The 44357-nt window shown below is 58.6% G+C and carries 36 protein-coding genes and 8 pseudogenes; 19 read left to right on the top strand and 25 right to left on the bottom strand.

What is annotated here, in order from left to right:
• From NKH93_RS31485 to NKH93_RS31460, 6 genes are all read right to left on the bottom strand, one after another.
• Positions 1–346: ATP-dependent DNA ligase (locus NKH93_RS31485; RefSeq protein ID WP_502896529.1), on the bottom strand; the 346-nt coding region annotated here is incomplete at its 3' end.
• A 697-nt stretch (positions 347–1043) separates the two neighbouring features.
• Positions 1044–1145 carry a DUF982 domain-containing protein gene (locus NKH93_RS31480; RefSeq protein ID WP_352951990.1) on the bottom strand — a complete coding sequence of 34 codons (102 nt, stop codon included), beginning with the start codon at positions 1143–1145 and terminating at the stop codon, positions 1044–1046.
• Positions 1146–1292: 147 nt separating this feature from the next.
• Positions 1293–1538, bottom strand: a complete 246-nt coding sequence (locus tag NKH93_RS31475; protein WP_352974992.1) for a DUF982 domain-containing protein — start codon at positions 1536–1538, stop codon at positions 1293–1295.
• A 481-nt stretch (positions 1539–2019) separates the two neighbouring features.
• The gene (locus NKH93_RS31470; protein WP_352492321.1) at positions 2020–2274 is read right to left on the bottom strand and encodes a DUF982 domain-containing protein; all 255 of its coding nucleotides are present in this window, start codon (positions 2272–2274) and stop codon (positions 2020–2022) included.
• A gap of 359 nt (positions 2275–2633) precedes the next feature.
• Entirely contained in the window at positions 2634–2861 is a 228-nt protein-coding gene (locus NKH93_RS31465; RefSeq protein WP_352492322.1) for a hypothetical protein, read from the bottom strand.
• A 669-nt stretch (positions 2862–3530) separates the two neighbouring features.
• The gene (locus NKH93_RS31460; RefSeq protein ID WP_352974990.1) at positions 3531–3728 is read right to left on the bottom strand and encodes a hypothetical protein; all 198 of its coding nucleotides are present in this window, start codon (positions 3726–3728) and stop codon (positions 3531–3533) included.
• A gap of 110 nt (positions 3729–3838) precedes the next feature.
• On the opposite strand from NKH93_RS31460, the gene NKH93_RS31455 reads away from it, so the two are divergent.
• A complete protein-coding gene (locus NKH93_RS31455) occupies positions 3839–4171 on the top strand; it encodes a hypothetical protein (RefSeq protein ID WP_352974989.1) in 333 nt (110 codons plus the stop codon).
• Between the two features lie 196 nt (positions 4172–4367).
• Here the strand turns inward: NKH93_RS31455 and NKH93_RS31450 are convergent.
• Positions 4368–4565 (bottom strand): annotated as a pseudogene (locus NKH93_RS31450) (transposase); the annotation flags it as partial.
• 75 nt (positions 4566–4640) lie between these two features.
• Between NKH93_RS31450 and NKH93_RS31445 the strand changes: the two are divergent.
• The gene (locus tag NKH93_RS31445) at positions 4641–4892 is read left to right on the top strand and encodes a DUF6074 family protein (RefSeq protein WP_352492325.1); all 252 of its coding nucleotides are present in this window, start codon (positions 4641–4643) and stop codon (positions 4890–4892) included.
• Here NKH93_RS31445 and NKH93_RS31440 read toward each other — a convergent pair.
• Positions 4838–5182, bottom strand: coding sequence for a hypothetical protein (locus NKH93_RS31440; protein ID WP_352974999.1), 345 nt, complete (start codon positions 5180–5182; stop codon positions 4838–4840). The genes NKH93_RS31445 and NKH93_RS31440 overlap by 55 nt on opposite strands.
• Before the next feature lie 300 nt (positions 5183–5482).
• Here NKH93_RS31440 and NKH93_RS31435 point away from each other — a divergent pair, with 300 nt between their 5' ends.
• Complete coding sequence (locus tag NKH93_RS31435) at positions 5483–7438, top strand: hypothetical protein (RefSeq protein WP_352974988.1); 1956 nt, start codon at positions 5483–5485, stop codon at positions 7436–7438.
• Between the two features lie 156 nt (positions 7439–7594).
• Here the strand turns inward: NKH93_RS31435 and NKH93_RS31430 are convergent, their stop codons facing one another.
• Genes NKH93_RS31430 through NKH93_RS31420 form a run of 3 tightly spaced genes read right to left on the bottom strand, consistent with a single transcriptional unit; the run spans position 7595 to position 12105 of the window.
• Positions 7595–8932 carry a ComEC/Rec2 family competence protein gene (locus NKH93_RS31430; RefSeq protein ID WP_352508307.1) on the bottom strand — a complete coding sequence of 446 codons (1338 nt, stop codon included), beginning with the start codon at positions 8930–8932 and terminating at the stop codon, positions 7595–7597.
• Positions 8914–10848: a gluzincin family metallopeptidase gene (locus tag NKH93_RS31425; protein WP_352619023.1), complete on the bottom strand. Its 1935-nt coding sequence runs from the start codon at positions 10846–10848 to the stop codon at positions 8914–8916. The genes NKH93_RS31430 and NKH93_RS31425 overlap by 19 nt, the downstream gene beginning before the upstream one ends.
• A 48-nt stretch (positions 10849–10896) precedes the next feature.
• On the bottom strand, positions 10897–12105 hold the full coding sequence (locus NKH93_RS31420; protein WP_352508305.1) for a T6SS phospholipase effector Tle1-like catalytic domain-containing protein: 1209 nt from the start codon (positions 12103–12105) through the stop codon (positions 10897–10899).
• A gap of 253 nt (positions 12106–12358) precedes the next feature.
• Between NKH93_RS31420 and NKH93_RS31415 the strand changes: the two genes are divergently transcribed.
• The gene (locus NKH93_RS31415; RefSeq protein ID WP_352508304.1) at positions 12359–13414 is read left to right on the top strand and encodes a HamA C-terminal domain-containing protein; all 1056 of its coding nucleotides are present in this window, start codon (positions 12359–12361) and stop codon (positions 13412–13414) included.
• Positions 13411–16020, top strand: coding sequence for a DEAD/DEAH box helicase (locus tag NKH93_RS31410; RefSeq protein WP_352974987.1), 2610 nt, complete (start codon positions 13411–13413; stop codon positions 16018–16020). The genes NKH93_RS31415 and NKH93_RS31410 overlap by 4 nt, the downstream gene beginning before the upstream one ends.
• Positions 16021–16642: 622 nt before the next feature.
• Here the strand turns inward: NKH93_RS31410 and NKH93_RS31405 are convergent.
• From NKH93_RS31405 to NKH93_RS31385, 5 genes are read right to left on the bottom strand one after another with little or no spacing between them, the layout of a single operon-like run.
• Positions 16643–17446, bottom strand: a complete 804-nt coding sequence (locus NKH93_RS31405; protein WP_352935546.1) for an HNH endonuclease — start codon at positions 17444–17446, stop codon at positions 16643–16645.
• A 44-nt stretch (positions 17447–17490) separates the two neighbouring features.
• Positions 17491–19152, bottom strand: a complete 1662-nt coding sequence (locus tag NKH93_RS31400) for an AAA family ATPase (protein WP_352508300.1) — start codon at positions 19150–19152, stop codon at positions 17491–17493.
• The gene (locus NKH93_RS31395; protein WP_352508299.1) at positions 19142–20521 is read right to left on the bottom strand and encodes a hypothetical protein; all 1380 of its coding nucleotides are present in this window, start codon (positions 20519–20521) and stop codon (positions 19142–19144) included. Before NKH93_RS31395 ends, NKH93_RS31400 begins: the two co-directional genes overlap by 11 nt.
• Positions 20518–21108, bottom strand: coding sequence for a type II toxin-antitoxin system VapC family toxin (locus NKH93_RS31390; RefSeq protein ID WP_352508298.1), 591 nt, complete (start codon positions 21106–21108; stop codon positions 20518–20520). Before NKH93_RS31390 ends, NKH93_RS31395 begins: the two co-directional genes overlap by 4 nt.
• Positions 21098–21394: a hypothetical protein gene (locus NKH93_RS31385; protein ID WP_352508297.1), complete on the bottom strand. Its 297-nt coding sequence runs from the start codon at positions 21392–21394 to the stop codon at positions 21098–21100. Before NKH93_RS31385 ends, NKH93_RS31390 begins: the two co-directional genes overlap by 11 nt.
• A 124-nt stretch (positions 21395–21518) precedes the next feature.
• Here NKH93_RS31385 and NKH93_RS31380 point away from each other — a divergent pair, with 124 nt between their 5' ends.
• The gene (locus tag NKH93_RS31380) at positions 21519–22817 is read left to right on the top strand and encodes a hypothetical protein (protein ID WP_352974986.1); all 1299 of its coding nucleotides are present in this window, start codon (positions 21519–21521) and stop codon (positions 22815–22817) included.
• 107 nt (positions 22818–22924) lie between these two features.
• Here NKH93_RS31380 and NKH93_RS31375 read toward each other — a convergent pair whose 3' ends face one another.
• Both NKH93_RS31375 and NKH93_RS31370 read right to left on the bottom strand, forming a co-directional pair.
• The gene (locus NKH93_RS31375) at positions 22925–23542 is read right to left on the bottom strand and encodes a hypothetical protein (RefSeq protein ID WP_352974985.1); all 618 of its coding nucleotides are present in this window, start codon (positions 23540–23542) and stop codon (positions 22925–22927) included.
• A 78-nt stretch (positions 23543–23620) separates the two neighbouring features.
• Positions 23621–24397, bottom strand: coding sequence for a hypothetical protein (locus tag NKH93_RS31370; RefSeq protein WP_352820204.1), 777 nt, complete (start codon positions 24395–24397; stop codon positions 23621–23623).
• A gap of 32 nt (positions 24398–24429) precedes the next feature.
• On the opposite strand from NKH93_RS31370, the pseudogene NKH93_RS31365 reads away from it, so the two are divergent.
• Positions 24430–25218 (top strand): annotated as a pseudogene (locus tag NKH93_RS31365) (site-specific integrase); the annotation flags it as partial.
• A 584-nt stretch (positions 25219–25802) separates the two neighbouring features.
• A pseudogene (locus NKH93_RS31360) lies at positions 25803–26742 on the top strand (IS5 family transposase).
• Between the two features lie 203 nt (positions 26743–26945).
• Here NKH93_RS31360 and NKH93_RS31355 read toward each other — a convergent pair.
• Complete coding sequence (locus NKH93_RS31355) at positions 26946–27917, bottom strand: LysR substrate-binding domain-containing protein (RefSeq protein ID WP_352974984.1); 972 nt, start codon at positions 27915–27917, stop codon at positions 26946–26948.
• A 122-nt stretch (positions 27918–28039) separates the two neighbouring features.
• Here NKH93_RS31355 and NKH93_RS31350 point away from each other — a divergent pair, with 122 nt between their 5' ends.
• The 8 genes and pseudogenes from NKH93_RS31350 to NKH93_RS31315 all read left to right on the top strand — a co-directional run bounded on the left by NKH93_RS31350 (position 28040) and on the right by NKH93_RS31315 (position 33193).
• On the top strand, positions 28040–28507 hold the full coding sequence (locus NKH93_RS31350) for an ATP-binding cassette domain-containing protein (RefSeq protein ID WP_352457358.1): 468 nt from the start codon (positions 28040–28042) through the stop codon (positions 28505–28507).
• Positions 28508–28542: 35 nt separating this feature from the next.
• A complete protein-coding gene (locus tag NKH93_RS31345; protein WP_352974994.1) occupies positions 28543–29283 on the top strand; it encodes an amidohydrolase family protein in 741 nt (246 codons plus the stop codon).
• A gap of 35 nt (positions 29284–29318) precedes the next feature.
• Positions 29319–30071, top strand: a complete 753-nt coding sequence (locus NKH93_RS31340) for an SDR family NAD(P)-dependent oxidoreductase (RefSeq protein ID WP_352453729.1) — start codon at positions 29319–29321, stop codon at positions 30069–30071.
• Between the two features lie 19 nt (positions 30072–30090).
• A complete protein-coding gene (locus NKH93_RS31335) occupies positions 30091–30930 on the top strand; it encodes a transketolase (protein WP_352453734.1) in 840 nt (279 codons plus the stop codon).
• Positions 30927–31949, top strand: coding sequence for a transketolase family protein (locus tag NKH93_RS31330; RefSeq protein ID WP_502895560.1), 1023 nt, complete (start codon positions 30927–30929; stop codon positions 31947–31949). Before NKH93_RS31335 ends, NKH93_RS31330 begins: the two co-directional genes overlap by 4 nt.
• 106 nt (positions 31950–32055) lie before the next feature.
• Positions 32056–32343, top strand: a pseudogene (locus NKH93_RS31325) (transposase); the annotation flags it as partial.
• Positions 32344–32414: 71 nt separating this feature from the next.
• Positions 32415–32570 (top strand): annotated as a pseudogene (locus tag NKH93_RS31320) (ATP-binding protein); the annotation flags it as partial.
• Between the two features lie 266 nt (positions 32571–32836).
• The gene (locus NKH93_RS31315) at positions 32837–33193 is read left to right on the top strand and encodes a hypothetical protein (RefSeq protein ID WP_352453730.1); all 357 of its coding nucleotides are present in this window, start codon (positions 32837–32839) and stop codon (positions 33191–33193) included.
• Between the two features lie 137 nt (positions 33194–33330).
• Here NKH93_RS31315 and NKH93_RS31310 read toward each other — a convergent pair whose 3' ends face one another.
• A complete protein-coding gene (locus NKH93_RS31310; RefSeq protein WP_352493678.1) occupies positions 33331–34299 on the bottom strand; it encodes a glycosyltransferase family 10 domain-containing protein in 969 nt (322 codons plus the stop codon).
• Between the two features lie 611 nt (positions 34300–34910).
• Between NKH93_RS31310 and NKH93_RS31305 the strand changes: the two are divergent.
• A pseudogene (locus NKH93_RS31305) lies at positions 34911–35959 on the top strand (site-specific integrase).
• Between the two features lie 242 nt (positions 35960–36201).
• On the opposite strand, the gene NKH93_RS31300 reads toward NKH93_RS31305, so the two are convergent.
• The gene (locus NKH93_RS31300) at positions 36202–37863 is read right to left on the bottom strand and encodes a tannase/feruloyl esterase family alpha/beta hydrolase (RefSeq protein WP_352974983.1); all 1662 of its coding nucleotides are present in this window, start codon (positions 37861–37863) and stop codon (positions 36202–36204) included.
• Positions 37864–38054: 191 nt separating this feature from the next.
• Between NKH93_RS31300 and NKH93_RS31295 the strand changes: the two are divergent.
• A pseudogene (locus NKH93_RS31295) lies at positions 38055–38374 on the top strand (integrase); the annotation flags it as partial.
• 2 nt (positions 38375–38376) lie between these two features.
• Here NKH93_RS31295 and NKH93_RS31290 read toward each other — a convergent pair.
• The 4 genes and pseudogenes from NKH93_RS31290 to nadE form a co-directional block, all read right to left on the bottom strand.
• On the bottom strand, positions 38377–38634 hold the full coding sequence (locus tag NKH93_RS31290) for an aminopeptidase (protein WP_352453904.1): 258 nt from the start codon (positions 38632–38634) through the stop codon (positions 38377–38379).
• Between the two features lie 55 nt (positions 38635–38689).
• On the bottom strand, positions 38690–38884 hold the full coding sequence (locus NKH93_RS31285) for an aminopeptidase (protein ID WP_352823476.1): 195 nt from the start codon (positions 38882–38884) through the stop codon (positions 38690–38692).
• Between the two features lie 410 nt (positions 38885–39294).
• Positions 39295–40377: a sensor histidine kinase gene (locus tag NKH93_RS31280; RefSeq protein ID WP_352974981.1), complete on the bottom strand. Its 1083-nt coding sequence runs from the start codon at positions 40375–40377 to the stop codon at positions 39295–39297.
• A 404-nt stretch (positions 40378–40781) separates the two neighbouring features.
• Positions 40782–41113 (bottom strand): annotated as a pseudogene (gene nadE / locus NKH93_RS31275) (NAD(+) synthase); the annotation flags it as partial.
• 1013 nt (positions 41114–42126) lie between these two features.
• Between nadE and NKH93_RS31270 the strand changes: the two are divergent.
• Complete coding sequence (locus tag NKH93_RS31270; protein WP_352493622.1) at positions 42127–44193, top strand: carbamoyltransferase family protein; 2067 nt, start codon at positions 42127–42129, stop codon at positions 44191–44193.
• The last annotated feature ends 164 nt before the right edge of the window (positions 44194–44357 follow it).

The following is a 44357-nucleotide window of genomic DNA, read 5'->3' as shown; positions in this document are numbered from 1 at the left end:
GAAGGACCGGATTTTTCGCAGGCAAGATCGCCTCCAGCTTCGCCTTGCGCTCAACAAGAGGAAGCCTTGTCAGATCTTCGCCGTCGAGCTGCAGCAGATCGAACGCATAAAAGTCGATAGTCGCCGGGGCACCCTTCAATGCATTTTGAAGCGCTTGGAAGTTAGATCTTCCTTCCGCATCGACAACCACGGCCTCGCCGTCAATCAGGGCGGAGCGCACCTTGAGCTTGCGAGCCTCGGAGAGGACCGAGGGAAAACGGCTAGACCAGTCCAGACCAGATCGTGTGTAGGCTCGCGCCTCGCCTCCGCCGACGGCAACGAGAATACGATAGCCGTCGTATTTCATCTCATGGATCCAACGATCGCCGGCAGGGACCGTGTCCACGAGCGTTGCGAGCTGGACCGGCCGGAAAGCGGGCGGCGCTAAAGTGACCTCGTCACGAGCGGGCGACTTCGCTTGACTAGCCCCCGACCCATTGATTGCCTTACGCGACGTTGGCTTGACCACTCTGACCTAAACCATACTCAGAGACGAAACGGCGTTATCCGCCGTCCAACGCGCGACTACTTCTTTAGTTTCGCTGGCGGCCGTGTTGAGCTTTTCGCGATCATTGCCGACCCGCTTGGTTAGCGCCTCGGCCTGAGGCCGTGCTTCCTGCCTCCGGCCCTTCCATTCCCGATTTTCGCACACAGCTCACAGGCAATAATCAAGAGCAGGAACGGGCCCTCAAATGCCGCCACAGCGTATCCGGTTTCTGCCATCGGCTTTAGAAGCCTGACATTCCGGTTCCGGTCCCCTGTGCGTACGGTTTTGATCTTCTCGTCGAACCCCTTTCGATTTATGATTACTCGACGTGCCCCATTGACGCCAACTACCTCGCCCAGAGCAGCTCCGATGCCAGTTTCAAGAAGTGCAAAATGGCCATAAATGCGCCGACCAGAGTGAATGCTCTCGTATCCGGGTCTATTTCGAGCAGCGCGGACTTGGTCAGCATTAGACAGCCTAACGGGTCCTTCCCAACATAGCCATGGGCACCGGCCTGCTACTCACGCAGCACCCTCTCCTCCTTGGCAGCAGCCTCGAAAGCCTGACGGACCTCTTCCGGAGTCACACGGTCCTGAAGGGCGTCGGCGCACAGTTGCACAGCCTTCCTCCACTAAGGTCGCATCTTGGTCCACTTCATGAGTTCCTCGGCGGGCACCCTCGACGTTGTTGCACCCGTAGGTGACCCCAGGTCGGTCGGTCTTGACGTACACCGGAGGGGAGAAGCAATGGGTTGCCACGACAACTCCTACTCAGGGGAGAGATACACGTTGGCCTCCTTGGCGGCAGCCTCAAAGGCCTTTCGTATTATGTGGGGGTCAATCGAATCGCCCTCCAAGGCTGACAGGCAGAGGGTCACCGCCTTATGCCAGCGAGGCCCTCGCCGGGTCCACATCTTGAGCTGCTCAAGGGCTTCCTTCGCATTGTTGCAGCCATGCCTGAGACCGGTTTCAGTCTTCACGAACACCGGCGGGACGAACCAGATGGGCGCCATGATACCTCCTACTCAGGGGAGAGATACACGTTGGCCTCCTTGGCAGCCGCCTCAAAGGCTTCACGCACCTCATGGGGGACATCCTGCCCTCGAACGCGTCGACGCAGGATTGGACCGCCTTCGTCCACCTCGGGCCCTTTGTGCCCCATGCCAGGAGTTCCTCGGCGGCTCCCTCGACGTGGCTGACCCCATTGCGAATGCCCGGACGTTTCGTCTTCACGTAGACCGGGGGAGCGAACCAGAGGGGACCCATAAGAGGGAACTTAGAGCGGGAAGAGCCCGCCGACCAACCCCGCTTTAGCTGCAGCTAAGGGAACGATGTAGGCCCTCGCGGGTTTAGAGGCGGCAGCGGGATTACTTCGTGGATGTGCAGCCGCTGTGGCGGGGGTCCGTCGCCTCTCATCTCCATGCTTGGCGGCGGGCTCCTTTCGCGAAGGCGGTGTTGGTCTGAGACACCTAGAACCTTATACCGCAATCCAATTTAGCTGGTTGTCATTGGGGGGAGTAATGTCCCCTCCTCTTTTGCAGCAGCCAGGAATGCCTTGCGGGCCTCCTCAGCTTCCATCTCGTCGAAAATCACGGCCATGCAAACGCGCACCGCGAGGTCCCACCAAGGGCCACGCTTGGTCCACTTCATCAGCTCCTCGCCGGCTGCTTCGGCGTTGTTTACGCTGCGGATGATCCCGGGACGCTCGGTCTTGACCGGGACCGGAGGGTTGAACCAGTGGAGAGCCATGCGGTCACTCTTTGTCGGCCCGATCAAGTTCCTCCAGCAAATACTTTTGCTCAGCCGGCAGTTCCCGTTCTACAGGCAGAGTGAGCAGGTTGCGAAGGTAATTGCGGATTACTCCTACCTATTGAAAATGGCGCAGGACGGCGCGCTTTCGTTGCGATGTGCCACAGTGACTGAAGTTGGCTGACAGCTACTCGCGACAGTCGAAAGCCACGCAGAGGCCCATGGCAGTTGCTGCCTCGACGATCGCCTCGGTTAGTTCTTCGTTGGAGGCCACCAAATAAGGCGCAGTCTCCCGAGCTTCGCGTAGTGCCGCTTTGATCGAGACCGTGTCGCCACGGTCCGCCCTGTTGAGGAGGCGGTTATTCGCGAAGATCGAACCCGACGAACAGGCCAAAGGCTGGGGCAACATTGACAATAAGCTCCACCAGCTCGCAGTCAGTTTCCGCCAGATGTGGCCCGTCTCGGCGCACCGCTGCAATAGTCTCTTTGACGGAGATGATTTGGCCGCGACGGACTTGTAGGATCAGCTCGTGAACAAGGTGTTCGGCAGTCACTTTGTCGGGTCGGCAGTTCGTCCAAACGTTCATACAAGGCCTCCCACCTCAGCGAGAACCCAAGGGAACATTCATGACCCTCTGTCGAGAAAAATCAAGAAGAATGTTTGATAACTTCTGAGTGGGAATCAGGGGGACAAGCCACGAAGCGAGCCTCTATACTCTTTGACCTGACGCTCAGCCAGCCCGCTAAGGGACTTCTTCCGTCGGCCCCTGTTTGGCCCGATCAATAGCCGCAAGTAATGACTGTAGGGTTGGCGGCAGTTCTGGTTCGACCTCCAGATTTAAGAACGTTTGTACGTGATGACGATAGCCTTCGGAACGGATCAGTTTCCGAAACGCTCCGGAGACAGACTGATGGTCTGCTTTGTTGCTCGTTGTCATGTTCGGGAAGTCCGTCCCCAATGAGCCGTAACTCGCCCGCAACGAACGGGTTCCATCAGGAGGTCGGAATATTTTGGCTGAAATTTCTGAGCGGGAGATCGGCTAACTGGCCCGCACGAAGACCCCCGTGCCCCCTTCGATCCGCCGAGCATTAATCCCCGCTGTTTGAACAGAAGATCGTGTCGATCTAGCGTCGGTGTTGCACATAGCGACCGTTGAAATGCTTCTGTCCAATGTTTGCTCACGCTGTGATGCCAACAGGGCAGGCTCTTGCGGCAGGGTGCCGCAAGGTCGCGACGAATGAAACGCCGGCCCAGTTCAACTCGCACGACGTCCTTCAAAGCTGGGGGGATCGATCTTCACCGAGCGGTCTGCGGCCTCGACCGCAGTTCGTATCCTGCTGCACAGCGCAAGATTTTCGGCCAGCATTTCTTCAGTGCGTTGAAGCGCGAGCTCGGTCCGGTGGATGCGCTGCCTGGCATTGGCAACTTCCGATGTCAAAAGATCGGCCGCCATCCCGTGGCCGTGGGGTTCCATAGTGTCCATGGGTTTCTAATACATGGGGGGCGATATCGTTCCCTGATGTCGGGCGAAACGGCGGGCCGCAGAAAAGCGCGATGGGCCGAATGATCAATACGCGCCCTGTCAAAACAGCGCCGGCAACAGGCGAACGGCTTCGGCCGCTCTACATCCCACCGGCAGAGGAGATCACGGTCCAGAGGGCCATTGATCTGTTCAGGTACGACTACAACGTAAGCGAAGACACACTCAGGCGGCTGGTGATCAAGCACCGTCTTCACAACCAGACAATGCCCGGTGTTCCGTGGAGAATAAGCGCTCCCGGTTTGGCTATGGCGCTCGCGGGCGATGATGACGCGCTTGCGCGGTTGAGGCGGGACGATCGCGAGCATCCGGACGTAACTCGGTATTTCAAGCGGCTCGGCATCCCGCGACCCTGACCTGTTATCAAAAGTTATGGTCGCGGCGACTGTCTAAAATAGACATTAAGTAGATGTCGCGGCCCGACAGGGCTCCAAGAGCGAACCGTTGCTGCCTTGCGCATCGCCCTCTAGGCCGCCGGCGTCGAGTTCATCCCGGAGAACGGCAGCCGCGCCGGCGTGAGGCTCCGCAAACCTTAGGCGCAGACTCGTTACTGCGCAGCCACACACCTACTTTTCGCCATCGGACGAAGCGGTTGCAACAGGTGGTGCGCGGGCCATAGCGCTGAGGCAGGTCGCGCTATGGAGCACCGGAGCGCAGCACCCAGAAGATGCCGTTCAGCACGCGCCGATCATCAACACGTGGCACACCTCTTGGCTTGTTGGGTAGACGCTTTATTCCATTGCTGACCATTGTCCAAAAGCGCTGTTAACCAAATTTTCTCACCCGCCAATGCTTATTCGCGCGACTGAAGGGGTGAGGTGATCGATGTGTGATTCAAACATAAGCGCGTTTCCGCTGCATCGGCGGCGGAAGTTGGTCGAAGGGATCGCCCGGGTCCTGGAATCCAAGAACGGGAAGGACGCGAACGCCTTCTGGCGCAACACCGCCAAGGCAATTCTCGTTCAGCTGTCCGAATCAGGAATTGCACCCGGGGTCGCCGAACACGAAGTTGGAACGCTTCTTCATGCTGTCTTGGCCGATATCGCCACCCGCAGTGCTGCGAAACTTGCACAATAGCATCGGCTCACGATGAAGGATTGCCGCATAGAGACGCCCCGGGGCTCCACAAGCGTAGCACCACTGCATCCGTCAAACGCAGGTTTCTCACTGCGGACGAAAAGATAGGCGCGTTCGTCGAAATAATGCGCGCGAATGTGCTCTCGGGCGAGATACGGCTCCGCCTCGCCTGTCCGGCGGTCATCGACCAAATCGAGGTAGGCGATGCGGAAACCCGCATTCACGAAAGGCCGACGGACCTTTTCCACGAGCTGAACCCGCAAAACCAATGAGCCGCCGTTGAGTTCCACACTGCCTTTTTATGCGACTTTCGAAGCACGAAGCATGAACATCGAGTATGGTTCGCGTCATTCTCGCACTGAGATGCCTATAAGGGTCCGAGGTCTTTCCGCCCGGTTCTGTCTTGATGACACCGCTGTGTGTAAAAGGAGAACCTGGTATCACTTGCGCGGCCTGAATGTTCATCTAGTGGTAGGATACGGCGCAAGGGGCAACGGCGGCTAATGTCTATCCGTGTAAATATCGCTAACCAGGTACGGCAGACCACCGTACTGCAGTGGCGCCCATTGCTGCCATTGTTCGAAGCAGTCATGAACTCGTTTCAGGCAATCAAGGAAGCGAAACTGCCGACGGGTACGCCCGGACGCATGACGGTCGAGGTCGTTCGCGACGGCCGTCAACTCGACCTGGAAGTTCCGCCGATCAGCGGGTTCAAAGTCATTGATAACGGCATCGGTCTCGACGATGCCAACTACGACTCTTTTAATACTGCGTTCTCGCCACACAAACTGAGCCGAGGCGGCAAGGGCTTGGGTCGCTTCACCTGGCTCAAGGCCTTTGCATTTGCGCGCATCGAAAGCACGTTCAAGGATGACGACGGCGCATTGCTCACTCGAGCTTTCACCTTTGACGAGAACTACGATGTAGACGACCTGCGCGGCCTCCCCAAATCTGTCACGCGACATGCGACAGGCACAACAATCGAGCTTGTGGAACTAAGGCCGGAATATCACGGGCAGTGCCCCCGCACCTCGGAAGTGCTTATCCAGAAACTCATCGAACACTTCATCCTTGTACTGATGGACGAGGAGTGTCCGGCGGTTCAGGTTAACGACCTTGGGCTCAAGCATAACCTCAAAGAAATTTTTGAAAGAGACTATAAGGCCACGGCTTCGGCTTATCCCTTCGAAGTCGGTGGATACTCATTCACTTTACATGGTTTCCGACTTCCCACCTCACGGGCGACCAAGCACAAGCTTGTCTACGCTGCGGATCAACGGTCAGTCCTCAGCGACCGCCTAGCAGACCATCTTCCAAATCTGACATCCCGGCTTGAGGACTACGACGGCAAGGCGTTTTTCTACCTTGGCATCGTCCAGAGCCCTTACCTCACCGAACACGTCAACACCAATCGTACCGATTTCGAGTTCGGCAATCCTGATGATGCCGAGCTTGAACTTCCCCTCTCGGATCACAAGCTCATTCCAAAAACGGATATACGCGCTTCGGCACTAGCGTTGGTGGAGGACGATCTGAAGGATGTCATCGAGACCATCAACTCTGTCAAGCTCGATAGGATTCGTCGGTACGTGCAAGAAGAGGCGCCACAATATCGGATGCTTCTCAAGCACGCCGGCAGCTTCTTAAACAAGATCACTCCGACACCGTCTCGGTCTGAGATGGAAGGCATACTCCACCGGGAACTGTTCTTGCGGGAGACTGAACTCAAGAAAGACAGCACTCGCATCATTCGCGAGGCGAGCAAGATCACCGATTACGAGTCATACCACAAGGAGTTCACCGAATTCCTGGACCGGTACAATGAGCTTGGAGTGTCAGCCTTAGCCCAGTACGTTCAGCACAGACGGATCATCCTTGATTTCCTCGAACGCGCAGTCAAGTTGCCTGAGGACAAGAAGAACTACCCGCTCGAAAAGGTCGTGCATCAGCTCGTATTTCCAATGCAGCATAGCTCTGAAGATATCCCCTCCAGCGAGCAGAATCTCTGGATGATCGACGAGCGCCTCACATTCCATTCGTTCATTTCGTCCGATAAGCGAAACAACGCGCTGTCAGTCGTAGATTCGAAGGATAAGCAGAGAGGCGACATCGTCATCTTTGATGAAAAAATTATTTTCAGCGGTGAGCGGCCCGACGACGAGCATCCGCTGAACTCAATCATTGTGATTGAGTTCAAGCAACCGGGGCGCAACAAGTATGCGGGTGATGAGAACCCCGTTCTTCAGGCCGCAAAAGTGATCAACGCGATCCGCGGCGGTAAGTACCTACATAAGGGTCGAGCGATCCCAATCGCGAACGCAGATATTCCGGCCACGATTTTCGTGGTGGCAGACTTAACGCCAAAACTCAGGCAAGTTCTCACTGACTTCAATGCCACAATGACGCCGGACAAGCAGGGATTCTACGGCTATCACGCCAATCACAGGGTCTACTACGAGGTTATGGACTACACGAAGATGCTCAGCGACGCCAAAAAGCGTAATCGTATTTTCTTCGACAAGCTCAATCTAGTCGATAATCGATAGAGCCATGACGGGTTCAATCGCCCGTTCTGACGATGCATCTTCAGCCGGCACATCGGCTTCAGTCGAGTTCACGCGCGAAGCTGCCAATGGGTACCGAAATGTCCTATGTTCATGTGCAATAGCTGACAAAATTGGCCAGCGTGCACGCCGTAATTGTCAGCTCAAAACCACGTCGATAAAGCCCTTTCCTTCCCTAATCCGCTCGAAGTCAGTGCGTAATGGCTGAGCTTTATCCAGCCATTCCCTCTCATAGGTCTCAAAGTCCGCGGGATCCTTCGGTTTGAAGTGTTCGAGATCAGGCTTGTAAATTCGGGTATCGCCAACCCGCCGAGCAATTTCCGTCATTAACAGGCCGCGCGGAATCGTGCGGTATTTCCCTCGTTCGGTCGACACGACCGCTGTCGCTTTCGACTGCTGGCCGGCCGCCGGTACCGGCAGGATTGCATCCAGGATCGCAGTCGCTTCGCTGGGCTTTCCTTTGCCCATGTCCCAGGGTGTGCTGTTTTCACTGCCATGATGGCCGATCTTGAGGAAGTCGACTGTTTTGCCGAGCAGATCTCGGCGCTCGTTCCACATCACGTTCCATGAGCCATTCATCTTGCCCTCTTTGAAGTCGCCGTGCCATTCGGCGTCCCCGATAAACAGCAGGCGCTTCTTGTTCCATTCGATCAGCAGAACGATGCTGGAATTGTTTTTCAAAGTGCCATCCAGTTCCGCGAATGCCAAAGCGTTCGACTGCATGCGGGCACGAAGGGCGCGAAAAGAGGCCGGGCTGATATTGCGGGGCAAAGGCGGCTCTTGCGCTTTTGCAGTGGCATCAAACTCTTTTTCCGCGTCGAACGCGGCCGCTCCCAGCACGCCCTTCAATGTTCGCTGAGCGGTCGCGCCGAGATAATAACGATCGAAATCAGCCTCCGGGCCAAGGATGTTGATTTTCGCTTTATGGAGTTCAATGCCATGTGTTTCGTTGGTTTCGCCGGCATGCACATAGGTCGGCTCTCCGCCATCGAGCAGCGTCTTGCGCAAGGTCTGCATGGCGCCTTTGTTGTCAATCTGGAAAACTGACAAGAGCTCGCTTGCGCGAGGGCTCAGACTCGGCCCAAGCGCGGCAAGCCCCCGCATGGCCTGCTCAGCGACCCCTCTAATTTTTCGGGTCTTTCCCGCCTGCGGATGTTTGGGATCCATGGCGCAGTTCATCCAAACCGCGCCGACCTTCATGTTCTCGAATAGCTTGGGATCGAAGCCCGCTATGTGATCCTTGTGCTCGTGCGTGACAACGACAAGATCGAGCCGCTTTTTTCCGTCCTGTGCGTCTGGCAACTCGCTCTCGAGCTGTTTCATCGCTGCGGCAAGAAGCTTCCCTTCGCTCCAGGTGCCGCAGTCGATCAGCATATGGAATGCATCTTCCTTCTTGTCGGTTTTGCCGGGGATGCGAACATAGATGCAGTCGCCCAGACCGACATCATAAAGGCGGATCAGGAGCTCATTTGCCATCTAAGCGCTCCCAGGCTGGAATCATCGGCATCGTAAACATGAAAGTGCGGCGAGAGCTCAAACCGAACTGAGCCGTCAACTTCGCGCGCGATCAGTGGCGGTGTAAGGCTTCCAACAAGACCTTCGGGGCCGGCAAGTTCTTCACCAACCATCCCCTCCTCGATGCGTCTGGCAAGTGCATCGAGATACTCCTGCCTGCGCTGCTTGCCAGCCTCGAGTTCAGCCAAGGCCACCTGCTCGGTGCCAAAGAGTTTTTTGCGCGATTTTATCTTCTCCATCGCCACGCTTGCGGTGGCAAAGGGTTCGCTGCCTGGCTTGCGCGCCCAATAAAGCAGGCTGCCATTGACGTCGAAGACCATCGTCCCGCCACAGAGCAGGCTGGTCGTCTTGCCACTAAAGGAGCCAAACTGCGTGCCCGCTAACGCCAAGTTCTCGCGCCACAGATATTGGAGGATGATCTGTTTGGGCTGGAAGAGGCCTGGACCGACCATCTTCTCGGAGGTGAAGACCTCATCGACCATGATGTCGACATGGTCGGGAATGAAGAGCTTGTCGCGGTTGTCATCGAGATAGCGATAGGCCGCTGCACGCGAACTCCCGATAAGCTCCGGGTCGTGCGAAATTGTTCCTGGCATCCGATCGTACAAGGGCGCGCGCACCAGTAGGTCGGTTCTCTCCTCTGCGGTCATGATCTCGCGGTGGACGAAAATGTCCGCGATCATCTCGCGATAGTTGGTGGGATCAGTTGGGTTTGCGATCGCGAGGTTGCGCAAGACAGCGCGCGCGTAGTCGTTGAACGTAACCTCGACTGGCGGCAAAAGATCAAGCGCCTGGATGGCAATTATCTGCATCTGAGCGACCGCATATTGTAGCGATTGAGCCGGAGTGTGTGTCTCCCCGTCGCTGCGCTCTCGTTTGAGATATTGCTCGGTCAAGGCAACGAAGATGTCGAACATCGCTCCGGTCATCACCTCCGAGAGCGCGTGAGGTTCGATCTCATCCTTGTATTCGCCCAGAAAATGCTCGTTACCCGCACTACGAAGGTATGGTTGTCCTGACACGGCGTTGCCGAACTCTGTGGCGACAGATGCGATGAGTTCGTCACCGGATTTCGTCTTCAAGTGGCCCTTGGTCCTGGCCGCAAGCTCCTTACGGAACGAATTGTTCCGCAGCGTCATCAAGATTGCGGTCAAGTCCCCCAGGAATTCGTGAAAGGCACCTGTCTGTGGTGAGACCGCTTCCAGAAGATAAGGCCGAATGCCATCCAGCAGTGCATGACCAAACTCGTGATTGACGATATCGCTGGACAAGCAGGTGTGAATACGCTGACCGTTGTCGTCGTCAAAATAGTAGAACTGGAGCGATTTGCTCTGGCGATCATAATAGGCATTTGCGCCGTAACCGGCATTTGGCGTGACCAGAAGCCGATTGCCTTCGAACGCCCAAGAGATGCGCCGGCCGAGGCCGCTTGGGCTCTCGAAGAAATCAAGTGTGCTTTGCAGAATTGCCCAAGTGCTGACCTGGCGGAAGTGAGCGGTTTCTTTTAACGCTCGATCGATCCTACGCCCCTTCGGATCGAGAAAAACCTTCTCGCCGACGCTCCATTTGGCCGGTTCTTCCAACGTATTTCTGGTGCTGTCGTAATCGACAATAGCGAACCTCGCACTTGTGGGGCCGTCGCCAATGCGTGGCTCCCAAGGCACATAAAAATCGTCATCGATTTCCAGGCCGGGATTATTCTTCGCGACAAGGGGGTCCTTGTAATATGTGTCGAAGCGGACCTTGAGGCCGAGCTTCTTCTGCGTCACCCCATCCAGGAACCGTCGAGAGGCGTAGACGTCTCGCGTCTCAGCAGGTGACAGGGCCACCGCGACAGCCTTTTCACCCTTCTTAACGGGACTGCTCTTTTTCGCCATCTGCATCCCCCTGCAATCGTGAACTTGGAGACGTTACGACTCTCTACCCTAACTGCCGGCTTCTTTTGCCAGGCGATCTTTCATAAGGTCACCATAAGGCTCAACATCGAACGCCGTTGGAAAATTCTCTGGCTTATATCCCAAGATGGCTGCCTTCCGATCCAGAACCGACTGATGAACAAACGGCCGCGGCTCCTGTTTCTCGATCATGCGAGGCTCGGCCTGCGGAAGATAGAAACCGAGGGCGGATTTTCGCTTCCATTCACGCAATTTGACCGATTTTGGAATCCACTCGAGCGGCTTCCAGCCCCACGTCACTGAATCGTGCACGGCCCCAAGTGGATTCGGGCCCACGAAGTTCATCTTCCCCTCGCCCTCCCCTGTTCCGAAGACGAGGCGCTCCCGCATCCGAGAGTTGATCTGCAGTCCAAACGCCGTGGCTTCATCAATCATCCAGTCGAGCGGAAACTTAGAGATAGCGCCGTCCTCTTCAGGATAGCCACCACCAACATCCGAATGACACCCGGCGAACCAGACTTGCCTGATATCTTGCTCTTTTGCTGGCGCAGTTTTGTCGAAAGGATCTTCGACAAACGGCTGTGGTTCGACCCACCGGTTCAGCCGGAACATGCGACGATGCTCATCGATCGCAATCGCGTGGCGAAAGACCTCGACGCTCGGGTTGGTCCTTGTATGTGGCAGTGTCTGGAGCTGGGGCAGAAGTCGGTCCCTTCGCGGCACGATGACCGACGCAACCGTATCCCAGACACCAAGAAATTTGATACGAGCGTCTCGGGCTCCAGAGACTTTGGAGAAGTGCCAGGCGACGTTTAGGTCGTTCTCGTCGCTGGCCTGCTTATAGGAGCTTACAGCATATCGAACGATGTTAAGCTGATCCGGCTGCAGCAGGCCGATCATGTGGATCAGGCCCCCAACGGCGCGGACTGTGTAGGCACCGCGGCTGAAGCCAAAGAGGAAAATTGCGTCCCCTTCGACGTAGTGCCGGCAGATGAATGCGTAGGCGCCCGCGATTTCAGCGTCGAGCCCATATCCCGTGGCCAGTTCAAACACCGATTTGGTGTTTTGCCGCCAACGGGCCCATGCGTTGCTGGCGCCGATCGTGCCTACGCCAGCGTCGTAATAGACGCGCTGTTCCTCATTCTTCTTCAGGATGCGGAACAGTTTCAAAACGTTCGAGAGATTGCGCTCGATCTGGTTGCCCGTACCGTCGCAGCAGACGACAATGTTTTTCCCCACCTTGTTTTACGCTCCCGCACTGATGTATCTAGACTAAACTGGACGACTTCGAACTTCTTTCATCTAGCACGGTTTTTCGAGTCGGGCCCTCCCCGAAGCAGTCTAAACTCCGTTTGGGGCTCGCATTTCCTGCGAATACAGGCCTCAGGTCGGAAGCATATCGCGAATAGAAGTGCGATAATTGTTGCGCTCCTTTAGAATTCTGTAATCCGAATCACTGCGTGCAAGTTATTTCCTGGACAGCAACACCGGCATGAACATCCAAAAGGCGATCTCTAGCCTCCTCAATCCATCGAAGTTAGGCGCGCATGTCGCCTGCGCCGTCGCGCACGACGCGCCATGCGAGGGCGACGGGCCACGGACTGCACTACTTCATGTGCGTTTCAACGAAGACGAGCCGCAGATCGATGCCCTTGCGGAGTTTCTGTGGGGCCAGTGCATGTACTATGCCCTGCCGCGAAAGCGGCGGCTCGAGTACACGGCGGCGATCGAGAAGGATTTCACATTGATCGCCCGGGTGCATCAGGCCGTGCGGGACGTCTTCATCACCTTCAACGCCACCAGCCCGTCGCGCGCTAGCGAACTGGGCGAGGTGCTCGCCTATTGCGTCGTTCAGCATCATCTTTCAGCGGCACAGGTCGCGGCAAAGATGGCGCTCAAAACCTCCGCTAATATGCCGGTCCACGGCCTAGACGGGATCCACGCAACTTTTGAAGGCGACGCCCTGACAATCTTTTTCCTGGAATCGAAGCTCGCCGGGAGCGCCAACGCCGGCCTTAAGGACTATGCCAAATCCGCCGCGGGATTTCTCGCCAACCGGAAACAGTACCTTCGCGAATATGAGTTAGTATCGGACCTTGGGCATTTGGACTCTCTGGAGGGCGCGGCCCGAGAAGCGGCGCTCGATTTCTTCGACATCGTCGGCAAACCCGATCTACCGAGACGCGAACGTTCTGTCGGAGTGATCTGCTATTCCGAACGCCGGTTCAATGCCAAATTGCCCGTCTCCGATGGTCCCGTGGACGCGCACGAGGAGCATTTCGCGGGCCTCTACCGAACAGATCACAAACGGCATCGCAGCGCGGCGAATAAGCATATCAAGGCGTCAGGAGCTGACACCGCGAAGACCCTTTTGTTCCTTGTGGCGGTTCCGGACGTCAATGTGCTTCGCAAAGCCTTTTACCGGGCGATGGGAGTGGAGCCTCCTCACGAAGATATTCCAGCCGCGTCTGAAGATGAGGAGGAGAACGCACCCGGGTCGGCGGAGGATCTCGACGTCGTCGCGCCGGTCGAGAGCACCGACGCATGACCTTCGCCCTGGACCTTTCCCGTCGGCTTGAGACCCACCAGGCCTTCCGATCCGACTTCGACCGTCTTCAGGCGGAAGCCGCCTTTGCCACACTTCCCCACACGATAGAGTCGCGCCGTGGCGGGATGGATCGGCAGGATGTACTACGCCTGATGTACTGCGCCGGGGTGTTCGCCCAGACCGACGACGAGACCCTGCGGGCGCTTGCCCAGGCGATCTCGTTGGGCGCCCTTCTTATCGGTCGCGACGACATTCCAGTGGACGCCAGCCTTCGCCTTTTGACCGATCTAGGCAATTTCCCCGCCCTAACGTACGCGGAAGCCCGGCATGAGCCAGTCGCCACAATTCGGCAGGCCCTACGGGCGGCGATCTCACGCGAGGTAAATGGCATCGACGTCGGCAGCGAGCGAATTGCCCTTACCGATTTCCAGAAACGTGCTTGGGATCGGCTTGGCCAGGATACGGCGCTGGCTATTTCCGCGCCGACATCGGCCGGTAAGTCCTTTCTAGTCATCGAGCACCTTTGCAGGACCGCAGAACGGTCCGCCATCTTCCGGGCGGTCTATGTCGCGCCCACACGTGCGCTTCTCTCGGAAGTCTATGCCTCGATCCAGCGCCGGCTAAACGATGAAGTCGGCATTCGCGTTTCGACGGTGCCAACGATCGACCCTGCGGCCCCCGAGCGTCAAATATTCGTTCTGACCCAGGAAAGATTGCAAGTTCTGCTGGCGGTCTCAACTATAGATTTCGACTTGGTGATCGTCGATGAGGCGCAGAATTTTTCGGACGGCGCCCGGGGAATGATCCTGCAGGAATGCCTCGAACAGGCAATTGCCCGACGGGCTGACACTCGTCTGGTCCTGTTGGCGCCGGGTGCGGAAGGTTTCGAAACCGTCGCCGATTCCATCGGCCTGAAGGGACTGAAAGCATCTGTTTCGCTTCTGCCGTCCGTCATACAGAACCGCATCCTCGTGAGCCGGGCGGCCGAGCCGAGGACCCTCAGTCTGCGACTCCTAACCGCTCTTGGCTCGACATCGTTAGGCGTGGTTCAGAGCCATCGAGGGTTTGACCACCCCGCCAGCCGTCTCGCAGCGGTCGCGCTGGAGCTCGGACGCACAGGCGGTTCTCTGGTGTATGCGACGGGACCCAAGGACGCCGAAACAGTCGCACTACAGCTACACCAAGATTGCCGAGATAGCGGCGATAAGGTGCTCGAAGATTTGGCGCAGTTCATTGAAAAGCACATCCATCCCCGATATGCTCTCGCCGCCTTGGTCCGGCGTGGCGTAGCCTTTCACTACGGTAAGATGCCCACGCTGCTGCGGGAGTCTATTGAGAGTGCCTTCAAGTCCGGCGCGCTGAAATTCCTTGCTTGTACCACGACCCTTTTTCAAGGCGTAAACCTTCCCGCCCGCAACGTTTTCATCGACACGCCTACGCGGGGGACTAACTCGCGGCTGGATCCGGCAGCTCTATGGAATTTTGCGGGACGCGCAGGTCGGATGAAGGCCGACATCGTTGGAAATGTTTTTCTCGTTGACTACGACGAGTGGCCGGATAAGCCGATGAACAGCTTCGTCGGCTACCGGATCGAACCTGCATTCGGAAAGGCCGCCGCCGACCATGGATCCGCCATACTACAAGCTCTGGCCGGCGAACTGCCAAGGATGGTACCTGGCGATGAGGTGGCGGGGAAGGTTCGCGCCGCTGCGGGCCTGCTCATAGCAAGAGCCGCCAGAGGCGACGTGGCTCTTTTTGCGTCACGATCCCTGTCCTCGTTCGCGGCACAAGATCGCGACGCCCTAGTCGTCGCGGCCCAAGCTGCGAGCGATGGGATCGGCCTGCCCGCGACGCTGCTGTCCACAAACTGGACCGTAGATCCTTTCGGGTTGAAACGCCTGTTCAATGAATTGGTCAGCAAGATCGTAGCCGGCGAAATCGACGGATTGATCCCAGTCAACCCGCACGACTATCTACCGGCGCGTAAAGCGTATGAGTCGATTTTCATGCGTGCACAGAGGCTGGTGAATCTGTCCGCCAGCAGGTTCCCCGCATTGGTCGCCGGCGTCGCGGTCAAATGGATGCAGGGCACGCCCTACCCCGTTCTTCTTGCCGACGCTATCCGGCGCGAAGAGCGAACCCTTGCGAAAAAGATCAAGGCCTATGAGGATGAAATTGCATCGAATGCGAAGTCACGCAAACGTCGGCCGAAACCGATCGACATCAATGATGTGATCCGTAAGGAGTTCGACCTCATTGAGGACGTCATCCGCTTCCGGTATGTGCAACTCGGAAAAGCCTACATTGATGTCCTGGCCTTGGCATTGCGGCACTGCGGATTCGAAGCGCGGATCAAAGAAATCTTTGACTTCTCACTGGCGCTTGAGCTCGGTGTATGTACGAGGTCTGGTTGGTCTTTCATGGAACTTGGACTTTCGCGGATCGCTGCCGCTGCGCTTGAGCCTCATTTCCCAAACTCCGATTTGAGCGTCCAGCACGCGCGGGACTGGTTGCGCAAACTAGACGTGACTCAACTCCAAATCAGTTCGGTGATCGTCGACGAGATGCTCAGCTTGGGGCTGATAGAATTGGAGAATTTCGCTTAGGCAGCCTTATTTGGCCAAAGGCCTTGTCAGCCCCTCATCCAACTTGCCTGGCGGTCTCATTGCAGAGGCCAGAAACGGGCGCATCGGAATTCGACGCTTACCGCCACCGGGGCCTGTCTGGGCCACCCGTCAAGAAGTGCCGGGGCGGCTCCTGTGCCTATGAGGGAAGGTGTGGCTTAAGGCTTAAGGTTGGCAGTCACCCGGGGAATGATGCGATTCATACGGGCCAGTATGGCAAGCGCGTCAAGCATGGCGGTATGCTCGGATACGTATTTGATGGCAACTTCGCTTCGGCATTCGCTGCGATCACGGCTGCAATCGGAACGCGTCTCGCGGACCTAGACATGGATGCGCCGGGCGAGATGAAGCAATCTTCCAATCGGCCGTATGACAGCAATTGCCGAGAGACCTATCACAGGAGAGGTGAACTGCGCCCGTTGATCTTACACCACCAAGTCGTTCCAGTCGGACGGTAGAGAAGCGCCACGCTCCGACCTCGCCGTTGCGGCCGTCAGAAGCCGAAGTGTTCGCTCGATCTCCGATCGCCGGGTGGCACGTGAGCTAACTGATCTGGTCAGCCGTCGCGGGAAGCCGGACATGATCGAAAAGGGAACTGTTTGGATCAAGCTGGCAATACCTCTGCAAATTCCCCACCGCAGAACCCGACATGGGCTGCAAGTGCTCGGAGCAGAACGGGCCGCCAGTGATTGAGGTGAAACTCTCGGCTCTCCACATCTGCCTGTGCAAGAAGATAGCTGCGGACACCCTCAGCGCCAGCACTATCAAACAGGATTCTAACTGCGGTCGCCTGACTGGTCAGATAGATATTGATCTCCCGCGCATAGCGTTCGTTGAGTTTCAGGCGCTGCAAGACAAATGAGAGGCGCGAGCTAACTAGCGCTTCGATTGGAGCGGCTGGATCAATGTCAAACGTAGCAACCAGGCCGCCCCCTTCAATTGTGACGCCGGCTCGCAAGAATGACGTATCCGGAACCGCTTCGAAATAGGGGTGAAAGAACTGCTGGGCAGGCTCTAGGGCAGCCGATTTGCTCTTCGACTGATTACACTCTTGGCAAAGGGGCACCAAATTGCGAGGATAAACAGCCAACGGATGGTAATCTGACCGCGGAAGATGGTGATCCAGTTGGCGCGGCGGTGCAATTCCACATATCGGGCACAGCTCAATTCCTGCCATTAGCGACGCTCGAACCGACGCTAACTTGCCACCCGCTTGGGTGAAGTCATACCCGCTATAGATCGCGTCGCGAAACTGCTGAAGAAGCGCGCCGCCCTTTAGGATTTCCGCGGGGCCCCCCAAACCCGCGTCATAAGCGTCGTAGATGGCAATCACGCTGTCGATCTCAGCTTGGGTCGCAGCATAGCCTTTCGCAATACCGGCGTGAACGTAGGTCTCGATAGCGCGCACGAGGTAGGCTTGCGCCTCCTCGCGAGAAGGACATGGCAGGGTTCTCACTGGCGAGCCTTCCGGGCGAGGCCCGCAAGCACGTATGCGAGCGCCTGCCCGCTAAGGCCCGGCCGAAAATGCTGGTTCACGTCCTCGATTGTATTGTGTGCCTGAATGAGTAGATCAAGAATCCCATGAAAGTCTGTCGCGGCAGAAGTCAGACCGAAGGTATCGTGGGTTAAGGTTCCCACGTTCTCGCCGAATGTCTCTCGTGGCGGGATAAAGACCTCAAATTCCGATCCGATCCGCCTTATGACCCTCACGTGCAGTGCCAACGTCTCCTGGAGGATCACCGGTGAATGCGTTGCCACGATTGCGAACGCGTTCTTTTCTTCCAGTACCAATCTCAAGGCGTGCATGACCGCTGCAATGAGCGGGGGATGAAGGTGTGTCTCAGGCTCGTCGAAGAGCACGAGGGATTTTCTCGTCGTATGTGCCACCAGCGAGGCGATCGCATGCATCGTGATTTTGTGGCCTGTGCTCCATCCGAGAAAGCTTGAACGGGGATTGGCACCAAGCAGAGCCTGTCGATCCGTCCCGGCAACATCGGCAAACGAGGCGTCGGCGAGCACCAGCGCAAGAGCAGCATCGAACAGCGCATCATCTCCATGCTCCGCGATCTGCCCGATTAGGCGAACAAACTCGTCAGCGAGCTGCTCGAGCGACTTCAGTTTCGTACTCGATCGTCGATCCTCGATGTCCAGGACAGTTCTTTCATCCACGTCCGTCGGCTTGGCCCGTGCGGATGACAATTGCTCTCGCACTTCGGCAACGACGTCGCGAAGGCCGGCGTAGACGTAGCGACCGCCTCCCCTCTCCATGTCCGATGCGATCTGCTCGAGCTCAGTCTCATACAACCCGGGCACGGAGAAGTTCTCGAACGCGCTGTACGAAACCGCGATAATGCGCATGAAGCCAATTGACGGTGGATCGAACACGCCGACGGCGGTCAACTGAGGCCACGTTCTGTCCGATGGCGACGCAAACGCGACCCGTGCGATGCGCGATAGGAAGGTGCTCTTGCCCGATCCGTTGCGTCCAATCAGCACCATCACTCGCCGTGGGAGCAAGACCTTGCGCTTGCTGGGGCCAAGTTCGCGTGTCGGGCCGAAATAAAACAGTGGGCTCGGCGCATCGAAATAGAGCTGGATCGGCGCCGCCCATCCGGCCGGATGGAATGTGAACGACAGATGGAGGTCTGGAACCTCGCTGGCATTGCGAGAGTGAATCTGTCTAGCATCGGAAAGGAAGCCCTCGGGTTCCGGATTGTCGCGGAACAGAGATATTCGCCAGCCTTCCTCCTGGCTGAATAGCGGCTCTAGTTGCGAGTTGGCAACGACGTCGTTCAACGAGCCCAGAATCTCATCTCGGTCCTCCCCAGCAATCTCATTGAGCCGCTGGTAATAGTCGAGTGAGCTGCCAACAGAGCCGAAGTCAGGCGGAAGGCGGTCGAATGGTTCGGTGATCAGGATGCCGTCTTGCGTGGTTTGGCCTCGCCGTAGAATCTTGACCGGCCCGATCAAAGTAGGAGGGCTTCCCTCGACCTGATAGTAGAGGTGATACAGCGTCATGAAGGAAAAATCGTTCCATCTGTCCTGCTGCAGCGCGAACTTTGTTGCAAAACTCTGCACGCCCTGGCGGCTCGGGGGCAAGACGCTAATGGCCATGGGCAGCCTCACTTGCGGGCGGTCCGCCGTGCTGGCTTAGCTGGCTCCCCCTATCCAGGAAGCCATCAAGGAGTTGTTCGCGGTTCACCATCGGATCCGACGATACGGCGCCAATAAGCCCGCACACCACCTTGCGAGCGAGTTCTCTGGCACTTCGTCTATCGTTCCCGGATATGTCCGCCATCGGCCTCCCGTGTAGGAAATCGCTCCTAAGCCCGAAAAGCTTGGAATAGGCGTTCCCAAACGAACCATCGTTGAGCAGTCCGGAAATGCGAAGCGTGGCCCGGCGCGTCGCGCCGGGATTCTTTCCTTCGATCTTTTTTCGGGCGCGTGGGTCATGGTCCAAAGGCAAGCCGAGCGCCGCCTCGATCGTTGAAATATGGGCAAGAAACTCGTCGATGGCTTCTGATTGAAATCCACGGACAAAGAAGTGCGCAACAGGACGGTCGAACAACGTCGTCCGGCGCGCCGCTACAATGTCACTCCACGCGTCGTCGGTCAGCCAGGTAATTGCGCTGTCGCTGTCATCATTTAGCGGATAGGCGACCGGCGCTTCATATTCATGCTCGTCGCCATTGACATCGAACTGCCATGCAGGCTCCCAGCTCAGGCTGTCTGGAGAAGGTGGCGGAACCCGACGAGCAAACACGTCAGAGTCGACGGTGTAGACCCAAGGAACTCTAAAACCACGCCATTCCATGTCCTTGTATTCAGCGATCTGCTCCCAGGGGATTGTGAGGAGTCCAAAAAGCGCAGCTTCGACAGATGAAGGGAGGCTAGTTTTGTGCGGTTCGATTCGTCCAAAATCCTGGCTAAGATTCACGAACAGGCCGGGCAGTGTTCTCCCGTCGGGACCCATGTCGTCGTGGGAAACCTTCTCGTCGACGACGAGCCAATTGAACTCGGAGAAGCGTTTGCTATCGAACGACCAGTTCTGGTTCGCCCGATGAAGACGCAAAACGTCGAAAAGCTCCTCAAGCTCCGTCGCCGAAAAGCACCGCACCTGATTTGGACCGAAGGAGATCGTCGGAAGGCGCGATGCCAGATCGAGCGGGCACAGGTGCAGTCGCCTCGATGCCGTGCTCCGGATGGCTTTGTCGAGGCCATCCGATATTTCGGCCGCACTCGCTGCCAACCCAGAACCCTGGCCACCGACGAGACAGGCCAAGCCGAGCTGCCGCAATGCTGAGGCAAGCGAAAGTCGCAGCATGGAGCCAGATCTAATCTGGGGGTATCGAGTTTGACATAACTCCGCAAAACGCAGAAACGCCGGAGTGTTCTGCAGGTGATTAACGTCAGTCGCCGGCGCCCGACCCAGCTGTTCCAGTTCGTGGAGAATATCGACAGGAGGGCCGACCGTGACGTTCATGATGTCTGCGGTCCCGGCGGAGCTCGATAGAGAATGATCCGTCCGGTCGGCAGAATCTGGGTAAGGAAATCAAAATCGCGGACGTTGCCGGTCAGCACGCCCGCCCCCAACTGACGCGCCTGCAGGAATACGAGGGCGTCATTTACGAAGCGGCGCTCGTGCCCCTCCCCCTTGGGCAGATTGCTCAGCCGGCAGAGCAAGCCAGCCAACACACCGGCCTGTCCCCACATCGCTGCATCCGGGTCATGAAGACGGTGGTCCGGAATGTCCTCCACCGTGGCTTTGATTGTCTCGAGGACAGCTTTTGTGGAGGCATGCTTTGGGTCGAGCCGGCCAAAGGCGTGGGTCAGCTCAGAAAGGCAGACCGCGGAATGGTGGCATCGGCGATAGGTAAGCAGCGTATCGACTTCAACCGGTGCTCGTCCTTGCAGGACATCCAGATAGACGCACGTATCCAGAAACACTGGTCCCCCGATCGCGGGTTCGTTTGCAACCCATGGGAGATCATCATCGGCCCTACGCTCCAGCGTTCCGGTGTACTTTTGCGGCTTGAGCGATCGGAGGGCCTCGGAAAGATCAAAACCCAAGATCTATGTCCGCCGGGATGCTGCCCTTGCGTCCGACCAAGCCGGCGCCAAAGTCATCTTCGAGAGCCAGGCGCGACAGCGCCAATTCCAACAGCTCCGTGTCCGAGGTGACATGAGCGCGCTTCTTGGCCGCCTCGATCAACTCCGAAGGCACTCGCCCCGAAAGACGGGTATTCTTCGCCGCGCCGAGCAGTCCGGCGGCTTTCGCTTGCTCGAGTACAAGCTTATTGCGGGTCGATGCGACCTTTGCTTCGCTTTCTGAAGCGGTCCGTGTTTGCGCGGCCATCGGAACCTCCTGTGTTCAACAGAATATAGATTGCGTTGAACGCATAAGCAAGGCTTAGTAGCCGCTGGCCTTCGGGACGTAGGCACCTGAAGCACACTTACCATAGTGATCGATTGGGGGATCGATGGATTCTATGCAAGCCGAAATTGCACGCTTCCTTGCGGAAAAAGCGGTGCGGCAAACGCGTGCGACATATCAGCAGGTGGGGGACGCCGTCGGTTGGAACCATCCGACAGGTCGCGGTCTGGGCAAGAATCTGGAGGTCGTCCTGCACGCTTTGCATGATCGCGGACTGCCGCCGCTCACGACGATTCTAGTCAAGCGCGGCGAGAGGCATCCGGAGCCTGACGCCATGGCGTATATCCGCGGAGCCTTGGGCGATATCGACATCGATGCCGCACAACGTGAGGTCTTCGCCTTCGACTGGCGATCGATTCCAGACCTGGCTCCTGACGTCGACAGACTTCCGAGCGGCCGTGATATTTGGCTGACCTCTTTTTGGGGGTTTGACCCCGCGAGTTGGGGCTGCATCGGCTTTGCCGACGAGGCCAAGCGCAACCGCTATCTGAGATTATCCACTCCCAATGCATTGGTGGCGATCTACGTTACCAAGGGCAAGGGGCCCGAGGAGATGCGGGGCAAGGTCGTGGGCCTCCTCGAGGTTTCCCACAACGCCGGCCATGCCAGTCAGTTCATCGCCGGCGACCGCTGGGCCGAGAAGGAAATGGACCCTGCCTCGAGAGGCAAATGGCTGTTCGCCGTGCAGGCAACCCGCGCATGGCGGGTCGTCCAGGAGGAGTGGAAACCTGTCGAGCAGTTGTTTCCAGCCGCGTATGCGAGCGCGCACGCCGAATACATCGGATCTAGTGGTGTCCAGGTTGACCCAGTTGAAGCCGAGCATCTCATGCAACTCGATGTCTATGAGGTGCCCGTCTATGGCCAAGGGAGCCGCGTCAACGGCACAATCCAGACGCTCGAGTCCGCTTTGTCGCCAAGTCGCGCGATCCCACCCGCGACCGAACCGTACTGGGTTGGCGAAACCGATGGCCCCAAGCATCTCTACATATTGGAGCTCAGCGGCGATACATCGGCCTATCTCGGGCGTTCACCCGCCGACGTTGATGGCCGCGCCATCATTAAGGTCGGTTTCTCCCGCAGCCCCGCGGCCCGTCGCGACCAGATCCAAAGTGCATACCCACAGGGGCAATTCAAGTGGGTGATAAAGTACCCTCATCCCGTCCCAGATGCCGCACCGTATTCTAACGCCAAGACGGCGATCGTAGGCGAGGATGCAATGAAGCGGCGCCTCGTGACCGAGGGGGCTGAGGTGCTGGGTGGAGAGTTCTTTCTTGCCGAAGACTGGCTCGTCCACAACACGTGGAGAGCTGGCAAATTTGCGGCAGAAAAGGCCATGGAGAGCTGACTAAGCTTCAAGTGTTGGCTTTGCCCCCCCAGAAATCAGCGCTGAAATTGTTCAGGTGGTCACCGTCACCGAGCCTGACCTCAAACTCACCGGGGATACCCCCCCTGTCATGACCCGCCCCAAAATAGTCGCGCACTGACCAATGAGCCAGCTGCTCGAGGTGCTCCCATTCGCGTAGCAGATCGGTCTCGCGGTCCTCCGCAAGCTTCCCTGGCGCTCGGCTTGCCCTTAGACTTGGGCTGAGCGATCGTATGATAGTCGAAACGGGGCTGGACCTTGTGTTTGAAGATGATGGAACCGGAAGTCCACTCATCCTCGATCGTTCGGCGCCACTTGTAGCTGACACGAACCTGCATGTCCTGGGTCAGACGAAACGGAGCAATCGTCGGATCGTAGATGAAGAACAACTGGCTTTCGCGTTCCTCGACCTCCAAGCGCTGCTTCATCTGACCGAATGCAAAAGTCAGATCACTGCCGGCTTTACGAATAGAATGTAGAATTCCTTCCCGCTTCTTCGCAGATTTCGCGATCCTGTATGCCGCAAGCGCTTGATCGAAGTATCGGAGCTTGGTGGCCACGTATTCTCCGCAGTTGTAGAGCGGTAGATTGCTGAGTTTTCCGAGTTGCTCTGACCTGATGGCCTGGTCAACCAGGTCGTGAAGCGCCCCGCTGTCGATGGCTCCAATAGCCTGTTTCTCGCGGTCACTGAGATTCATCAAGCCCATCTTGTCTCCCCTCAAACACAAAATCCCGCAGCGTTCATCGGACTCGAGCTATCTGGCAGCACGGTGGAGAGACGACGATCAAACCGTTGCCGCGTCAGCTAGTGAGATCGCGTTTGCAGCGTGTTCGTCCTCGGCCCGAAGACGCTGATGGGATGTTTCCTGCGTTTCCACAAAGAAGCTCTTTCCAGAAATGCCGGCGCGATCGAAGAATGCCTGATTCCGCTCTCTGGCGTCACTGAGGAGTGTGTCCCACCCGATGAGCTCGATCGACCCTTTAAAACCCGAACGGGGCTGGTAGTAGCGCCCTCTCCCGTCGGCAGTGCGGTCCCACGAATAGGTCCAGTCGTCCATTTTGCCCACGATGTCGGCAACTATGAAGCAATAGAAAACCGTGTCCTCCTTCAGCTTTATGGGGCGCCCCTTGACGTCAAGCTTCCCCCCTTCAAGCAGCCGGCGCACATAGCGCTCGACCTGATGCTGGGGGTTCTCGTCCGCGGCATAGCTGGTTCGTCCCGGGCGCTTGAACTCAACGAGCAGCACGCGCGAGGGATCCTCGGTCTGGCGCAGGCCGTGTACGTGATCGAAAATCAGAACATCCGGCCGCTCGTCGCTGGCGACTGCATCAGAGAGATTCTGGAATTCCTCATCCGAGCTGAAATACTGGGCGAAGGTCAATCGCTCATCGATGATCCAGAGGTCGTGCGACGCCGCCGGCACTACCTTTCTGGCGCCATCGGCTAGGGTGTTGACCCGCAGAGGACAGATGAACGAGTGCAAAATGTCTTCGCGCTGATAGCTGCTGTCACGCGTATCGTCGCGGACCTTCTCCAGCAGGATCTCGATGAAATCGAGCACGACCTTTCGGCGAACGATGTACTCGGTGAGACGACAAAAGGCCCAACACCGTTTCAACCATCGAGCGCCCGCTTTCGTCGCTCTCGTGGAATTTTGCCCAGCGCGGCCAGCCGCTGGACCGCAAGGACCGGCATATCGCCACGGTGATGGCTGGCGTTCGCAACACCCACGCCTCCCCTCCCCGGCAGAAGGAAGCGATCCTGCCCGAGGATCTGATCGCCATGCTCGAGACCCTCGACCGCGGCACGCTGCGTGGTCTGCGCGACCGCGCCATGCTGCTTTTGGGTTTCGCCGGCGGCCTTCGCCGATCCGAAATCGTCGGCCTCGACATTGGTCGCGACCAGACCGAGGATTCTTCTGGCTGGATTGAGTTTTTTCCTGACAAGGGCGTGCTGGTGACCCTGCGCGGCAAAACCGGTTGGCGCGAGGTCGAGGTCGGCCGCGGCTCCTCCGACGCCACCTGCCCGGTGGTCGCGCTGCAAACCTGGCTGAAGCTGGCGCGGATCGGCCATGGCCCTTTGTTCCGAAGGGTAATAGGGCAAGACAAAAGAGTCGGCGCCGATCGGCTTAACGACCAGGAGGTCGCACGCCTGGTCAAGCGCACGGCGCTCGCAGCCGGCGTGCGTGGCGATCTGTCGGAGGGCGAACGCGGTCAAAAGTTTGCTGGCCATTCGCTGCGCGCCGGCCTCGCGTCCTCGGCCGAGGTCGACGAACGCTATGTGCAAAAGCAGCTCGGTCACGCCTCGGCCGAGATGACGCGAAAGTATCAGCGCCGGCGCGATCGTTTCCGCGTCAATCTCACCAAGGCGTCCGGGCTCTGAAAAGCCCCCCTCCCTGCCCCGTTTTGTCCGCTGGGATGAGGCGGTCAGATCTCAGGCGATAACAATACCTCATCGAGCACAGCGAGCGCTGTATCCAGACTATCGGCGGCCGACGCTTCGTAGTCAGGCATGATCATCAACTGCGTTATGGCACGGCCCACAAGAGGGCATCGCGATAAAAGTACGCCAAACAACGCTAAGGGAGAACAAACGGTGATCTGATTTCGTTCGACGCTCGTTTTCGAGAGCCGTTCTGGGTCGTTCGCAATCAACTGTGTAGGCCAGCGGAGCGAGCAAGGAGCGCCAGATCCGGACAGGGCTGAGTGGGGTGTTTTTCCGGAAGGTGGGGCCATGCCCTAAGGGACACGAGATGTAGTGGACTCGTCGATCCGCGCGGTTTCGATTCGCGCACCCCGGGCACAACGCTGGGATAAGTCCCATCAGATGCTCTCCGGTGGCCGTCATCTGTTTAGCTGACATTGGGCCGAGGGCTTCCAGCACGAGCCACATGGCGGGGGTATCGGCCGTGACCATGGTGCGCCGCCCCTGCCGTCAATGCCAGCCGCCGTCACCGAGTCGCGAAGATGAAATTCAAGGTGACAAACTGGCCGGAATACGAGGCGGGCCTTCGGCGGCGCGGCAGTCTGACGCTGTGGTTGACAGAAGAAGCCTTGGCCAGGTGGCATGCGCCGCGAAGAACGACCCGCAGCGGCCAGCCCCGCTATTCCGATCTCGCCATCGAGGCGGTCTTGACACTGGGATGCGTCTTCGGGCTTCGTCTGCGCCAGAGCGAGGGATTGGCGACCTCGCTGCTCGATCTGATGGGGCTTGATCTACCGGTTCCCGATCACACGACGCTAAGCCGCCGGGCGCAGATATGGGAACCATCGGCCAAGCGGCAGCGGCATCCCGAGGACGGTCCGCTGCATGTGCTGATCGATAGCACCGGATTTGAAAGTCTACGGCGCCGGCCAATGGCTGGAAGACAAGCACGGTGCCAGATCACGCCGGACCTGGCGCAAGCTGCATTTGGTTCTCAATGCCGACAGCGGCGAGATCATCGCCCATTGTCTGACCGACCAGGACGGCGACGATCCCTCGCAGGTGAAGCCGCTGCTCGACCGGATCGATGCAGAGATCGACCAATTCACGGCCGACGGAGCATATGATAGCGGTCCCACCTACTGCGCGGTGCTGCAACACAGCGTCACCGCAAGGATAGTCATCCCGCCACGTTCAACGGCCGTGGAGAGTGATGACACCGGACCACCCGGTCAAAGGGACGGTCACATCACGGCGATCGCCAATGATGGAAGGCTGAATTGGCAGGCGTCCACCGGCTATGGCAAGCGCGCCCTGATCGAGACCGCCGTCGGGCGCTACAAGGGGCTGATCGGACGTCGCCTGCGAGCCCGCTCCTTTTCGGCTCAGCAGACCGAGGTCGCCATCGGCTGCGCCGTTCTCAACCGCATGACGGCGTGCGCACGCCCGGAGTCCGTTCGCAGCCCGGCAAGGCCGACATAGCAGGCGGCATCAAAGAGCTGATTGTGCCTAATGCCACATTTGTGCACCAACGCCTTGTGGCGCGGGCAGCCGCAGGCACAGGCTACGCGGAAAATGAAAAGCGGGGCCAACCCATTCGCTTGCACACAGCCTGCGTTTTGCCAGCTCCTCAACCGCAACGTGCTGTCAATCTTCGTCTTGCCATGTCTTGAACGCCGAACTGTTCACGCCATTGGCGCCGCTTTGTCATCCCGTGCCCCGAAATGAGGCCGTCGTTCGAACGATATGCGCAGTTGCTTATCCGCCAGAAACCGGCTAGCCAGATCGGTGTCGCGCTTACCCACGCGTGACACCCAGTCCGAAAACAGGCGAACCGCGCGCCGGTTCATATGCCGCGAAGGACAGACCAGCCAGTATCCCGGAAACTCGATGACCTCGAACTCTATCGAGACCGGAACCAGAGAACCCGACACCAGGTCCTCGAATGCGATGGATGTGCTTTCCAGGACCACACCTGCACCGTCCTTCGCCAGTTGAACCGACATTGACGAACGGTCGAAACGATAGGGATACGTCATGCGGGCGCCCTGGATACCGTTGCACGGCAGCCAATAATCCCACCGGAAATAGGCCTTCACACTGTCGATCAACCGCGCATGGCGAAGCTGCTCGTGCGGATCCGGTGAGATCGCGCGCAGTTCGGCAAGATAGGAAGGCGAGCACATCGGCAGGATCAGATCGTTGACGACGCAATCCGAATAAAGGCCGGCCCAGCCGCCGTCGCCATAACGAAGATCGAGATCGATGACCTCCGTTTCGAAATCCGAGAAATTGGGCGTGGCGTCGACGCGCAAATTCCAGCTCGGATAGCCCTTGCTGAACTCGGCCAACCGCGGCGCCAGCCATTTCTCGCCGAAGGAAGGACTGACGCGCAGGCTAAGCTGGAAGCTTTCGCGCTGCCGCACAATGGCATTACGCACCTCGCGTATGGATTCGAAAGCCTGGGTCGTGGTCTGGAAGAGCCGCTCACCGTCGATCGTGAGCGAGAGATGGCGCTTTTCGCGCTGAAAAAGCCGCACCCCGAGTTGGTGTTCGAGCAGCCGCAGCTGCTGGCTAACCGCCGAAGGTGTCACCTGCAATTCCTGAGCGGCCTTTGCCACGCCGCCGAGCCGCGCGACTGCCTCGAAATGCGTCATCGAATTGAACTTGATGTCTGACCTCGTCCTCGTCAGTTAAGCTCAGCTACACAGAATGTTAAGAAACGAAAATTGAGCCGAATGTCAATCGGTCGCACAGTGGTCCCGGAAGGAGATACAGGATGGAGCCGAGTTCAACCCAAAGCTTGGGTAGCGCCGGCAACGTGCCGGGAGTTGGACAGGTATTGACCAGGAAGCCCCTGATCGAAGCTGCCAATATCGAGAAGAGTTATGACGCAACCCGTGTCCTGCGGGGTGTGAGTTTTCAGGTCCGGGCCGACGAAATCCACGCGCTCCTGGGCGGCAACGGCGCCGGCAAAAGCACTCTCATCCGCATCGTCACAGGGCTGACCTCACGCGAAGCCGGCGAGATTGGCTTCGCCTCGTCGAAGGCCGACCACAACAGCCCGATCATCGCGGTGGTGCATCAGGAGCTGGCGCTGTTGCCCGAGCTGTCCGGTCGCGGAAAACATCGGCATTGTGCATGCGAGGTCGGGCTGGTGGCAGATCAGCCGTCGCCGCACGCGCGAAACTGCGCTCGGAGCGCTCCAGCTGATCGACCCAGCGATCGGCGAAGCGATCATCGATAATGCCGGCACGCAAATTGTCCCTCCACGAAGGCCAGATCGTCCAGATCGCTCGTCCCCTTTCCACCGGAGCCGAAGTGCTGCTTCTCGATCCCGGCGATCCGGTTGGGGAAACGCGCTGGCTGCAGGAGATCGCCAACAAGCGAGGCTTTCCGCATGGCATCGTCGGCTATGCCGACCTGTCCCAACCCGACGTCGGCGACCTCCTCGACCGCCACATGGAATATCCGAACTTCCGCGGCATGCGGCAGCCGATGAATTATCATCCCGACCCCGCCAAGACCTATCTGGCGCGGCCGGAGGTCAGTCGTACGCCCGAATGGCGGCGCGGCTTCCGGGAGCTGGCGAAGCGCGGGCTGAGCTTCGACCCGCAGCTCTACTATCCGCAGATGAGCGAGTTCCTCGAACTGGCGCGCGACTTTCCCGACGTGCAGATCATTCTCAATCACACCGGCATGCAGGTCGACGGCGCCGAGCATTTTGGCGCCTGGAAAAAAGGCATGCACCAGTTAGCGCAAGCGCCGAACGTCGCCTGGATCTCGGGCCTCGGCATGGGCGACTGGACTTGGACCACGTTCTCGATCCGTCCTTATGTCGAGGAGGCGATCGCAGCCTTCGGCGTCGGCCGCTCGATGTTCGCGACGAACTTCCCCGTCGACAAGCTGTTCTCGAGCTTCGACGCCATTTTGAACGCCTTCAAGGAAATTACGATCGCCCACCCGCACGAGGAGCGGCTCGCGCTGTTCCATGACAACGCAGCCCGGTTCTACCGACTTTAGATCACCGGCAAACAGAAATAGCAGGAGAGTTCGACTTGTTGCTGAAGGGCAAGGCCGTGGTGATTTCGGGGGCCGCGGGCCCCCGGGGAATTGGCCGCTCCACGGCAGCGCTGATGGTACAGCACGGGGCTCGCGTTGCAATACTCGACCTCGATGACGGGCAAGCGCGTGACGCCGCTGCGTCGCTTGGACCCGACCATATCGGCCTTGCGTGCAACGTCGCGGACCTCGACGCCTGCAAGAGGGCGGCGGCGCAAGTGACAGAAACCTTGGGCAGGATCGATGTGCTCTGCAACAATGCGGGCGTCACGCAGCCGGTCAAGACGCTGGAGATCAGCGCGGCTGACTGGGACCGCATCCTCGATGTCAACCTACGCGGCGTGCTCCATCTCAGCCAGGCATTCATCCCGAACATGCGCGAAAATGGCGGCGGCTCGATCATCTGCATGTCGTCAGTTTCGGCCCAGCGCGGCGGCGGCATCTTCGGTGGCCCGCACTATTCGGCTGCCAAGGCGGGTGTTCTGGGGCTTGCCAAGGCCATGGCGCGCGAATTCGGTCCCGAAGGCATCCGCGTCAACTGCATCACACCGGGCCTGATCCAGACCGACATCACCGGCGGCAAACTGACCAACGCCATGCGCGCCGACATCATCAAGGGAATCCCGCTCAGCCGGCTGGGCGAGGCGCGCGACGTAGCCGGCGCCTATCTCTTCCTGGCTTCCGATCTGGCCAGCTACATCACCGGCGCCGTGATCGATGTCAACGGTGGGATGCTAATCCATGGCTGAGTGGACAACGGAGCTTGAGATGCCTCGCGCTGGCAGCAATGTCAGCCTGGCCGAACGAGCCTATCGTATCCGCCGACACGCCGTGCGGATGGGTCAAGTCCAGGGCCAAGGTTATGTCGGACAGGCGCTGGGTGTCGCCGACGTGCTTGCCGTCGCCTATTTCCATGCGCTTCGTTACCGGCCGGAGGACACGTTGTGGGAGGGACGCGACCGCTTCCTGCTGTCGATCGGACACTATGCGATCGCGCTCTACGCGGCTCTGATCGAAGCGGGCGTGCTGCCGGAGGAAGAGCTCGAAACCTATGGCAGCGATGAAAGCCGTATGCCGATGTCCGGCATGGCGCCATACACGCCCGGCATGGAGATCACCGGCGGCTCGCTCGGTCACGGCCTTGGCATTGCCGTTGGCATGTGCATGGGGCTGACGCGCAAGCGAAGCGACAGTTTCGTCTACAATCTTTTGTCCGACGGCGAGCTCGGTGAGGGCTCGACCTGGGAAGCCGCGATGTCGGCCGCCCACCACAAGCTCGACAATCTCATTGCCATTGTCGACTTCAACAATCAGCAGGCCGATGGTCCGTCGACGGCCATGCTCTCCTCCGAACCGGTGACCGACAAGTTCGAGGCGTTCGGCTGGCATGCGCAGCGCGTCGACGGCAACGACATCGAGGCGGTCCGCAAGGCCTTCGACATGGCGCGCGGCCTGAAGGAACCTCGTCCGCGTGTGATCGTTTGCGATACGCGCATGGCCAAGGGTGTGCCATTCCTGGAAACCCGCGACATCACGCATTTCATCCGCGTCGAACCGCACGAATGGACGTTAGCGCTCGAAGCTTTGGAAAAGGGACGTCCGCGTTGAGGTTGTCAAAGTTCGCGCCGCGCCACGCCGCCAATGCCGGTGAGCGCAAGACCACATCGGCGATGATCGCGTCGATCGCGCCCGATGGCGTACCGACACGCAATGCGCCGTTCGGGCACACACTGGCCAGACTGGCGCACCAGCGGCCCGGGATAGTTGGCCTGACGGCGGACCTCGCGAAATACACCGATCTCCATGTCTTCGCACAGGAGCATCCGGACCGCTTCTATCAGATGGGCATGGCGGAGCAGGTGCTGATGAGCGCCGCCGCCGGCTTGGCGCGGGAGGGTTTTACGCCCTTCGCCACCACCTACGCCGTCTTCGCATCGCGACGTGCCTACGATTTCATCTGCATGGCGATCGCCGAGGAGAAACTCAATGTGAAGATCGTCTGCGCCTTACCGGGGCTGACGACCGGCTACGGCCCCAGCCACCAGGCGACGGAGGACATCGCGATCTTCCGCGGGATGCCGAACCTGACGATCATCGACCCTTGCGACGCGCTCGACATCGAACAGGCCACGGAGGCGATCGCGGACTACAACGGGCCGGTCTACATGCGGCTTTCGCGCGGTAAGGTTCCTGTCGTGCTCGACGAAGACGACTATACATTTGAAATCGGCAAGGCGCGAATGCTGCGCGAGGGCGCGGACGTATTGTTCATTTCCAGCGGCCTGATGACCATGCGCGCGCTGGAGGCCGCGAAGGCGCTTGAAGCCGACAGGATCGGCTGCGCCGTTCTGCACGTTCCGACGATCAAACCTCTGGATACGGAGGCGATACTCGCTGCCGCGCGCCGTTCGGGACGGCTGGTGGTGGCGGCGGAGAACCACACCATCATTGGTGGCCTTGGCGAAGGCGTTGCCGCGCTGCTGATGCGCGAGAGAGTGACCCCAGTCTTTCGCCAGATCGCCCTGCCCGACGAGTTCCTCGACGCTGGCGCGCTGCCGACGCTTCACGATCGCTACGGGATCTCAACTTCCGAGCTCGTGCGCCGCGTCCGCATTTGGAGCGAATGAGAAGTAAGAGCTCTCCCCACACAACAGTTGAGTCATCGACCTTGACCTTGCCCCTCTTATCTAATCCGGTTTGAAGTTCGTTCTGGCCCATCGAGAGGACCAGGACATGAAACGTAGCCGCTTCTCTGAAGAAGCAGATCATCGGAATTTTGAAGGAACATGAGGCCGGGGTATCGGTTGCCGATCTGTGCCGCAAGCACGGGGTCAGCGACGCCTCGATTTACAACTGGAAGGCCCGCTTCGGCGGGATGGATGTCTGCGAGGCTCGGCGACTGAAGGCTCTGGAGGACGAGAACACGCGGCTGAAGCGGCTTCTGGCCGACGCCATGCTCGACAATGCCGCGTTGAAGGATCTTGTGGGAAAGAAATGGTGACGCCCGCGGCCAAGCGGAAACCTTTCCAGCGACCAGATCGATCAACTTCAACGCCGACTGCAACGGACCAGGCGATCAAGGAAAGGTGCATCATGAAGCATTCGCGGAGCCGACAATAGCCGACGCCATTCTCGACCGGATCATCCACAACGCCCATCGCATCACCCTCGAAGGCGACAGCATGAGAAAGCAAAAAACACCGCCGCCCTTGACCGGCGCCGAAAACGGCGAAATCAATCGCAAATGACTTCAACCAGGCAACCGAGCGCCGACTCCATCCTGCTGTCCGCGAATTAGTGAAACTGCTGTCCGCGATTTAGCGGAACGACTGTCCCGTTTTTGCGAAATACGCACGTCCGACGCAGCTTGCGTTGACAGAGGCGGTTTTACGCGCAGTTGCAATAGCACTTCCGCCGGCCTATTTTTGTGGAGTTCAATTGTGCTTCGGCCAAGGGCGCTTTGGGCGCCGGACCGGCCCCGTGTAAACCTCATTAAAGAGAGACGAACCCTGCCATGGAAGAATTCTTATCGCGCATCGCCACTGGTGCCGGCATCGGCCCGGCTCTCGCAGAGAAGGCCGTTGGGTTAATGCTGGGTTTCCTGCAACGCCACGCGGCCGACGGTCCCGTTGCGCGCATGATCGCGGCCATTCCCGGAGCTTCGGAATTAGTGGCGAAGTATCATGGCAACGACCCAGAGGGCGGAGGCGGCCTCATGGGGCTCGGCCAGCAATTGATGAGTGAGGGTCTCAGCATTCTAAAGATCGCCGCCATCGCCAACGAGACGATCGCCTTCGCCAAGGAACATGCCGGCGACGAACTCGTGGACGAGGTCCTCAATTCCGTTCCTGGCCTTCCCCAGTTCGTCTGATCAGCGGCAGCCGGGGCGCATGACCTCGTGCGCCCGTGCCGGCCCGTCTGCGCAGGTAGGCATTCTCCGCCGAGCGCTCCGTACCGATCTCGCCAGACCACCAACCGCCGGGCACGCGAAGCGAGCGTTGGAGTACTTCATTCGTCTCTCCCAAAATCGACCGCAGGCGAACCGATGTGTATAACTTCCGGCGGTAAGGGTTTATCGTGAACGCTTTCGATGAAGCCCGCGAGATAAGCAAACGTATTGTATTTCTCAAGAACCAACCGCTTCGCCTCTTGTATTGCGCCGCGACGCTCCTTCCAGAGGTCCGAGTCGATGATTTCTTGAATTTTTTGGATTACGTTCTTGTCCTCTGGGTCAATCAGAACCATTGAGTCGGAAGGGAAGAACCTCGTGATTGCCGGGCTGCCGTAATAGATCGGCATTGTTTCAGCAACGAAGCAGTCCATAAGCTTCTCTGTAAAATAGTAATCAGCACGAGTATTCTCGAAAGCTATACTGTAACGGTACGGTGCGAGTGCGTCCCATTTATCTCCAATCAGCCGAAAACCTCGGCCGAACAGGTCAAAATCGAGCTCCTCTCTCAGCCGTTCCAGAAACGCCAGCCGATATCGATGCCCTTTAAGCAGGGCGATGTTACTGGTAATCCATGAGAGCCGAAGCGGCTTGTCCACGACTTCGCTGACCAGAAGTTGGTCATATGTCTTTGTTACAGACCAAGACCGAGTGATAGGTGGAGACAAAACGAATCGGCGCTCTGCATTCTGCCGAGCAGCCAGCTCTGCGTCAGACGTCAGGACGATGGTATTTTTCCCCTGCCCTTCATGAAATGCGCGATGAGCTTTCGTCGGCGGTTCGCCGATTGCAAAAATTGTCCTGTTTGGACTCGCCTCGATATCAACAGGGAGCCCAAAAATAGAAGCAGAGTTAAAGACAATATGCCAATCGGGCGCGAAGGATGTCCTGCGTACAAAAGCGACATTGTTCCAGATTCCACTGCCCTTTGGAGTGAGATGGTGGATTGCATCATCCAAAACGCCCCAAGAATCCAGACATGTAGCAACAATGGGCGCCGGACGTTCCGTCAACAATTTGGTCGACAAAGCACTTCCACCCCATTCACTTCCGTTGGACCGGGAGCAACTCGTGCATCGGGCGCAAGACCTCTCTGCGCCTGAAATAGCTCGCGATCCTGATCGGTATCAAACACACGATTCTGTGCGACTTCGCGATTCTGTGCGACTTCGCGCCATTCGACAACTCATCTCTAAGACCGCGGGAATCCCTTCACTCGTGAAGGTACTCAATCGCCATTTCGGATTGCGGTAAGATTGAGCAGCATAAACCTTCCGGGACCCGCTGTCGAGGCAATTGTCGCTTTGCACCTAACCAGGTTCTTCCTCACTTTGTGTGGTGATCAGGCCGGTTGAGTGGCAGCATGCGTGCCCTCTAAAATATGGAAGTTGACTACATTCTTATTATTAATCGGGATATACGACCAGTTTAGAGGCGGCTCGCCTCTCACAGGCGACGTTTGCAGCGGCGACGGCAGATCGAGATATTGGCGGGTTGATGCTGGGGCTTTGTCCGAAATCTGTGGTCCGATTTCGGACGAAGTGACGGTCAAGATGTCCGAAATATGCTACGAATTTCGGACAAGCTTCACACACAAAGCGCCGCGGCTTTGCCCGACATCATCGATATCGTCATGCAGATGGGCGATGCCGACCTAGCCTCGTCCCCTCCCCTTCCAGCCATTGCCAATCCCAGCCTGCCTGCGCAGCTTGAGGCGCTCGCCGGCCGCGCGCGCGATTATATCGAGGCGGCGAGTTCGGCCAACACGCGCCGCGCCTACGCAGCCGACTGGAAGCATTTTTCGAGCTGGTGCCGGCGCCAAGGCATCGAGATGTTCCCGCCCGATCCTGAGGTCGTCGGGCTCTATATCGCCGCCTGCGCGTCAGGTACGGCCACTGGCGACAAAAGGCCCAACACCGTTTCAACCATCGAGCGCCGGCTTTCGTCGCTCTCCTGGAATTTCGCCCAGCGCGGTCAGCCGCTCGACCGCAAGGACCGGCATATCGCCACGGTCATGGCTGGCATTCGCAACACCCACGCCTCCCCTCCCCGGCAGAAGGAAGCGATCCTGCCCGAGGATCTGATCGCATGTTCGAGACCCTCGACCGCGGCACGCTGCGTGGTCTGCGCGACCGCGCCATGCTGCTTTTGGGTTTCGCCGGCGGCCTTCGCCGATCCGAAATCGTCGGCCTCGACGTCGGCAGGGATCAGACCGAGGACGGGCGCGGCTGGGTCGAGATTTTTGCCGATAAGGGTCTGCTTGTCACATTGCGCGGCAAAACCGGCTGGCGCGAGGTCGAAATCGGCCGCGGCTCCTCCGACGCCACCTGCCCTGTGGTCGCTCTGCAGACCTGGCTAAGACTGGCGCGCATTGCGCACGGACCGCTGTTTCGGCGCGTTGCTGGTCAAGGCAGAGCCGTCGGTGCCGATCGCTTGAACGACCAGGAGGTCGCACGCCTAGTCAAGCGCACGGCGCTCGCCGCCGGCGTGCGCGGCGATCTGTCGGAGGGCGAACGGGCCAAGAAATTCGCCGGCCACTCACTGCGCGCCGGCCTCGCCTCGTCGGCCGAGGTCGACGAACGCGATGTGCAAAAACAGCTCGGCCATGCCTCCGCGGAGATGACCCGCCGCTACCAGCGCCGGCGCGATCGTTTCCGCGTAAATCTCACCAAGGCGTCCGGGCTCTGATGCCCCCGTTTTGTCCGCTGGGATGAGGCGGTCAGATCTCAGGCGATAACAATTACCTCATCGAGCACAGCGAGCGCTGTGTCCAGACTATCGGCGGCCGACGCTTCGTAGTCAGGCATGATCATCAACTGCGTTATGGCACGGCCCACAAATTCCGGGTTTAGCTTTTCCAACCGATCCTTGGTCCGGGAGACCTGTTCCGGGAATGCGCGCAGATTGAAGCGAACAAATGACGAGGTCTCTTATCCCCGACACGAATAGCTCGCGATCTCATCGGGATTTCCCTTACCGCCATAGGCAGCTTGAGTGGGATAAGCGCAGATCGGCTGGTGCTTGCCGGGGAATGCCTTGCTGCCAGCCGCGAGAGAATCTGGAGCCTTGTCTTGGTTTATCCAGCCCTCGATGGCGGCCAAAGGATCAAAGTCGTCGAAGGCTCGGCCATCGCCGCAGTGGGTCATCCCCGGGATTATGAACATGCGCACGAAACGGCGAGCCGCTTCCAAATCGCCGCCGCTTGTGACCTCGACGACTTGCTTGTACCAGCGCACCAGATCGTTGGCTGAGAAGACCGGATCGGAAAGTCCCTGAAACAAGAGCAGCTTTCCACCGTGGGCAGCGAAGCTGGCGAGATACGTGCCGGTCGCATCATTGAGCTTGGCCGTATCCGCAACGCGTGCCGGATCCTTGTCGAAGTCGAACTTCAGGGGGTCAAAATTCGGCGCCGGGGGCGTCATGAAGTAGTATTGAAGCGAGCGGGCTCCCAGAACGATGTTATTTGCATCCGACTGGGAAGTGGGGGAATTGCCCAGCTTCCACATTCTCCAGTCCGCGCCCGCAACGCCCGTATCATATGGCCAATCGCTGTAAAGCTTTTCGCCATCGGAGCTTTCCGGACCCGCGAACGCGCGGCTCATGGCCTGCACTTGACCAGCCGTGAGGCAGCTGTCCGTCTTATCGCCTTGGCAGGACAGGACCTTTGGGTCGAACCGGCACTGCTGCCAGGCGTTGATGACGCCATCCTCAATGCCATCGCGGGCATCACAGGCAGCGAGAACCGCCTTGGCGACGATGTTCAGATCCTGCTGGGAGAAGGCGCGGGATAGAATGGGATGGCCGGCCTCATCCTTGGGAGCGATGCTCATGTACTGGCGAGTATCCCAGGCTTCGGCAATGTTGGCGGCACTGAGACGAAAACCCGGGCTACCTGCAACAATGCCGTCGAACTCGAGCGGATATCGCTGAGCCGCTATCAACGCCTCACGACCGCCATTCGAGCATCCCATGAACACCGACTTTTTCGGAGCCGCCCCATAGAACTTGGCAATCACCTGCTTCGAGACCGAAGTGACTTTGCCAATGGAGGCGTACGCAAAATCAATGCGTGCGGCTTGATCGACCCCGAAAGCCGGATCGGGGCTTGGGTGCCCGCCATCCATGCTTACAACAGCGTAGCCGCGCAAGAGCCCGGGAGCCGCGGTCGAGTTCCGGCAAGGAATGGTCCCGACGGCCGGCGCCAGGAAGCCATCAACTGCGCCGCCGCCCTGGAAAAGGAACATGTCGTTCCAGGTCGTCGGAAGACGCACCTCAAACCGGGTGCCATATGATTGACCATCGACCCCCTGGCGTTTCCCGATAGCACCTCGGACAAGGCAGTGCCCGCCCACTTTTACCGCCTGAGGCGAGGCGCCGGTGAATGCAGTGAAGGGATCTGCGGGGATCTCCTGCGGCTTTTGAAGGCTAGCCTCGGTAAAGATCACGCTTGGAATTTTGAGCTTGGCGATGGACCGGCACGCCTGATCCGACGCGTTTGCCGCCAGTGCAGGCGCACATACACATATGATCGCCAACATCAGTGCCAGCGTGCACCCGCGGTCCCGCAGCTTGAGCCCGTTAGCCAAGAACATACCCATCCTCCCTGGATGCGCCCGATAGCCCGAAAGCTGATCGCATTGGTAGCTAGTTGTGAGCTTTCAGTAGGTTGTCCATCCGGTCCGAACCGGGAAAGCTGAGATTGTCGAAGCTTCAGTGACTCCAGGGGGACCGGATGAACATCCATAAGAATACCGGTCTGACGCCGCTCGGTCGAGAGCGGATTTTTTGCGCCTGGGCGCGCCGGCAGCACCTCGAGGTGTTGCCGCCTGATCCGCAGACCGTCGGCCTCTACATCACGGCCTGTGCATCCAGAAAGGTTACAGGAGACAAGAAACCAAACTCTGTGGCGACGATCGAGCGCCGTCTCTCCTCCGTGGCGTGGAATTATACGCAGCGTGGCGAGCCGCTCGATCGAAAGGACCGCCATATATCGCCACCGTGCCCGCCGGCATCCGTAACAGCCACGCAAAACCGTCTGTGCAGAATGAGGCCATACTTCCCGAAGACCTGATCGCCATGCTGGAGACGGTGCTCCGCAAGACCCATCAGGTCGCCCCAGGCCAGAGCAACCGGCTCGTCCCCGGGGAGGACGAAACGGTCGACCACTCCGCTTGTTCGACTTGTGTTCGGGCGACTATCCCCGCTTCTATGCATCGCGCTTCGGCGCGGCGAGCTTTGTCCAACGCGCCAAGCCTTTGAACCGAATCGCTGTAGACGGAAGTCGCGGCGAGCTTCGCGTTGTTGATCGGAGCATCGAACCAGGCGTCGTATCCGCGGTATCCACCCCATCGTCTGTCGCGCAATCTGTTGGTAGCGCGTCCTCAGCCGTTCGATCGCGGCCGTCTTTGCCGCAAACTATTATATGGCGGCCGCCGATGCCATTCGGGCGCGCAATATCTCAGGGGTTGAAGGATCGTCGATCAGTTTTCCGATGTCTTGGCGGGCCGCGATGATCTGCACATGACCCTGCAAAGATTGCGCGTAGTAGGAATACTGGTGCAACTGGTCACCCCAGGCGTCAGGATAATCGTAGAACCAATCGAACGAATGCACGCATCGCGGTTTGCCTACAGCACTGCTCTCCTGTCCCGATAGCGCAAATTCGCGGTTACCTCCGGCCACGAACAGTCGGACCAATTTTATTTGTAGGTTAGACCTTCGTCCTCGGCAAGATTGGCCAAGCGATGACTCGCTGCTGAATTGCCGGCTCGCGCGTGATGAGCGCGAAGGCGTCAGGTGCCCCCGCCGTCAAGACTCAAGCCGCAACGCAATCAGGCGGGAGTGGCTTCCGCTAGGTGGGGATGGACTGGCCGCCGAAGTCAGAAGCAGCAAGCCTGGAGCATAATGGAAGACCTCGACCATGTGAAGCAGGCCGTGAAGGGCGACCTAGCCTATTTGCAGCCACCTGCTCAAAGCCGCGACATGAAGCCAGCCGCCAGCCTGCTATGTTCGACAGCAACCGTTCAGCTTGCTGCCGCCGACCGCTTGAAAACGATGGTCACCTTCGTCCCTTTGTTGGCGCTGGACTCGACGGCGAGCTGCGCCTTGGCGTTCTCGGTCAGCGAGCGCGCGATCAGCGCTCCGAGCTTGCCTGGCTTGGGCCACGTCTCGCCTTCCGGCAGGCCGACTCCGTCGTCCGCCACTATAACCCGGCAGCCGTCGCCATTGACGATGCTGTGCAGCGTTATCGTGCCGCCGTCGCGTCCCCGGAACGCATGCTTCAGTGAATTGGTCAGCAGTTCGTTCACGACCAGTCCCGCCGGCATGGCGACGTTTATTGACACGGGATATGTATCCACCTTCATATCCAGGCGGATCCCCTCGACTGCATGCGAGCTCATCACCGCGGACGCGATCTGGCTGAGATAGACGCCAAGATCGACCTCCTCCTTCGGCTCGTCGGCCGTTAGCGTCTGGTAGAGGATCGCCAGAGCGTCGACGCGACCGGCGAGCCGCTCAAACCGTCTCCGGTCGGCCTCGGTCGCGTTGCGGCTTTCCAGCCGGATCAGCGCGGTGATCATCTGCAGGTTGTTCTTCACCCGGTGCTGCAGTTCGCGCAGCAGCGTGTCTTTCTCGCTGACACGCTCCTCCACCGAGCGCTCATCTCCCGCCTCGCCATGGGCGGATACGTCGACCAGGGCCACCAGTCGGAAGCACACCTTGCCGTTGTCGTCTTCGATCACGTTGGAATAAACGTCGACGATCGCCGGCTTGTCCTCGTTGCGCTCCAGCCTGAAGGTGCCGACCAAATCGGTTCCCTCGACCACCGCCTCGGCTAGCGGCCTGTCCTTTTGCTGATGGAGGCCCGTGCCTAAAAGGGCCGCCCAGTTTTCTTGGGTGAGCCTGGCGGCCATCAGGCCTGAGAGTTTCTCGAATTCCGGATTGGCGTAAACCACGCGCTCCTCAGCGGCAAGGTCCGAAACGGCTATCGCGATCGGCACCTGGTCAAGGAATTTCTTGAACTGTTCGCTTTCCAGTGCGGTTGCAAGGTCAGGTGTATCAAGCAACTGCTCGACCGCCTCGGCCTTCTCTGAATCCGGTGTCATTTGCGCGCCTGTTCCGTGCGGAGAATATCAACAATGCGGCGAGCCCGCCATCGCCAAAACTGGAGCTGCATCTCACGTTTCGCATCACGCATCTGACAACCAGCTCTGCATCGCGTAACGGCCGCACGTCTAGCATTGCGACCGGCCGAAGGAGAGCGGCAAGGATCGGCTACAATCCGGGTGCCTGGAATGTCGAAGCGACCGGTCAAGTGGGTACGCTGCGGAAGATCGATAGAGCAGGCATTCAGGGAGAATGAGTTCGCGTGCCGGCCTCGGCGATACGTGCCGACACTGTCAACCTCATGACCGCATGCGGGCTGAAAGAGCAGCGCTTCGCTCCAGCGGTAATTCAGGCCGCTAGCTGCCTAACTGCGGCAAGCCCATCGATCGTGTATGTTGAGACGCTATTGCCGATGCCTAAATATCGAACCCGTCATGGCAATCGTTGTGACGGGAAGCGCTCGCTTATGGGCTGTGCTGGAATGCGCATGAAGTATACGCCTGTGCGCCGCTTCGTTGATCTCTTGGCCTTCGAGGAAGTCGTCAATCTCATCGTATGTGAGACCGGGACGAGGTTCTCCAGGTCGGCGGTCGGGATCTTTTCAACAAGATCAGACGGAGCGCCCAGATACACTGCCAAGGCGCGAACTCTGCGCTTGTTCAGCCCGGAAAGAGGAAGAATGTCTGCGGCACCATCGCCGAACTTGGTGAAGAAGCCCATCAAGGCCTCGGCTGCTTCGAAGCGACTTCTGAAAAAGAAGTGTGGGTTTGCTCTCATACCCTTTGCTGAAAAATGTTGTCATAGAGCGCATGGAATGCCACGCGCTTCGAATCGGAGTAGCCATCCGGGAAGCCTGAAGCCCCTTTGAAGCGCATGTCCGGCAGCTATTCATAGTGTGGATGACTTTGATCGAAACAAACGATTTCATAACTCTTCGGAAATCTTGCATGGACAAAAGCACGTCCGCACCGATCACCCATCCAAAGGAGAAAATCTTCCATGCGCCCTGACGTGCAGTGGAGGTCGTGCCGAGAAGTGAGTTGCAACTGGCCGATCATGTCGGCGGTTCGACGCTAGTCGTCCCCAATGTTCCTGAGCTGCGAAGTCTTGCAGGCGAGCCAGCTGCCCAGCGCGATTCTGCTTGTGGCGGGCTTTTTGCCGCAGGCAGTCCGCTCGTTTGGGCAGCGGATTGGAGACCCGGCCGGCAGCGCTACCATACAACATCAGCGCACTTTACATCTACGCGGTATTGCCGGGCTTCCAGTCGGTGCCATGTTTGGCCGACGAATGACGCGATGCGGCCTCCTGCACAAGCGAAGGCGTTATCGGATGTGCGACCGGGAAGCAGGCGGACAGTGCAGCACATGTCACTCGCCTGTGCGACGGTCTTTCGGGGAATGAAATCGGGCCAGTTCACGGCGCGGCATTATTCGTCAACAGCCGCCCCTTCGCAAGGATATAGGCAGCCCGCGTCACAAGTTCGTGCTGCAGATGAAAACGGCATCGCCGGCATGCAAGTCAGCAGCCGCTCAAGATTCGATGATCCAGCCAAGCTCTCGGCGTCATGGAACGGCAGGCGCCACGATCGAAGCATCTCATGTTGATTCAGGCGGACCCTTATGAGGCGTTCTTTGATGCCGGTGATGCCTGACAGGCGGTTGCAGCTGCAAGCGACAACGCGGCCTATTTAGTTGGAAACGGTCTGAGGCAGGCCAATTTGGCTTGCCCATCACTATGTGGAGAAAGAAATGCTGTGTCTAGGAATTAGCGGCGGACTTGACCAAGTCCATGAAAACCGATTCGAGCTTCGGAACGCCTTTATGCACGATGGCGCCGCGGTGCTCGTCCGAGACGGACGGGTGATAGCAGCCGTCGAAGAGGAACGCCTCAATCGGATGAAACACTCCAACAAGCTCCCAATTCGTTCGATTCAATACTGTCTGTCAGCGGCGGGGGTTCAGCTCAACGACATTGATCGTGTCGCGCTCTACGCCAGCGAGCCCTATGCCAACGCCATGCTTGAAGGTATGTCCGCATCCCACCCGGACATTCTCTCCATTCCGTTGGATGCTAAAACGTTGGTGCAGGATCTGTTAACGCGTGAGTTCGGCACTAAGTTGGACAGTTCGCGTATTTCATTCGTAAGTCATCATCAGGCGCACGCCGTGAGCGCCTTTGCAATGTCGGGCTTCGAACAAAGTCTCATTCTAGCGATTGATGGCTCTGGTGATTTCCTATCGGGCCTCTTGGCGGTAGGGTCTGGCACAGAAATTACGCAACTCGAGGCTTTCCCCGAGAACAATTCTCTTGGGCTGTTTTATCTCGAGACGATCCGCTATCTCGGCTACGGCTTGTTCGACGAGTATAAGGTAATGGGACTCGCGCCCTACGGCGACCCCGCTCCCTATCGCGAGCTCTTCGAGCAGTTCTACGAGCTCTCCGCCAACGGCGGTGGCTACCGTGTTCACCTCGACCGCATCGGTCCGGCGTTGCTCCGCAATATCGAGGTCAGGCGAAAGGGAATGCCCTTCACCCAGCAGCATCGAGATGTGAGTGCGTCACTGCAGGAAGCGCTTGAGCGGATCGTGTTCCACATTCTCCGGCATCACCGTGAGGCCACCGGCATGAAGCGGTTGTGCCTGGCGGGGGGGGTGGCCCACAACTGCACGATGAACGGAAAGCTGCTGTATTCAGGGCTTTTCGAAGACATTTTCGTGCAACCCGCGTCTCACGACGCTGGCTGCGCATTGGGAGCTGCGCTGATAGTCTCTAACGAGATGGGCCGCCCCGCGCCGTGTGAGCGACTGCAGGAGGTCTATTGGGGTCCTGATCTCGGGAGCGAGCGCGCCGTGCAACAGGAACTGAATGCATGGGCCGGACATCTCGAGGTTGAACGCTCTGATGACGTGGCAAGCAGTGCAGCCGACTGGATCGCCAACGGCGCCGTGATCGGCTGGGTGCAGGGTCGTTCGGAGTTTGGGCCACGTGCGCTGGGCAACCGCAGCATTCTTGCCGACCCTCGGCCCGCCGCAAACAAGGACCGGATCAATGCGATGGTCAAGAAGCGCGAAGGCTATCGGCCCTTCGCGCCATCTGTGCTGGAGGAGGATGCGAGCGAATTTTTCGACCTCCCGGACGGTAGGCACGAATTTCCATTCATGAATTTCGTCGTTCGCGTGCGTGACTCAAAGCGCGCCTTGCTCGGTGCCATCACGCACGTCGACGGTACCGCTCGCCTGCAAACAGTATCGCGCAACGCCAATCCCGCGTACTGGGAGGTCATCAATGCGTTCAAGAAGCGCACAGGCACTCCAATTCTGCTCAATACGTCCTTTAACAACAATGCCGAACCGATCGTGGATTCGGTTGCAGACGCGATTGCCACCTTTCTGACGACAGAGCTGGATGGACTTGTGGTCGGGCCCTTCCTGGTAAAAAAGCGGGCTGCAACGCTGCAGGATTGGACTGCGCTTGCGGTTTCGTTGCCGCCCTATGTGTCCCTCCATCAAACCCGCGCTTACAAAGCGCCAGATCGTCGGGAGACTCACTGCGAGATCAGCACGACCCACTTCAGCAGTGACAGTGTACGAATTTCACACGACTTGTTTAATCTGCTGATGCGGATTGAGGGCGAAGCCATGTTGGGAGATCTCCTCAATACAATTGCGCCGGATCAGGCTAAGCGTGACGCTGTGATGGAGGGCCTGCGACGACTGTGGGAGCAGCGCCTCGTTCGGTTGCATCCCTCACAAGCTGCTCGCATGGATCAAGACTGCGATCAAACGCTGGACCAGCATAACAGGCTCTCAGCGTGATAGGGATGCCGCTATCCAAGCTCGGCGAATAAAGGTGTTCATCGACGCGGCCCGGCCCCGGACACCGGGGGGGGGGGCGGGCGTGTAAAACGGGTGTTTTGTGGACGCTAATTTTGGCCGGCCCGCCGCGCCAGCAAAAAACCCCGGGCGGGGGGGGGTTTGAT

The organism is Mesorhizobium sp. M0954 (assembly GCF_040319155.1).
Classification (GTDB): domain Bacteria; phylum Pseudomonadota; class Alphaproteobacteria; order Rhizobiales; family Rhizobiaceae; genus Mesorhizobium.
Note: the sequence above shows the minus strand (reverse complement) of the source record. Positions and strands in the feature narration are given on the sequence as shown.

Excerpts from the sequence above, each read along its gene's own strand:
- NKH93_RS31335 (WP_352453734.1), top strand. The coding sequence starts at position 30,091 with ATGCCTCGCGCTGGCAGCAATGTCAGCCTGGCCGAACGAGCCTATCGT.
- NKH93_RS31300 (WP_352974983.1), bottom strand. The coding sequence starts at position 37,863 with ATGTTCTTGGCTAACGGGCTCAAGCTGCGGGACCGCGGGTGCACGCTG.
- NKH93_RS31350 (WP_352457358.1), top strand. The coding sequence starts at position 28,040 with ATGGAGCCGAGTTCAACCCAAAGCTTGGGTAGCGCCGGCAACGTGCCG.
- NKH93_RS31270 (WP_352493622.1), top strand. The coding sequence starts at position 42,127 with ATGCTGTGTCTAGGAATTAGCGGCGGACTTGACCAAGTCCATGAAAAC.
- NKH93_RS31280 (WP_352974981.1), bottom strand. The coding sequence starts at position 40,377 with ATGACACCGGATTCAGAGAAGGCCGAGGCGGTCGAGCAGTTGCTTGAT.
- NKH93_RS31445 (WP_352492325.1), top strand. The coding sequence starts at position 4,641 with ATGTGTGATTCAAACATAAGCGCGTTTCCGCTGCATCGGCGGCGGAAG.
- NKH93_RS31400 (WP_352508300.1), bottom strand. The coding sequence starts at position 19,152 with ATGGCCATTAGCGTCTTGCCCCCGAGCCGCCAGGGCGTGCAGAGTTTT.
- NKH93_RS31375 (WP_352974985.1), bottom strand. The coding sequence starts at position 23,542 with ATGGGCTTGATGAATCTCAGTGACCGCGAGAAACAGGCTATTGGAGCC.
- NKH93_RS31430 (WP_352508307.1), bottom strand. The coding sequence starts at position 8,932 with ATGGCAAATGAGCTCCTGATCCGCCTTTATGATGTCGGTCTGGGCGAC.
- NKH93_RS31395 (WP_352508299.1), bottom strand. The coding sequence starts at position 20,521 with ATGAACGTCACGGTCGGCCCTCCTGTCGATATTCTCCACGAACTGGAA.
- NKH93_RS31355 (WP_352974984.1), bottom strand. The coding sequence starts at position 27,917 with ATGACGCATTTCGAGGCAGTCGCGCGGCTCGGCGGCGTGGCAAAGGCC.
- NKH93_RS31425 (WP_352619023.1), bottom strand. The coding sequence starts at position 10,848 with ATGGCGAAAAAGAGCAGTCCCGTTAAGAAGGGTGAAAAGGCTGTCGCG.
- NKH93_RS31435 (WP_352974988.1), top strand. The coding sequence starts at position 5,483 with ATGAACTCGTTTCAGGCAATCAAGGAAGCGAAACTGCCGACGGGTACG.
- NKH93_RS31315 (WP_352453730.1), top strand. The coding sequence starts at position 32,837 with ATGGAAGAATTCTTATCGCGCATCGCCACTGGTGCCGGCATCGGCCCG.
- NKH93_RS31410 (WP_352974987.1), top strand. The coding sequence starts at position 13,411 with ATGACCTTCGCCCTGGACCTTTCCCGTCGGCTTGAGACCCACCAGGCC.
- NKH93_RS31380 (WP_352974986.1), top strand. The coding sequence starts at position 21,519 with ATGGATTCTATGCAAGCCGAAATTGCACGCTTCCTTGCGGAAAAAGCG.
- NKH93_RS31385 (WP_352508297.1), bottom strand. The coding sequence starts at position 21,394 with ATGGCCGCGCAAACACGGACCGCTTCAGAAAGCGAAGCAAAGGTCGCA.
- NKH93_RS31470 (WP_352492321.1), bottom strand. The coding sequence starts at position 2,274 with ATGGCTCTCCACTGGTTCAACCCTCCGGTCCCGGTCAAGACCGAGCGT.
- NKH93_RS31415 (WP_352508304.1), top strand. The coding sequence starts at position 12,359 with ATGAACATCCAAAAGGCGATCTCTAGCCTCCTCAATCCATCGAAGTTA.
- NKH93_RS31475 (WP_352974992.1), bottom strand. The coding sequence starts at position 1,538 with ATGGCGCCCATCTGGTTCGTCCCGCCGGTGTTCGTGAAGACTGAAACC.
- NKH93_RS31460 (WP_352974990.1), bottom strand. The coding sequence starts at position 3,728 with ATGGCGGCCGATCTTTTGACATCGGAAGTTGCCAATGCCAGGCAGCGC.
- NKH93_RS31465 (WP_352492322.1), bottom strand. The coding sequence starts at position 2,861 with ATGAACGTTTGGACGAACTGCCGACCCGACAAAGTGACTGCCGAACAC.
- NKH93_RS31455 (WP_352974989.1), top strand. The coding sequence starts at position 3,839 with ATGATCAATACGCGCCCTGTCAAAACAGCGCCGGCAACAGGCGAACGG.